The sequence below is a fragment of the Sulfitobacter sp. 1A12779 genome (genome assembly GCF_043557315.1).
Lineage (GTDB): Bacteria > Pseudomonadota > Alphaproteobacteria > Rhodobacterales > Rhodobacteraceae > Sulfitobacter > Sulfitobacter faviae.
Genome location: NZ_JBIFFU010000001.1, coordinates 1 through 55,072 on the forward strand (window position 1 = coordinate 1; position 55,072 = coordinate 55,072).

57 protein-coding genes, 1 tRNA gene and 2 riboswitches (1 of these 60 cut by a window edge) are annotated in these 55,072 nt (G+C 61.9%); of the genes, 25 read left to right on the plus strand and 33 right to left on the minus strand.

The window, feature by feature from the left end:
- From ACGYLQ_RS00005 to ACGYLQ_RS00085, 17 genes are all read right to left on the minus strand, one after another.
- Positions 1–406, minus strand: a 406-nt coding sequence (locus ACGYLQ_RS00005; RefSeq protein WP_394418902.1) for a transposase, incomplete at its 3' end; no start/stop codon positions are given.
- A 201-nt stretch (positions 407–607) separates the two neighbouring features.
- Positions 608–940, minus strand: a complete 333-nt coding sequence (locus tag ACGYLQ_RS00010; protein WP_394439498.1) for a hypothetical protein — start codon at positions 938–940, stop codon at positions 608–610.
- Between the two features lie 2 nt (positions 941–942).
- Complete coding sequence (locus ACGYLQ_RS00015) at positions 943–3,471, minus strand: hypothetical protein (RefSeq protein ID WP_394439501.1); 2,529 nt, start codon at positions 3,469–3,471, stop codon at positions 943–945.
- The gene (locus tag ACGYLQ_RS00020) at positions 3,468–5,198 is read right to left on the minus strand and encodes a hypothetical protein (protein ID WP_394439503.1); all 1,731 of its coding nucleotides are present in this window, start codon (positions 5,196–5,198) and stop codon (positions 3,468–3,470) included. The genes ACGYLQ_RS00015 and ACGYLQ_RS00020 overlap by 4 nt, the downstream gene beginning before the upstream one ends.
- Positions 5,198–5,590, minus strand: coding sequence for a hypothetical protein (locus tag ACGYLQ_RS00025; protein WP_394439506.1), 393 nt, complete (start codon positions 5,588–5,590; stop codon positions 5,198–5,200). The genes ACGYLQ_RS00020 and ACGYLQ_RS00025 overlap by 1 nt, the downstream gene beginning before the upstream one ends.
- A 353-nt stretch (positions 5,591–5,943) precedes the next feature.
- Complete coding sequence (locus tag ACGYLQ_RS00030; RefSeq protein ID WP_394439509.1) at positions 5,944–6,174, minus strand: hypothetical protein; 231 nt, start codon at positions 6,172–6,174, stop codon at positions 5,944–5,946.
- The gene (locus tag ACGYLQ_RS00035; protein ID WP_394439512.1) at positions 6,171–6,617 is read right to left on the minus strand and encodes a DUF5681 domain-containing protein; all 447 of its coding nucleotides are present in this window, start codon (positions 6,615–6,617) and stop codon (positions 6,171–6,173) included. The genes ACGYLQ_RS00030 and ACGYLQ_RS00035 overlap by 4 nt, the downstream gene beginning before the upstream one ends.
- Before the next feature lie 186 nt (positions 6,618–6,803).
- Entirely contained in the window at positions 6,804–7,982 is a 1,179-nt protein-coding gene (locus ACGYLQ_RS00040; protein WP_394439515.1) for an AAA family ATPase, read from the minus strand.
- Entirely contained in the window at positions 7,982–8,410 is a 429-nt protein-coding gene (locus ACGYLQ_RS00045) for a hypothetical protein (RefSeq protein WP_394439518.1), read from the minus strand. Before ACGYLQ_RS00045 ends, ACGYLQ_RS00040 begins: the two co-directional genes overlap by 1 nt.
- Positions 8,411–8,513: 103 nt before the next feature.
- On the minus strand, positions 8,514–8,882 hold the full coding sequence (locus ACGYLQ_RS00050) for a hypothetical protein (RefSeq protein ID WP_394439521.1): 369 nt from the start codon (positions 8,880–8,882) through the stop codon (positions 8,514–8,516).
- Between the two features lie 111 nt (positions 8,883–8,993).
- Positions 8,994–9,191, minus strand: coding sequence for a helix-turn-helix transcriptional regulator (locus tag ACGYLQ_RS00055; RefSeq protein ID WP_394439524.1), 198 nt, complete (start codon positions 9,189–9,191; stop codon positions 8,994–8,996).
- Positions 9,192–9,313: 122 nt separating this feature from the next.
- The gene (locus ACGYLQ_RS00060; RefSeq protein ID WP_394439526.1) at positions 9,314–9,961 is read right to left on the minus strand and encodes a hypothetical protein; all 648 of its coding nucleotides are present in this window, start codon (positions 9,959–9,961) and stop codon (positions 9,314–9,316) included.
- Between the two features lie 41 nt (positions 9,962–10,002).
- Positions 10,003–10,185 (minus strand): helix-turn-helix transcriptional regulator, encoded by a 183-nt coding sequence (locus ACGYLQ_RS00065; protein WP_394439529.1) that lies wholly within the window; start codon positions 10,183–10,185, stop codon positions 10,003–10,005.
- Between the two features lie 73 nt (positions 10,186–10,258).
- On the minus strand, positions 10,259–11,458 hold the full coding sequence (locus ACGYLQ_RS00070) for a tyrosine-type recombinase/integrase (protein WP_394439532.1): 1,200 nt from the start codon (positions 11,456–11,458) through the stop codon (positions 10,259–10,261).
- A 243-nt stretch (positions 11,459–11,701) separates the two neighbouring features.
- Positions 11,702–12,097, minus strand: a complete 396-nt coding sequence (locus tag ACGYLQ_RS00075; RefSeq protein ID WP_394439534.1) for a PleD family two-component system response regulator — start codon at positions 12,095–12,097, stop codon at positions 11,702–11,704.
- A gap of 75 nt (positions 12,098–12,172) precedes the next feature.
- Entirely contained in the window at positions 12,173–12,352 is a 180-nt protein-coding gene (locus tag ACGYLQ_RS00080; protein ID WP_394439536.1) for a hypothetical protein, read from the minus strand.
- Between the two features lie 118 nt (positions 12,353–12,470).
- A complete protein-coding gene (locus tag ACGYLQ_RS00085) occupies positions 12,471–13,679 on the minus strand; it encodes an NAD(P)/FAD-dependent oxidoreductase (protein WP_394439538.1) in 1,209 nt (402 codons plus the stop codon).
- A 124-nt stretch (positions 13,680–13,803) separates the two neighbouring features.
- Here ACGYLQ_RS00085 and ACGYLQ_RS00090 point away from each other — a divergent pair, with 124 nt between their 5' ends.
- The 4 genes from ACGYLQ_RS00090 to ACGYLQ_RS00105 are packed head-to-tail and all read left to right on the plus strand — an operon-like array spanning position 13,804 to position 18,141.
- Complete coding sequence (locus ACGYLQ_RS00090) at positions 13,804–14,895, plus strand: ABC transporter ATP-binding protein (protein WP_209219605.1); 1,092 nt, start codon at positions 13,804–13,806, stop codon at positions 14,893–14,895.
- 59 nt (positions 14,896–14,954) lie between these two features.
- Complete coding sequence (locus ACGYLQ_RS00095) at positions 14,955–15,998, plus strand: ABC transporter substrate-binding protein (protein WP_067265759.1); 1,044 nt, start codon at positions 14,955–14,957, stop codon at positions 15,996–15,998.
- A gap of 60 nt (positions 15,999–16,058) precedes the next feature.
- On the plus strand, positions 16,059–17,288 hold the full coding sequence (locus ACGYLQ_RS00100) for an ABC transporter permease (RefSeq protein ID WP_394439540.1): 1,230 nt from the start codon (positions 16,059–16,061) through the stop codon (positions 17,286–17,288).
- Between the two features lie 4 nt (positions 17,289–17,292).
- Positions 17,293–18,141, plus strand: a complete 849-nt coding sequence (locus ACGYLQ_RS00105) for an ABC transporter permease (RefSeq protein ID WP_394439542.1) — start codon at positions 17,293–17,295, stop codon at positions 18,139–18,141.
- 62 nt (positions 18,142–18,203) lie between these two features.
- On the opposite strand, the gene ACGYLQ_RS00110 is transcribed toward ACGYLQ_RS00105, so the two are convergent.
- Positions 18,204–18,279: transfer RNA gene (locus tag ACGYLQ_RS00110), tRNA-Lys, on the minus strand.
- A gap of 104 nt (positions 18,280–18,383) precedes the next feature.
- On the opposite strand from ACGYLQ_RS00110, the gene dapF reads away from it, so the two are divergent.
- Together dapF and mtaB are read left to right on the plus strand one after the other, a co-directional pair.
- A complete protein-coding gene (gene dapF, locus ACGYLQ_RS00115; RefSeq protein ID WP_394440225.1) occupies positions 18,384–19,217 on the plus strand; it encodes a diaminopimelate epimerase in 834 nt (277 codons plus the stop codon).
- Positions 19,214–20,467 (plus strand): tRNA (N(6)-L-threonylcarbamoyladenosine(37)-C(2))-methylthiotransferase MtaB, encoded by a 1,254-nt coding sequence (mtaB, locus tag ACGYLQ_RS00120; protein ID WP_394439544.1) that lies wholly within the window; start codon positions 19,214–19,216, stop codon positions 20,465–20,467. Before dapF ends, mtaB begins: the two co-directional genes overlap by 4 nt.
- Positions 20,468–20,721: 254 nt before the next feature.
- Here the strand turns inward: mtaB and ACGYLQ_RS00125 are convergent, their stop codons facing one another.
- The 5 genes from ACGYLQ_RS00125 to ACGYLQ_RS00145 all read right to left on the minus strand — a co-directional run bounded on the left by ACGYLQ_RS00125 (position 20,722) and on the right by ACGYLQ_RS00145 (position 25,623).
- Positions 20,722–22,218 (minus strand): cytochrome c1, encoded by a 1,497-nt coding sequence (locus ACGYLQ_RS00125; RefSeq protein WP_394439545.1) that lies wholly within the window; start codon positions 22,216–22,218, stop codon positions 20,722–20,724.
- A gap of 11 nt (positions 22,219–22,229) precedes the next feature.
- The gene (petB, locus tag ACGYLQ_RS00130; RefSeq protein ID WP_209219596.1) at positions 22,230–23,573 is read right to left on the minus strand and encodes a cytochrome b; all 1,344 of its coding nucleotides are present in this window, start codon (positions 23,571–23,573) and stop codon (positions 22,230–22,232) included.
- A 15-nt stretch (positions 23,574–23,588) separates the two neighbouring features.
- Positions 23,589–24,149, minus strand: a complete 561-nt coding sequence (gene petA, locus ACGYLQ_RS00135; RefSeq protein ID WP_209219594.1) for a ubiquinol-cytochrome c reductase iron-sulfur subunit — start codon at positions 24,147–24,149, stop codon at positions 23,589–23,591.
- Positions 24,150–24,339: 190 nt separating this feature from the next.
- Positions 24,340–24,948 (minus strand): glutathione S-transferase, encoded by a 609-nt coding sequence (locus ACGYLQ_RS00140; protein ID WP_394439549.1) that lies wholly within the window; start codon positions 24,946–24,948, stop codon positions 24,340–24,342.
- A gap of 60 nt (positions 24,949–25,008) precedes the next feature.
- Positions 25,009–25,623, minus strand: a complete 615-nt coding sequence (locus ACGYLQ_RS00145; RefSeq protein ID WP_394439551.1) for an FMN-binding negative transcriptional regulator — start codon at positions 25,621–25,623, stop codon at positions 25,009–25,011.
- A gap of 58 nt (positions 25,624–25,681) precedes the next feature.
- Positions 25,682–25,821, plus strand: a riboswitch (FMN riboswitch).
- Between the two features lie 77 nt (positions 25,822–25,898).
- Here ACGYLQ_RS00145 and ACGYLQ_RS00150 point away from each other — a divergent pair.
- Positions 25,899–26,381: a 6,7-dimethyl-8-ribityllumazine synthase gene (locus ACGYLQ_RS00150; protein ID WP_394439553.1), complete on the plus strand. Its 483-nt coding sequence runs from the start codon at positions 25,899–25,901 to the stop codon at positions 26,379–26,381.
- Here the strand turns inward: ACGYLQ_RS00150 and ACGYLQ_RS00155 are convergent.
- Genes ACGYLQ_RS00155 through thiB form a run of 3 tightly spaced genes read right to left on the minus strand, consistent with a single transcriptional unit; the run spans position 26,378 to position 29,566 of the window.
- Positions 26,378–27,070 carry an ATP-binding cassette domain-containing protein gene (locus ACGYLQ_RS00155; RefSeq protein WP_394439554.1) on the minus strand — a complete coding sequence of 231 codons (693 nt, stop codon included), beginning with the start codon at positions 27,068–27,070 and terminating at the stop codon, positions 26,378–26,380. The two genes, ACGYLQ_RS00150 and ACGYLQ_RS00155, sit on opposite strands and share 4 nt — an antisense overlap.
- Positions 27,057–28,613: a thiamine/thiamine pyrophosphate ABC transporter permease ThiP gene (locus ACGYLQ_RS00160; protein ID WP_394439557.1), complete on the minus strand. Its 1,557-nt coding sequence runs from the start codon at positions 28,611–28,613 to the stop codon at positions 27,057–27,059. The genes ACGYLQ_RS00155 and ACGYLQ_RS00160 overlap by 14 nt, the downstream gene beginning before the upstream one ends.
- Positions 28,589–29,566 carry a thiamine ABC transporter substrate binding subunit gene (thiB, locus tag ACGYLQ_RS00165; protein ID WP_394439559.1) on the minus strand — a complete coding sequence of 326 codons (978 nt, stop codon included), beginning with the start codon at positions 29,564–29,566 and terminating at the stop codon, positions 28,589–28,591. Before thiB ends, ACGYLQ_RS00160 begins: the two co-directional genes overlap by 25 nt.
- Before the next feature lie 34 nt (positions 29,567–29,600).
- A riboswitch (TPP riboswitch) is annotated at positions 29,601–29,702 on the minus strand.
- A 92-nt stretch (positions 29,703–29,794) separates the two neighbouring features.
- Between thiB and aroC the strand changes: the two genes are divergently transcribed.
- The 3 genes from aroC (at position 29,795) to cobO (ending at position 32,529) form a co-directional block, all read left to right on the plus strand.
- A complete protein-coding gene (gene aroC / locus ACGYLQ_RS00170) occupies positions 29,795–30,904 on the plus strand; it encodes a chorismate synthase (protein WP_394439562.1) in 1,110 nt (369 codons plus the stop codon).
- 10 nt (positions 30,905–30,914) lie between these two features.
- A complete protein-coding gene (locus ACGYLQ_RS00175; RefSeq protein WP_067265788.1) occupies positions 30,915–31,853 on the plus strand; it encodes a DMT family transporter in 939 nt (312 codons plus the stop codon).
- Positions 31,854–31,923: 70 nt separating this feature from the next.
- Positions 31,924–32,529, plus strand: a complete 606-nt coding sequence (gene cobO / locus ACGYLQ_RS00180; protein ID WP_394439564.1) for a cob(I)yrinic acid a,c-diamide adenosyltransferase — start codon at positions 31,924–31,926, stop codon at positions 32,527–32,529.
- Between the two features lie 57 nt (positions 32,530–32,586).
- On the opposite strand, the gene ACGYLQ_RS00185 is transcribed toward cobO, so the two are convergent.
- Complete coding sequence (locus ACGYLQ_RS00185; protein ID WP_394439567.1) at positions 32,587–34,134, minus strand: alkaline phosphatase D family protein; 1,548 nt, start codon at positions 34,132–34,134, stop codon at positions 32,587–32,589.
- A gap of 206 nt (positions 34,135–34,340) precedes the next feature.
- Here ACGYLQ_RS00185 and pcaF point away from each other — a divergent pair, with 206 nt between their 5' ends.
- From pcaF to ACGYLQ_RS00260, 15 genes are all read left to right on the plus strand, one after another.
- A complete protein-coding gene (gene pcaF, locus ACGYLQ_RS00190; RefSeq protein ID WP_394439569.1) occupies positions 34,341–35,546 on the plus strand; it encodes a 3-oxoadipyl-CoA thiolase in 1,206 nt (401 codons plus the stop codon).
- A gap of 28 nt (positions 35,547–35,574) precedes the next feature.
- Entirely contained in the window at positions 35,575–36,567 is a 993-nt protein-coding gene (gene paaA, locus ACGYLQ_RS00195; RefSeq protein WP_394439572.1) for a 1,2-phenylacetyl-CoA epoxidase subunit PaaA, read from the plus strand.
- 5 nt (positions 36,568–36,572) lie between these two features.
- Entirely contained in the window at positions 36,573–36,917 is a 345-nt protein-coding gene (gene paaB / locus ACGYLQ_RS00200) for a 1,2-phenylacetyl-CoA epoxidase subunit PaaB (protein ID WP_231886377.1), read from the plus strand.
- 35 nt (positions 36,918–36,952) lie between these two features.
- Positions 36,953–37,675 (plus strand): 1,2-phenylacetyl-CoA epoxidase subunit PaaC, encoded by a 723-nt coding sequence (gene paaC, locus ACGYLQ_RS00205; RefSeq protein WP_394440227.1) that lies wholly within the window; start codon positions 36,953–36,955, stop codon positions 37,673–37,675.
- Complete coding sequence (gene paaD / locus ACGYLQ_RS00210; protein ID WP_394439575.1) at positions 37,669–38,217, plus strand: 1,2-phenylacetyl-CoA epoxidase subunit PaaD; 549 nt, start codon at positions 37,669–37,671, stop codon at positions 38,215–38,217. Before paaC ends, paaD begins: the two co-directional genes overlap by 7 nt.
- A gap of 7 nt (positions 38,218–38,224) precedes the next feature.
- Positions 38,225–39,289 (plus strand): 2Fe-2S iron-sulfur cluster-binding protein, encoded by a 1,065-nt coding sequence (locus ACGYLQ_RS00215; protein ID WP_394439578.1) that lies wholly within the window; start codon positions 38,225–38,227, stop codon positions 39,287–39,289.
- 10 nt (positions 39,290–39,299) lie between these two features.
- Positions 39,300–41,324 (plus strand): phenylacetic acid degradation bifunctional protein PaaZ, encoded by a 2,025-nt coding sequence (gene paaZ, locus ACGYLQ_RS00220; RefSeq protein ID WP_394439581.1) that lies wholly within the window; start codon positions 39,300–39,302, stop codon positions 41,322–41,324.
- Positions 41,314–42,093, plus strand: a complete 780-nt coding sequence (locus ACGYLQ_RS00225) for a PaaX family transcriptional regulator C-terminal domain-containing protein (RefSeq protein ID WP_394439583.1) — start codon at positions 41,314–41,316, stop codon at positions 42,091–42,093. Before paaZ ends, ACGYLQ_RS00225 begins: the two co-directional genes overlap by 11 nt.
- A gap of 54 nt (positions 42,094–42,147) precedes the next feature.
- On the plus strand, positions 42,148–42,762 hold the full coding sequence (locus ACGYLQ_RS00230) for a ribonuclease D (RefSeq protein WP_067267658.1): 615 nt from the start codon (positions 42,148–42,150) through the stop codon (positions 42,760–42,762).
- A complete protein-coding gene (locus ACGYLQ_RS00235) occupies positions 42,759–43,727 on the plus strand; it encodes an SIS domain-containing protein (RefSeq protein WP_209216979.1) in 969 nt (322 codons plus the stop codon). Before ACGYLQ_RS00230 ends, ACGYLQ_RS00235 begins: the two co-directional genes overlap by 4 nt.
- Before the next feature lie 6 nt (positions 43,728–43,733).
- Positions 43,734–44,342 carry an LPS export ABC transporter periplasmic protein LptC gene (lptC, locus tag ACGYLQ_RS00240; protein WP_394439586.1) on the plus strand — a complete coding sequence of 203 codons (609 nt, stop codon included), beginning with the start codon at positions 43,734–43,736 and terminating at the stop codon, positions 44,340–44,342.
- Between the two features lie 5 nt (positions 44,343–44,347).
- Complete coding sequence (gene lptA / locus ACGYLQ_RS00245; RefSeq protein WP_394439589.1) at positions 44,348–44,842, plus strand: lipopolysaccharide transport periplasmic protein LptA; 495 nt, start codon at positions 44,348–44,350, stop codon at positions 44,840–44,842.
- The gene (gene lptB, locus ACGYLQ_RS00250) at positions 44,839–45,597 is read left to right on the plus strand and encodes an LPS export ABC transporter ATP-binding protein (protein ID WP_136720275.1); all 759 of its coding nucleotides are present in this window, start codon (positions 44,839–44,841) and stop codon (positions 45,595–45,597) included. The genes lptA and lptB overlap by 4 nt, the downstream gene beginning before the upstream one ends.
- A 308-nt stretch (positions 45,598–45,905) precedes the next feature.
- Complete coding sequence (gene hpf / locus ACGYLQ_RS00255; RefSeq protein WP_067267651.1) at positions 45,906–46,472, plus strand: ribosome hibernation-promoting factor, HPF/YfiA family; 567 nt, start codon at positions 45,906–45,908, stop codon at positions 46,470–46,472.
- Between the two features lie 40 nt (positions 46,473–46,512).
- Positions 46,513–46,977 (plus strand): PTS sugar transporter subunit IIA, encoded by a 465-nt coding sequence (locus tag ACGYLQ_RS00260; RefSeq protein WP_394439591.1) that lies wholly within the window; start codon positions 46,513–46,515, stop codon positions 46,975–46,977.
- Between the two features lie 22 nt (positions 46,978–46,999).
- On the opposite strand, the gene ACGYLQ_RS00265 is transcribed toward ACGYLQ_RS00260, so the two are convergent.
- From ACGYLQ_RS00265 to ACGYLQ_RS00290, 6 genes are all read right to left on the minus strand, one after another.
- On the minus strand, positions 47,000–50,131 hold the full coding sequence (locus ACGYLQ_RS00265; protein ID WP_394439593.1) for an efflux RND transporter permease subunit: 3,132 nt from the start codon (positions 50,129–50,131) through the stop codon (positions 47,000–47,002).
- Positions 50,128–51,369, minus strand: a complete 1,242-nt coding sequence (locus ACGYLQ_RS00270) for an efflux RND transporter periplasmic adaptor subunit (RefSeq protein WP_394439595.1) — start codon at positions 51,367–51,369, stop codon at positions 50,128–50,130. The genes ACGYLQ_RS00265 and ACGYLQ_RS00270 overlap by 4 nt, the downstream gene beginning before the upstream one ends.
- A 42-nt stretch (positions 51,370–51,411) precedes the next feature.
- Positions 51,412–51,885, minus strand: coding sequence for a GbsR/MarR family transcriptional regulator (locus tag ACGYLQ_RS00275; protein WP_394439596.1), 474 nt, complete (start codon positions 51,883–51,885; stop codon positions 51,412–51,414).
- A 122-nt stretch (positions 51,886–52,007) separates the two neighbouring features.
- Positions 52,008–52,574 (minus strand): membrane integrity-associated transporter subunit PqiC, encoded by a 567-nt coding sequence (locus ACGYLQ_RS00280; protein ID WP_394439599.1) that lies wholly within the window; start codon positions 52,572–52,574, stop codon positions 52,008–52,010.
- Positions 52,575–52,577: 3 nt separating this feature from the next.
- Positions 52,578–54,662: an MlaD family protein gene (locus ACGYLQ_RS00285; RefSeq protein WP_394439601.1), complete on the minus strand. Its 2,085-nt coding sequence runs from the start codon at positions 54,660–54,662 to the stop codon at positions 52,578–52,580.
- On the minus strand, positions 54,655–55,072 hold the 3' portion of the coding sequence (locus ACGYLQ_RS00290; RefSeq protein ID WP_271690018.1) for a paraquat-inducible protein A. It continues 242 nt past the right edge of the window; the window shows 418 of its 660 coding nt (coding positions 243–660); the start codon falls outside the window, past its right edge — the gene reads right to left on this strand; its stop codon occupies positions 54,655–54,657. The genes ACGYLQ_RS00285 and ACGYLQ_RS00290 overlap by 8 nt, the downstream gene beginning before the upstream one ends.

Below are 55,072 nucleotides of genomic sequence, written 5' to 3' on the forward strand. Positions count from 1 at the left end.
GCCGCGCCAAATACCCGTCAAATTGACGAAACAGCTCTTCCACCTTGCCCGCCTGCGCCAGCGCATCGCGATACAGCCACACCGTCTTTGCATCCGGCACCCGGTCCGCAAGGCTAAGTCCCAGAAACCTCATAAAGGACAGCCGGTCACGGACCTGATATTCGATCTGATCGTCCGACAGGTTGTAGAGTGCGCTCAGCACCAGCGTCTTGAACATCAGCACAGTGTCCATCGGCTTGCGGCCTGCGCGCGACTTGCGCTCCGCATCAGGCTTGCGCCAAACCTCATCCAAAATAGAACGAAACTCCTCCCACGGCACGACCGCATCGATCTCAACCAATGGGTCCTTCTTCGCGTCAAGGCTCGCATAGCGGTCGGAAAGATCAAAGAAACCCATCTGCGTCATTGCCGTCTCCCCTGTGCCGGTTCGTCCCATCAAAGATAACGCAGCACCGGGGTTGGGGCAATTTTTAGAGGTGCCCTTAAGATATTCTGTATCACTCCGGAAGCGACGTTTATGGCCGATGTTGTCGGAGTTGGTTACAGTGTAAGTCGCAAAGGCGGGTAGAAAATGTACTTTTTCTTGGATTGATCCCTGCCAAATGCATCAGTGCGCGCGACCCTCATGGGAAGGCCGAGCCCTATCAGTTGCTATCGGAATCAGGAGCTGACTGACAACGCCCTCAAACCGCTCAGCTAGCTCATACTCCAGCATACGAAGCGCTAGCGCATGGAACCACAGGTAGCTTGCCTCCGACCTTGTTGCCCGCTCCACCGTAGTGTCGAACTGCGCCGCGTAGTTCGTATAATTGGCATCATCCTCCAAACTGGGAATCTCGCTGTGATAGCGGGCCATCAGACGGCAGTGATAGGGGCCAGTACGTTCCGACCCGAAGAATGTCAGAACGTTCTTTGCTTTTTTTAGGCTAAGCTCCTGCATGCTCATTCCTCTGCCCCCAATGCCGCGCCGGTCCCAGCAAAGTAGGGTGCAAGGCGGCTGCGTGTTTCTGGGGTGATCTTCACTGCCTGAGGGTCGCTGAGAAGCATCTTGAACAGCTCCGCATCCTCTACCGCATCCACCAGCATCTGCTCAGCTTTGTCGTTCTGCAATCGACCCAAAAGGCGCTTCACTTGACCCGACGCCATTTGAGCAGTCTGTAACGATGCTCCATTATCGCCGAGGTTTGCTCCGAAGTTTGCGGCCCAAATACGGGCGGCATTCTCTATCAAGCGGTTCGGAGAGGCAGCCGAAAGGCTGCCAATATCCGGCGTCTGACCCTTTGCTTTACCAACCCTGCTAAGCTCATCAGCAATAGTGGCCAAACGCTGGAACTCATCAGGCTCTAAGACAGTGGAAAGCGCCTGTTTAGTCCCTGGATCAGCTAGCGCGGAAAGCATCTTGTCGCCGTCCATTTTCGTAGTGGCTCTCAGGTGATCAAGAAAAGAACCCTTAAGACCTGCCATAGCCTGCCCAGTCGGGTCTTTGCGCGCGGTTCTTGCCAGTTCCTGCGCGGCTGTCGAGGGTCGCTGCGCGCTGAATACTGCCTGCGCTGCTTTATTGCTTGGCGCTTGCTCAAACCCGGCCCTCACTGACCCGTTGCTATCAATCGACTTTAGCGCAGCATTGCCGCGTTGTGCAGTCCGTTGCGCGCCCTCAGCCATCTGGATGGACCCTGCGAGCTCGTCTCGCATACCCGGTATCGCTTCAAGGGCAGGGTCAAAGCGGCGCATGAATGAGCGGGCGGCGCTATCACGATACTGCCCCCCGCTGAAGACATTCTCATTGAACTTGCCTGCCATGAAGTCTCGCAAGGCATATTCTGTGGAATCGGTGTCAGCTGCGCGCATTACGCCTTCTACACCGACCTTAGCCTTTACACCGCCTGCACCCATGATCGATTGCAGAGCGGCTTGAGGGTCTACGCGGTCGCCACCAGTAATGGAACGCTTAAGAACGCTGCCAACTGGGCCTTGCCCGAAGACCTCATGCATCTCTCGGCTGAAAGCTCGGGCAGTGTCGATGGCCTGCCCCACTTCAGAACTACCGCCACCGGCCCCCAGATCATCTAGGATCGCCTCTGCAACGCTGTTCGCCATAGCTGCTTGCCGCTTGTTAGGCACAGGGCGCGCCATAGCCTCACGGGCCGTCTGGCGTAGCTCTGAGTACAGCGCATGCAGTTCGCTGACGCTTTCAACATCCCCAAAACCGTTTGGCCCGTCAAAGTAAGTCAGGATATCTTGCGGGATATGTTTGCGGCTTGGCCCCGGTGTTTCCTCGATGATTGCTCTCGCGGCTCTTTGAGCGCCCAGCGTATCAATCTGGGTACCATGTGGTACCCGAGCCCAGAGATCACGTTCTGTCGCCAAAGCCTCCGCTTCTGCGTCTAGGAGGTTTGCGACAACGGTTTGGCTGTTCTCGCCCTCTGTGCGCCTCACTGAAGGCCTTGCATCAAGGTCGCGCTGTGCTGCCCTCTGAATCATCCCTTTGATGCTCTCACGGGCTTGTCCGCGCCGCTGTGCAAAGAACTGTTGGGTATCTGCTGGGTCGCCGCCCATTCCGCCGATGGTCTGACCTGCAGTTTCCTGTGATTGCGTTGCGCGAGCCGCCAAACGCTCGCGCAAGTTCGGGTTCATGCGCGCGGCTTCCTGCTCGATTGCAAGCATGTTGGGGTCGCCGGTCATCTGGGCAGGAGTTAAGCCAAGCTCGCCGGGTTGAATGCGCTGAGCGAGTTCGCGGGCCCGGTCCTCACCCCCTGCTAGGCTTTGCATTCGTGCCTTGGCAACCTCGCGGCCCCCGGCTTCGGTGTAGGGCAGAGCAGCTCGCTTCACAGAGCCTACAGCCTTGCGCGTGAGCGTCGTAGTCGGAGAGGCTCTGACAATGCCAGGAATGGCCGCTGTAGCGCCGCCACCTGCGATACCCGCGAGCATTTGCGCCATCGGACCTGCCCCTGCCTCTTGGGCTAGGTCTGCGGCCCCCTGAGCTGAACCCCCAGCGATCACCTCGCCGATCAAACCGCCTGTTGTAGACATAGATTTGGCCGCATCCTTTCCGACCATCCCTAACAGGCCCGGCATTCTAGCCGCCGCCTGCATTGCACCGAGTCCAAGGGGCGCTGCCCCTGCTGCGTTACCAGAACCACGACCGAAGGAGTTGACCAGACTGTCCGGCTCGCCTTGCGCAACATTCACCCCGCCTGCTTCCATTACGGCTTCAAGCCCGGTGACTGCCGATCCTGTGCCCTCTTTGAATGGGTTGAGGCTGTGGGGGGTATCAAACGGGTTCAGCAGGTCTACCGCTCCACCCAGCGCCTCTGCGATACCCTTGTTCACGTTGCCCATGAATGTCTGACGCGGCTCGAAGCTATCGGCAATTTCCGTGACCGCCGCCTCCTGATCCTGCGGCGACATATCGAGGAATGCCCGGTCAACTTCGACCTTCCGGCCTTCGACTTCCAGTGTGACTGTGTTCATTCCACGATCCTCCACTTCACGCCGCCGCTGGTCGTCTGGCTTTCGCCTGAACCGAATGCACCGGACATTGCATCGATCCGGGCAAGCGCCGCATCCAATGCCGCTGCGCGCTTCTCGTATTCCTGACGATTGGCCGGTGTTTGGCGGCGGTTTAGGCTCTCACTGACTGATCGCGCTTCTGTCTTGATGCTCGTGCGTAGGGCGCTCAGCTTTGCTTGCGCTGAGGAGGCACCTTCAAACAACTCGCCGGGACGTGGTTGCAACTCTTGCAAGGCTTTCATGATGATAACCGGGGGCTGGCGCTGATAGCCGTTCGCCAAATCAGAGAGAATGTTCTCATTCAGGGCATTGAAGTTGCGGGTGACCTTCTCAACCTCGGGGAAAGGCTGATCCATTCCCATCGCATCAGTCACTGCATTTGCAGCGCCTTTGATTTTACCTTCAATCCCGAATGCATCTTCAGCGTTGCTGCCGACATCAATTGGGCTGAACCCATCCTGCGGCGCACTCATGCTTCCGGGTGCAGGCTGAGGGACAGGGGCGGTTGGCAGAGGCTGGGCCGGAGGCTGACCTTGACCCGCTGTGCCGCCGACAATCTGGCCTGTACCTTTATCAACCACCACCGCCGTGCCATCCATCGGGTCGCGAGAAACGACGAAGCGCCCGTCAGCAACCCCGACCGCTTGCGTTCGGTCCAATCCAGTTTCCATCAAGCGGCCAATCTGTTCCTCTTTGGCGCTCAAGTCGCCCCCACCGGTAGCGGCCTTGTAGATATCGCCTCCACCAACCACGCCAGCTTCGAATGCGTGAAGCTGGTCTGGCGCGTTTTGGGCCACCCATTGCCGCATGCGCTCCCGCCGCGTGGCTTCGGCCTGTTCTTCCTGTTGGCGGTTTGCATTCTGCGCATCGAGACGCTGCTGCTGTAGGGCCTGATCCTGCTCGAAACCGCGTTCTTGCGACCGGGCATCGCGACGCCCCTGCATGCGGCCCTGTGCGGCGTTATAGACGCCCTGATTGCCAATACCTTGCATGCTTGCCAGCCCCGCCCGGATACTGTCCGCACGGTCTGGCGTGATGTTTTTGAAGAGCATTCCCAGAAGCCCGCCAACCTGATCTTCGGTTCGCGCAAATTTGCTAAGAAGTCCGCCTGATTCTGCCATGGTGTCTGCCCCACTTCCGCCTGTAACTGTTGTGGCCCCGCCGCTGCCTGAAGACTGTCTGACTGGGGCTTTGCCGATTGCTGCCATTGCGTCATTGGCAATGGCTTGGTTTTCGTCGCCGGGGCGGTGATTGTGTCCGGATTCGCCGTGGTATGCTTCGCGCAACCAGCCTGCCGCGTTAGCGCCTTTTCCGCCTGCGCCCCATACTGCCGGGGTTCCAAAGCCAACGTGCAGGGAGCCGGGCTGCATATACCCATCGCCAGCCCCAATGCCTGTTACCCCGTTGGCTTTTGCCTGCCGCACGAAGTCTTGAAATATGGGCTGGTGATCCGGGTTTGCCCAATCCAGCCGCTTCCCGTCCTTGCGCAGGAACACGTCTGCTGCGTCGCCATGGTCATGACGGGTAGACCCCACACGCGGCTTACCTGATCCCTTGCCGGGCTGACCGCCGGAGAACACTTCCAGCTCCAACCCCATTTCCGGCAGGAAAGACAGCGCCGTCAGAAGATCCTCAGAAAGAGGCTGGTTCCTCACCGCCCCTTGGTTAGCGTAGCGCAGCCAACCCATTACTTTTTGCCTCTGAAAAGGTTGCCGATTGCCGAAATCTTGCCGCCGCCTTCAAACTTCTCACCCGACTTACCCATGCCGCCCCCGTCAAACATGTCCTTGATGCTGGTGTAGCCCCGGAAGCCGCCCGAGAAGGTCGAGCCAGACGCTCCCGGCCCTCCGCCATCAATCATGTCGAGGAAGTTGTTGAAGCCTCCAAAGTCTGGCTGCTCCTGACGTGGCTGCTGATTGGCCATCAACTGTTGCAGCGCATCAAACAAGGCCGGATTGCTTTGCTGCAAAGCGCTCATGGCTGGACTGTTAAACGCCGGAAGGTTGCCGCGAGAACCGAACCCTGTAGGCCGATTTCCGTTGGGTGCATTATGCCCAGCAATCATATTCAGTAGACCCATTCCGCTTTCCTTCCGACGCCATATTTGAGGTATTATTATACCTCATTTGAGGTAAGCAATACACCCCTGTTTTCGCTATGTACGTTCCTCGCCCAGACGCTTTCCGTGCTTTGCGACGTGATCCAACATCTCGGCCATGCAGCCAGCGAAAAGCACCTCTAGCTCTGTCACTGTGTCGCACTCTCTGACTTCCGTCGGCGTCTCCTTGTGCAGTCCCCACCCCGCGAGGAATTTGGTGATAGCTTCGGCTCTCTGCGCCTCTCCCCATTCTCTAGGCAGACGAACAATCGCGCTAAGCCCAGTGACTGATCTGCCTTCTAGCGCCTCAATGCGCCGCGTGATCCCTGTACGATTCATTCTCTGATCTCCTGTTCCATTACTCGGCGCTCAAAGGCACCTTTAGTTTCACCCGGGCGGCTCAGCAGCTCTTTGTCCGAGCCGATCCGGCGACCACGAAACTGCCCCGTCGATAAGGGGCCATCTGGAGAGGGCACAAAGAACTCAGTCACGACAGAAGTGATCGTATCGACACCTGTCCCAGCTTTGGTTTCGAGGTCTGTTACTCTACGGTTCTGCATTCTCATTTCGCTGTCTCCAGTGCTGTAATACGGCGTTCAATTTCTGTGGTTTCCAAGGTGCGGCGGAACTGCTCGACCACCGACATGACGGATGCGGCCTCAAGCGGGGTCACCTCGCCATCGGCTACTGCCTTGAGAATGGCCCTTGCAGCGTTCGCGGCGTCGTCCGCTGTCTCGATTTTCGGCAGATCAAACGAGACCGCCGAATCCTTCCGAGCAGGCGCTATGCGGTCGAGGCACAGGCGTAGAGCCGTCACATCGCCTTCAAGCGCCTTGTCGATGGCTGCTTGGGTCAGCGCCTCCCGCTGCCCCTCTAGCATCGCTTCAATGGCTTGTGTCACCCTGTGCCGCGCCCCTCGGGGCCTGCCGGGATTACCAGAAGCAAAGGTACCATCTGGATTACGTTCATCCGTTTTCGGACCGTTTTTACGGTTGCTGCTCTTACCCATGCGAAGAACCTTTTCTGATTAGTTTCTGCTGCTGAGACAGGTCGGTTTGCTCCACCACCTCGGGGGCACCACCTGCCGCTCCACCACCACCCTCCCCCCCTTTAGGGGGAGGGGTGGTGGAGCAGGGGTGCAGGGGGGTATTTGCTCCACCTTGCTCCACCTGCTTTTTGGGGGTGGTGGAGCGGTTCATTCGGATGCCCATTCGCCCACCTCCAAACAAGGGCGCGGACGTCTCGTCTCGTCATTGACCTGAAGCTTGATGAGCGCGCCGGAATGCAGCCAAGCTTCAATCATCTTCTTGATCCGACGCTTGTCCTTCGCGGCATCCAGCCCCAAGATATCGGCAACGATGACCCCGGCCCAGTCTTTGCCAGCTTGATCCGAGTAACGCGGGTGCTTGCCCTCAATGGCATGCTGTACTGCCAATAGGTCTTTGCTAGTGAAGCCGTCGAAGGTATCCGGCCACTCCCAGACCTCAGCCACGCCGACGCTTTCACCGTTCGCCAGCTCGACCGAGACCATGCGCCGCCAAGTGCGCTTGCCCACGGGCGCGAGGTTGGATTTGTCGCGGGTCACAGTGAAATAGGTGGTGAGGTCGTCGGGCTGAATGCCCGCTTGCTCTCTCTCGTCCGCTGTCATGCGGTTGAGAACCCGTCCTGACCGTGCAGCCGCCAGAAGTGCAGAGCCTCCCCTGCTGTCCTCTGTGGTGGCCTCCACGCCGTTGGTCTTGCGAGTATGGTGGACCAGCTCAATGGCGCAGTTGCACCGATCCGCCAGCCGCGCCCACTCTTTGGCAATGAGATCAATCGCGACGTTATCGTTCTCACCTGCCTGATGGGAGGAGACGAACGGGTCAACGACCATCACATCAATCTGCCGTTCATTGATTTCCCGCGCCAGCGCTTCGATTTCAGGCTTCACGATGACGACGCCCTCGCGGGACTGCACCGCCGTGCAAAGCTCGCGCTCACGCCCTGTATCAACGAACAAGCGCCCTTCGACCTCATCAGGCTGCACGTCATGGTGCTGCATAGCTGCTGTGATCCGCAGGTTCATCTCGTCGCGCGGGTCTTCGAGGTTGTAGAGCCAAACGTTCAAGCCTTTGGCTGTCCACTCCCCCAGCAACTCGCGCTCAGAAACCATAGCCAGCCCCTCAACGATGGTCAGGGATGATTTACCCACGCCACCGGGTGCGACGGTCACCGCGACTTGCTTGCGCAGAAGGTGCCGCCCATAGATCCATGGGCGGCGAGGCAGGCTATTTGGGTCCTGCCAGATGAAGGCCGTCGGCAAGCGGTCGTCTCCGGTCGGATGTTCCGCCCGGTGCTGGTCCAGTTGCACTGCCATTGCTGTGAAATCACGCATCAAGCTGCCAGCCTCCCCTGCACAAAGTCGAGGAAGGCCGCTTGGCGCTCGAATGGCATCGCCTTGAAGCTGGCGAGACAATAGGCCTCCCGCTCATCAGGCGCAGCCATATCGGCCCAGAATGCCGCCTCATCCATGTAGTTGAACAAAGGGGCGATTGGCTGGCCCGCACCTACGGCGACAGCTGCTTCGGCGGCAGACTGGGCATGATGCGTTGGCAGCGCCCTTAGCGCTACGTAGGCCAAAGCCACCCGCTCACGCACATTGAGGCGAGCGCGCAGAATGGATGCAAGGCCAAGCCATGCGTCGAGATCATCAAGCTGCAAGCAATAGCCCAAAGACCGGGATACGCTCTCGATGTGGACTGCGGAGCGGTTTACCGGGACACAATGGCCCCGGTCGTTCGCGAGGGTATGCAACGCTTCCATCACACGCCCTCCCCGTAGTGCAGGCCAGCCACAAGGCGGGCTTGAGTTGCGGTCAGGCCATAGAGGCGCTGCAGGCGGGCAATCTGGATTCTGAGGGCCATAATCAAGCTGCACCCCCGTCGATCCGACGAACTGTCCCGCTCAGGAAATAGACCCCGAATTTGGCCCGGTCGGTCGCGGTGTCGTTGGAATACATCTCCTTCGTGATCGGCACCCCATAGTCGCGGCGCAGGATGCACACCCGGTCCGAGATGCGCACCGGGCTGGCGCAGTAAACAGGCTGCTGGATCAGCGCATCAAGGATGATCCGGTTGCCCTTAGCTAAGGTGAAGGTTTTTGTCTTCCCGTCTTCGCTGACGACCTCATAGCGCGCCGGGGCGGTGCCTTTAGGCATGTCGCTCCAACGCTCCACGCGCAGGGCATTTGCCGGAGGTTTGCCGGTCGGGATGAAGTCTTTAGTGAAAATGCTCATACATTCAGTCCTTGAAATTTGGACCAAGCGCAGCTAACATTTGGAAGTCCGCCAAGACCGTCAAATGACTAGCACCCCTGCTTGATCCTTTGGATTGGGCGGGGGTTTGCATTAAGCGGCTGTTCTGATTTTCGCGTCGATGTAGCGATCCAATTCGGAGCGCCGAATGCGGGTAGACCCCCCCATCTTCACGAATTCCAGGTTGCCTGCCTTCCACTCTCTATAGAGAACGGCGCGGCTTTCGCTGGTGTACGCTACGGCCTGCGCGATACTCAGCAAACGGGGTGAAATGTCTAAGGTTGTCTTCATCTGTTTGTGCCCATCTCATTAGAATGATGGGTACAGATTGCGCAGATAGAAACTTCGCGGAAAACGTCGCGAAGCACTTAGAAACCTCGCGGGTCCGGGAAAAAGCAATATTCTCGCGAGGTTTATCGTTGGATAGGCTTGCGGCCAGGCTTACTGCCGTTTGCGGGGCCAAGCTCTTTCCACAGCTCTCGGGCAGCGTCCCTTCCCCGACTAAGGTTTCTTATGCCGAATGCATCGCGCTCTTCAGCTGTACAATTCGGATTCTCTTGTATGAAGGCTAAGAAGGCTTCTCGCGCCTCTTCACCACGTAGGTTTCTCTTTGTCCTCCGCCTACGGTTGTCAGCATAAGCTGCTCTAACACCAGCTCTAATTACTTCAGCTTGGTTCTCCCTAACAACAAGCGCATGGCCATCGAATGGCACTAGAGATGAGGCGACTTCAGGGATTGGTGTCTTTGGGCTTCCGTTAAGCACCCCAAAGAGCCCAAGATTCACATCGAATTCTTGCCCCAAGCGCATTGGTAGGGCACGAAGGTGCTCCATACTGACACACCAAGTCGTTTCGTTTAGGAATAGAAACAATTCGCCGTGGGCTGTTGAGATAACGTGCTTTGGCAAAGCGCATAAGCCGGTTTCTTGCGAGAATGCATAAAACCCTTCAGCCTTCTCTAGACCTCTTCGAACGCATACGGGGTCGTAATCTATTTCGTCTACTTTGGAGAAAGTCAGGAGAATAGAATAAAGCGAAGTATAACCCTCGGGACTTATCATATCACAACTCCTAAAACTCTTCCCATAACCACATAGCCACCTTACCGCTCAGTCGAACGCCCTTCTATCCAACCCTGAACAACGCTCTGCCGCCAACCAACAGCACGCGCCCCCAACTTGGTTGCCTGCGGAAATTCATCCTGTCCCATCATGCGGTAAATGGTAGACCTGCTGAGACCTGTGGCCTCCTGAACATCCCGGCAGCGTAGAATTTTATCAGTCATTGTTATCTCTTTCTTAAATGAATGATGCCATTCATACCGGCACTTGGTTTCCACAAGATTTAAGATACGGAGATCAGGCAATTTTAATCACCTTACTAGCATTCTTGCCTGTGACGTGATCTGACCAACGCTCCATCAGCGGACGGCGGCGCTCCAGTAGGTCCGTCCGGCGGTAGGACCGCTTGACCTTGTTGCCATCGACATGCGCCAATGACGTTTCAACCACCACCTCGGGTACGTCGGTGGTTTCTTCGCACCAGGTCTTGAAGCTTGATCGGAACCCATGCGGACGAGCCTCCAACCCCTGCCGCTCCATATGGCGGCTCATCGCTGCATCCGAAATTACTCCTTTTCGAGCACCGGGGAACAGGTATCCATCCCGCGCCAGCGGCTTCGCCAGTTCTATTACAGCAAGAGCCTCTTTCGATAGCGGCACTCGAAAATCGGTTACGGCCCCCACCAGCCCCTTCATGTTATCTTCGGGTACGGTCCATACGTCGCCTTCAATTTGATCCAAATGACAAAAGCGAACTCCATATGACCGAACCGTTGTCAGGATCAGCAAGCGCAATGCAAGATGGGTGGGCGTCTGCTCAACAAGGCTCTTGTAAAAGGCTGGCACCTCTGGCCAAGGCATATAGGGAATGTTCTTTGCTTTGTGACGCGACTTCCCCAGAAGCGCCTTCGCTTTCATGATTGCCTGAAGATCCACATTGAGACCCATCGCCGCTGCATGCTCAAGCGTGATGTTCAGCCGGTTCATGGCTTTGCGGGCCGTATCCGCCTTCTCATGCCAGATAGGTTCCAAGGCGGTTTTGATATCCTGCTGGTCGATTTCCTCGACAGGAACCTTCCCAATCTTAGGAAGCACATGCAGTTCGAGCGGGGAAAACCAGCGACCAGCCTTGCCGTCACCCTTAAGCTGCGACTTGCGAGATTCGAACGCCTCGCGAGCAACTGAAGCCAGCGTGTGATCCCCCCTCTCCGCTAGCCGTCGCTGCCGGTCACGCTCTTTAATCGGGTCTTTGCCCTCTCGGACCACCGCCCGCCACTTCTCTGCCGCCGCTCTCGCTTCTTTCAAGGAAACAGCCTGAAGGTTGCCAATGCCCATCTCACGCCGACGTCCGTGAACTGTAACGCGCAGTACCCACTGAGCGCCGCCATCTTCACGCTTTACCAGCCAAAGCCCTCCCCCGTCTGAGTACTTGCCGGGAGGGGCCGTTCTGACCTTGGCCGAAGAAAGCTTGTTCAATGCCGCCAATTTTCTATCCACCTCTCAATCCACCCCTACATATAGCATGGCATGACATAGGATGAAACAGGCTGAGACAACCAAACACATTAGAAACAGTGGCTTGGTGAATTATCGAAACAGGCTGACACTAGATGAGACGTCAGTTCAATGCCTCTCCTGGGCACCATATTCCCCGACAGATGATTGACTGTAGATCAGGTCTTAAACGGCCCCGACGCACCATCCCTTCGGGGCGCTGCGACCCGCCGGTCACGCACGGCCCTATTGGACGCGGACACCCGCATTTTGCAGGCAAAGCTGTAGCCGCGCAGCAAGCTCGGCCAGGCTGAAAGGCTTTTTCAAACAATCGCTTACCCCCGCCGCCAAAGCGCGGCGCAGCAGATCGGCGTCTTTCCGGGTGGAGATCATGACGACCGGGATGCCCCGATAGAACGGCAGGCCCCTGACATGGCTACAGAACTCAAGCCCATCCATCGCGGGCATCATGAAATCCGTGATGATCACATCCGTCGCGATCCGCTTCTGCGCCAGCGCGACCAGAGCTTGGGCGGGGCAGCCATAATCTGCCACGCATGAAAACCCGACCTCGGCGAGGGACGCTTGGATGAACTGTCGCGCGATTTCAGAATCGTCGATAACGATAGCATTCCAGTTCATCACGCCCCGCCTTACACTTTTAATCACGCCCCAAGGGTCACCCTAGTGGTGCGGGACTTAATATGACGTGAATGCTTAAATGCGTTTGCCGACGAACATCGCTGTGTCGGAGCGCACGCAGGCGATCTCACCCCTTTGCCAGATAAGCTCCCCCTGAGCGGTCGCGTATTTGCCCATGCTGACGCAGGCGGTGATCGGGGTGATTTCGCTAACGGCTTGGGCGGCGTCGAAACTGTTGCTGAACTGAATGGACATGGCTTGTGCTCCTGAGTTGACTTGTCTCAACCTTCACACATCTCGCCGCGCAATGCCTGCTGGCGTCGGGATAAGCGCCCTATTCTAAGGTATAGAGCGCCCCACCCTCGGGCTGCGGCTAATGCCTGTTCAGCAGCTTTTGGTACTTCGATACAAAGAGATGCGCGCCCTTCATCTTTTGCGTCACCCAATCGCCCACGGTGAAGAGCATCAAAAAGCTATCGCCGCGCACCGGCCCCAAAGGCAGCAGAATCGGTGCCTCCGCGCCCCAAGGGCGATAGGTTTTCATATCCGCCAGCTTGCGGCCCGTGATCAGCCCGGTGAGGGTCTTTCGCAGCCAAGGCAACTGCCGGCTGACCGCGACGATGGTCATATTGTCGCCGGGGTCCGCCACATCCCCCGCGGCAAAGACATTGGGCAGGGATGAGGGGCGCAGATAGCTATCGGTCTTGATCCGCTCGGCGGCGGTAACCTCGGCCCCCGGCAGGTTCTTCAACAATTCTGACGCGGCGCGCGCACCCAGAACGGGGAAGATCAGATCGAATGTCCGCTCCGCCCCGCCGTCGAGGGTCAGGCTGCCCGCATGTGGCTCTGTCATGGAGGCGAGCCCTTCGGCCTTCTTGCCAAGGATCAACTCCACCCCGGCGCGTTTCAGCTTCCGGCTCAGCGAGGCGCCGAGGCTGTCGGGCTTTCCGCCAAAAAGCTTGTCGTCTTTGGTGATCAGGGTGATCTCTTTGTCGGGCATGGCATGGGCGATCTCACCGGCAAGCTCGACCCCGACAGCGCCCGCGCCGATGATGCCCACGGTCTTAGCCGCCAGCAGTTTTTCACGCGTCTCTTGATTCGCGGCCCGCAGCCCGTCGATATCTGCGCCCTTGGGCTTGAACGGCGTCGCATAGTCCGAGCCGGTGGCGACGACGATGTAATCCGCTTCGACCCGCGTGCCGTCCTCCAGCGTGACACCCTCTCCATAGACAGCAGTCGCCCGCGCCGCGACAACGCGACCCCGCTTCAGCAACCGGTCATAGGGGATCAGCGATTCCTCAACCAAACTGGGCTGCACCACGGCGCGGATCATCGCGGAGGCATGTACGAAATGGCTGCGCGGCTCGATCAAGGTCACCTCGGCGATCTGGTCCATCGCCTTGGCCAGTTCGGCCCCCAGATAGCCGCCCCCTACGATTGCGATACGCTTGCCCATCGGTGCCGTCTCCTTTTGATCGGTTTCGCCTGCCGGACAGTCTGCCCACGCGGTCAGCTTTCTACATAGGTGCTCTACCACCGATTTCTCGCAGAACGTGGCGAAAGCCGCCGATCCTGCCGCCACCGGAGGCTAGATGCCCACGCGATAAGCGCCGGGAAGGGCGCGATTCTCTTAAATGGTGCAACATATTGTTTAGAATCATCGCACCTGCTTAACTCCCCCCAGCGACAGGGAGAGCCGCGACACAATGAAAGACACCAAAGCAGAGACTTTTCTGCGTTTCGATAACGTCAAGAAGAGCTACGATCAGGAAAATCTCGTCGTCAAAGGCTTCGACATGGATGTGCAGGAGGGGGAGTTCATCACCCTTCTTGGCCCCTCGGGCTCGGGCAAAACCACCGTCTTAATGATGCTGGCGGGGTTTGAGAGTGTCACCTCAGGCGATATCGCGATCAATGGCCGGTCGATCAACAAGACCGCGCCGAACAAGCGCAACATCGGCATGGTGTTCCAGAACTACGCGCTGTTCCCGCATATGACCGTGGCCGAAAACCTCGCCTATCCGCTGAGCGTGCGCAAAATGTCCAAGGCGGATATCAAAGAGCGTGTGGCCGAGTATCTGTCGCTGGTGGAGCTTTCCGCCTTTGGCGACCGTCGCCCCGGGCAGCTTTCGGGCGGGCAACGGCAGCGCGTGGCGCTGGCCCGCGCGATGATCTTCCAGCCGACGCTGATCCTGATGGACGAACCTCTGGGCGCGCTCGACAAGAACCTGCGCGAGCAGATGCAGTTCGAGATCACCCGCCTGCACAAGCAGATCGGCTTTACCGTCATCTACGTCACCCACGACCAGACCGAGGCGCTGTCGATGTCCGACCGCATCGCCGTCTTTAACGACGGTGTGGTGCAGCAATGCGCCCCGCCCGCGGAATTGTACGAGCGCCCGGTGAATGCCTTCGTGGCCGAGTTCATCGGCGAGAACAATTTCGTGCAGGGCCGCGTCACCCGGATCGAAGGCGAGATCGCCAAGGTCGAGACCGATACCGGCACGATCACCACGCAAACCTCCGAAGGGCTGACCGAAGGCGCGCAATGCCGCGTCTCGATCCGGCCCGAGAAACTGTTCATCCATCCCACGACCCACGCCCATGACAACGCGCTGACGGCGACCTTTGTCACGCGCATCTATGTGGGCGATTTTATCCGATATTATTTCCGCCTGCCGGACGGCACCGACATTATCGTCAAAGTGCTCAACGACCTGTCCGCGCCCGAGTTCGAAGAGGGGGCGACGGCGCAGCTGTTGTCCCTGACGAAAGACTGCATCGCCTTTGCCAATTAAGGGCGACCGGGGGCAAACCGGGGCCCCGCATAAAACCTGGACATGACAAGGAGAGACCGATGAAGAAGCATCTGAGTTATCTGGCCACCGCGGCGCTGATCGCCAGCCCCGCCTTGGCCGAGGATCTAACGGTGACGTCCTTTGGCGGGGCCTATGGCGCCGCACAGATGGAGCATATGATCCAGCCCTATATGGATAAATCCGGCACCAACATCCTGTTCGAAGATTACGGCGGCGGCGTGGCCGAGATGAAGGCGCAGGTCGAGGCGGGCAACATCCTGTGGGATGTTGTCGACATCGAAGTGATCGACCTCGAACGCGCCTGTGCCGAGGGCTATCTGGAAGTGATCGACCAATCGGTTCTGCCCGATGGCGACGATGGCACCCCGGCGGCAGATGACTTCATCGATGACGCGCTGGCCAATGAATGCGGCGTGGGCAATATCGTCTGGTCCGTCGTCTTTGCCGTGAACACCGAGAACGGCGAAGGCCCGAAAACCATCGAAGACTTCTTTGACACCGAGGCGTTCCCCGGCAAACGCGGTCTGCGCAAGCGGCCTCAGGTCAACATGGAATGGGCGTTGCTGGCCGATGGCGTCGCCCCGGAGGAAGTTTATGAGGTGTTGGCCACCGAAGAGGGGCAGAAACGCGCCTTTGCCAAGCTCGACACCATCAAGGACGACATCACTTGGTACGACAGCTGGTCGCAGGCCCCCGTGCTGCTGAACGACGGCGGGGCGACCATGGTGCAATCCGCCAATGGCCGCATCTTCGCTGCGATCAAGGATGATGGCGCCCCTTTCGAGATCGTCTGGGACAGCCACATCTACGACCTCGACGTTTGGGCCATCATGAAGGGCACGGAGAAGAAAGAAGAGGCGATGGAGTTCATCAAGTTCGCCACCGGTACCGTGCCGCTCTCGGGCATGCAGGACGTGGCCTACGGCCCGACCCGCGCCTCTGCCCAAGCGCTACTGCCCGAGGACGTGAAACAAGACCTGCCCACCGCGCATCTTGACGAAGGCGTCAAAGCCGATGGCATCTTCTGGGCCGACTATGGCGAGACGTTGGGCGAGAAGTTCAACGAATGGCTGCTGCAATAAGCCCCCTGCCCCGCGCCTGACCGGGCGCGGGGCACCCAACCCCTATAGAAGAGTAACCGCGTGTCCAGCCTCACTTCCCAAGACGCCGCCAACGCCCGTCGCCAAATGCGCAGACGCCGCCTGCAGGCGTTTCTTTTCGTGGTGCCGCTGCTGCTCTTCATCCTTTTCGCCTTTGTCGCGCCGATCACCACGATGCTGTTCCGCAGCGTCTACAACCCCACCGTGGCCGAACTGGTGCCCGAAACGCTGGAGATGCTCGAAGACTGGGAGGGCGAGAGCCTGCCCGACACGGCGGTCATCACCCAGATGGCCATCGACATGAAGCGCATGGCGAACAACCGCACCTCCGGCAGGTTCGCCGATGAGATCAACCGCGCCCTGCCGGGCATGTCGAGCGTCATCAAATCCACCGCCCGGGGCCTGCGCCGCGCCGAGGATGCCGAGCTTGCCGCCAATGGCGCCGAGATGCTGCTGGAAAAGAACGACCGTTGGGCCAAGCCCGCCACTTGGCGCGCGATCCGCAGCGCCGGGCAGGTCTATACGTCGAGCTACTACCTCACCGCTGTCGATATGGAATACGACTCCGAAGGGGACATCGTCCAACGCGACACACAGATTTACAAACAGCTCTACACCAAGACGCTGAAGATGGCGCTGATCATCACCGGGCTGACGATGCTGCTGGGCTATCCGCTGGCTTTCTACATGTCGCAGGCCAGCCCCGCGACAGCGAACTTCCTGATGGTCTTTGTCCTGCTGCCCTTCTGGACCTCGCTCTTGGTGCGCACCACCGCGTGGATCGCGCTGTTGCAAGCCGGGGGCGTGGTGAACTCCTCCCTGCTCTGGGCCGGGCTGATCGATGAGCCCATTGAGCTGCTTTACAACGAATTCTCCACCATCCTCGCCATGACCCACATCCTGCTGCCTTTCATGGTGCTGCCGCTCTACGCGGTGATGCGCGGGATCGATTCGAGCTTCATGCGCGCGGCGATCTCCATGGGGTCGAACCCCATTGGCGCGTGGTACAAGATCTACCTGCCGATGAGCCTGCCGGGCCTCTCTGCCGGGGCGCTCTTGGTCTTTATCATCTCGGTCGGCTACTACATCACGCCCGCGCTGGTGGGCGGCACCGATGGGCAGATGATCTCGAACATCATCGCATTCCACATGCAGGTGTCCAACAACTGGGAACTGGCGGCGGCCTTGGGCTCGCTCCTTCTGATCCTGATCCTCGTTCTCTACTGGCTGTTCGACCGTTTCGTCGGCACCGACAACCTCAAGCTGGGATGACGTCATGAGCCAACTGCCCGACTATTACACGATCTGGCACAAGGCGGGGCACTATGGCCTGCGCATCATGGCGGGGCTGGTGCTGGTCTTCTTGATGCTGCCGATCCTCGTCATCATGCCGCTGTCGTTCAATGCCGAGCCCTTCTTCACCTTCACCCAAGGCATGCTGTCGCTCGACCCCGACGCCTATTCAACGCGCTGGTATCACGAGATCGTCGACGATCAGAAATGGCGCATCGCGATCCGCAATTCCTTTGTCATCGGCATCGCGGCGGCCAGCATCGCGACTGTGCTGGGCACGCTGGCGGCGGTGGGCCTCGCCTCGCCTTGGATGCCGTTCAAACGGGTGATCACGGCGTTGCTGCTGTCGCCCATGATCGTGCCGCTGATCATCATCGCCGCGGGCATGTTCTTCTTCTACACGCAGTTCAACCTCGTCGGCACCTTCACCGGGCTGATCATCGCCCATGCCGCACTTGGCGTGCCCTTTGTCATCATCACCGTCACCGCCACGCTCAGCGGCTTCGACCGGTCGCTCTTCGTCGCGGGGCTGAGCCTCGGCGCTTCGCCGATTAAAGTGTTCTGGGACGTGGTGATTCCGCTCATACGCCCCGGCGTGATCTCGGGCGGGCTTTTTGCCTTCGTGACCTCCTTCGACGAGGTGGTGCTGGTGCTCTTCCTTGCAGGACCAGAGCAGCGGACGATTCCACGGCAGATGTTCTCGGGCCTGCGCGAGCAGATCAACCCGACGATTCTCGCGGTGGCGACGCTGCTGGTGGTGCTCTCGGCGACGATGCTTTTTGTGCTGGAAGCCCTGCGCCGACGCTCGGCCCGGCTGCGCGGGCAGGAATAGGCGAAACCGCCCGGGGGCGGCACCAAACACCTGATCCATAACCATTTAAGGAGGGGGGTGAATGGTGAGCCGTGATGGGTTCGAACCATCGACCTACTGATTAAAAGTCAGTTGCTCTACCAACTGAGCTAACGGCCCACTAGGCGGGTAACTAGAAATTACGGGCGGCAGGGTCAAGCCCTTAATTACGAAAATCTTGCGAGATGCTGGATTAGTTTTCATGCCGGGGTTATATGCGCCGAATGTACAGCGATCAGACCCCCGGATTGCCCTTCATGAAGATGCATGGGCTTGGCAATGATTTCGTCGTGTTCGATGCACGCGCGGAAGGAATCGACGTGACCCCGGCGATGGCACAAGCCATTGGGCACCGGCAATTTGGCGTGGGATTCGATCAGCTTGCGGTGATCACGCGCGGGACGGGCGACGCGCATCTGACCTTTTACAACAGCGACGGCTCCCTCTCCGCCGCCTGCGGCAACGCCACCCGCTGCATCGCGCGCTATCTGATGGACGACACAGGCCGCGATTCGCTGCATCTGACCACCGCGCGTGGCGATCTGGCAGCGAAAGACGCCGGGGGTGGCCTGACCTCGGTCAACATGGGCCATCCGCAGCTAAAGTGGGACGAGGTGCCGCTGGTGCGTGAGATGGACACGCTGCACCTGCCGATCGACGGCGACCCGGCAGCCACCGGCATGGGCAACCCGCATTGCACCTTTTTCGTGGAAGACGCTGAGGCGGTGGACCTCTCCGACCTCGGCCCCCGCGCCGAGCATGATCCGCTCTACCCTGAGCGCACCAACGTGCAGGTCGCGCAGATCGTCGGACCGGACCACATCCGCATGCGCGTCTGGGAACGTGGCGTCGGCGTGACGCTCGCCTCGGGTTCCTCCTCCTGCGCCACCGCCGTGGCCGCCGCGCGCAGGGGCCTCACGGGCCGTGCCGTGCGGATCGATCTCGACGGCGGCACGCTGCATATCGACTGGCGCGAGGATGGCGTCTGGATGACCGGGCCGACGATGCATGTCTTCTCCGGCAGCCTCACCCCCGCATTTTTGGAGAGCCTGACATGAGCGCCCCGATTTTCAGCACCATGGGCTGCCGCCTCAACGCCTATGAGACCGAGGCGATGAAGGAACTCGCCGAGCAGGCAGGGCTGGAGAACGCCGTGGTGGTCAACACCTGCGCGGTCACGGCCGAGGCGGTCCGCAAGGCCCGTCAGGATATCCGCAAGCTGCGCAAGGCACATCCCGAGGCGCGGTTGATCGTGACCGGCTGCGCGGCGCAGACCGAACCCGAAACCTTTAACGCCATGCCTGAAGTCGACGCCGTGATCGGCAACACCGAGAAGATGCAGGGCGCGACATGGCAAGGCATGGCCGCCGATTTCATCGGCGAGACTGAGACCGTGCAGGTCGACGACATCATGTCAGTGACCGAGACCGCGGGCCACCTGATCGACGGATTCGGCACCCGCAGCCGCGCCTATGTGCAGGTCCAGAACGGCTGCGACCACCGCTGCACCTTCTGCATCATCCCCTATGGCCGCGGCAATTCGCGCTCGGTGCCCGCGGGCGTGGTGGTGGACCAGATCAAGCGGCTGGTAGACAAGGGCTTCAACGAGGTCGTGCTGACCGGGGTCGATCTGACCTCTTGGGGCGCCGATCTGCCGGCGACACCAAAGCTCGGCGACTTGGTGATGCGCATCCTGAAGCTGGTACCCGACCTGCCGCGGTTGCGGATCTCCTCGATCGATTCGATCGAGGTTGATGAGAACCTGATGAAGGCCATCGCCACCGAGCCGCGCCTGATGCCGCATCTGCATCTGTCGCTGCAGCATGGCGACGACATGATTCTCAAGCGCATGAAGCGCAGGCACCTGCGCGACGACGCGATCCGCTTTGCCCAAGAGGCCCGCGCGGTGCGCCCCGATATGACCTTCGGCGCGGACATCATCGCAGGCTTCCCGACCGAGACCGAGGCGATGTTCGAGAACTCGCTGAAACTGGTCGAGGAATGCGACCTCACATGGCTGCATGTCTTCCCCTACTCCGCCCGCCCCGGCACCCCCGCGGCGCGGATGCCCGCGGTGAACGGTGCGGCGATCAAGGAACGCGCGGCCCGGCTTCGCGCGGCTGGCGAACGGCAGGTGCGACGGCATCTTGAGGCGCAGGTCGGGCGCACACATGACGTGTTGATGGAGAACCCCCACATGGGCCGCACTGCGCAGTTCACCGAGGTGAGCTTTGCCGCGCCACAGGTTGAGGGGGAGATCGTGCGGGCTGAGATCACCGGGATTTCAGGCAATCAGCTGACCGCCTAGCGCGAAGGACATCGCCCTCCCTGGGGAGGCGATGCAACAAGGCTATCTGCCAATAGCCCGCCACACCGGAAACGATCCTGCATTCTGCAACGCTGCAAAATCGCCTTCCAAGGGAGGGAGGGCGATGCCCGCTGTGCCACCGGGCAGGGCGTGCCGAGAGGTTTTAGGCCAAGTGGCCGCCATCATAACGCATGGCCACAAAAAAGGGCGCCGGTTTCCCGACGCCCTTCTCATTTCCAAAAGCCGTGGCTCGATCAGCCGTCCTTGCGGCGGTTCTTGACCGGCGCCCAGAGCTTCTTGTTGGTCAGATAGAGCAGGACCGAGAGCAGACCCAGCAGAACAACCCCGGCAAAGCCAGCTTGTTTGCGTGCGCCCAGCTTCGGTTCGGCAGTCCACATCAGGAAGGCAGAGACATCCTCGGACATGTGCTGCACGTCATTGGCATGTTCATCCGCGAACTCGACCAGCCCATCGGAGAGCGGGGGCGCCATGGCGATCCAGCCGCCGGGGAAAACGGTGTTCTCGTAAAGAACCGTGCCCGCCTGCTCTTTCTCTTTGCCGGTGTAGCTGGTCAAAAGCGCGGTGATATACTCCGGCCCGCCGATCCCTTTGAGGAACTGGTTGATGCCCAGACCATAGGGGCCTTGGAACGCAGCACGCTTCTTGGCCATCAGCGACAGGTCTGGCGCGTTGGACAGGTTGGAGCCGGGGAAGTGATCGACCGGGGTGCCGGGGCGGAAATCGTCCAGTTCGGCATCATAGACGTCATAGCCCTTGGCGTATTCGATCACCTGCTCTTCGGGCATGTTCGGACCGCTTTCGTCCGCCAATGTCCGCATCGCGACATATTCCAGACCGTGGCAGGCTGCGCAGACCTCGGTATAGATCTGCAGACCGCGCTGAAGCTGGTTTACGTCGTAACCCCCGAACGGGCCATCGAAGGAAAAGTCGATGTCGTCGATATGCGGCGTGGCGTGGGAATCATTGGCCTCGTCGCCGAGACCGTCTTCGCCCGCGTGATCGTCGGCATGGTCGTCCGCGCCGTGATCATCGGTTTCCATGACACCGACATTGGGGTCGTCGCTATGCGCTTGCCCGTCGACGTCATCCTCGGCGATGACTTCGTTTTCGGCGTTTTCCTCGGCTGTCGACTGCACTTCGTCAGTGGAGTCGACTTCTTCGGCGGGGGCTTCTGCTGCGTCCTCGGCGGAGACCTCTTCAGGTGCTTCCGCGTCAGCCGCATCCTCGGTGGCGGTCTCTTCGGCCGGAGCCTCTTCCGCGACGGGTGCTTCTTCGGCAGGTGCCTCCTCAGTTGTCACCTCGGCAGCCGGCGCTTCTTCAGTGGTGGCGTCCTCGACGGGGGCCGCCTCAACCGCAGGCTCTTCAGCCGGGGCCGCTTGGGCCTCGGGTTCGACAACCGTAACGTCAGCTTCCGCCGGCGCTTCCTCGGCAGGCGCTTCTTCAGTTGTGGCGTCCTCGACAGGGGCCGCCTCAACCGAAGGCTCTTCCGCCGGGGCCGCTTCGGGCTCGGGTTCGACAACCGTCACATCATCTTCCGCCGACGCTTCCTCGGCAGGTGCTTCTTCCGCTACCGGTGCTTCGGCAGGCGCGGTTTCCGCTTCGGCCTCCGGCGTTTCCGCCGGAGTGGTCAGCAGTTCTTCTTCCGTCGCCGTGTCCTGTGCCAGCACTGCCGTTCCCGGCAGGGCGAGGCCCAGAGTGACCACGGCAGAAAGGAGGTTGGTCTTCATCATGGTCATGATCCTTATTCCGCCGGGTTCACAAGCGTCTTGGTGCCGCCTGCCTTGGGCGCATAATGCGCGTCAAAGTCGGCTTCGATGGTTTCAGGCTGCGCCAAGGGCTTCTCGATCACACCCAAAAGGGGCAAGATGACAAGGAAATAGGCGAACCAATAGGTTGCTGCGATCAGCGAGAAGGTCGCATAGGGCTCCTCTGCGGGCATCGCACCCAGCCACATCAGGGCGAAGAAGTCGATCACCAAGAGGGCGAACCACCATTTGAACATCGGACGGTACCGGCCCGAGCGCACGGAGGAGGTGTCGAGCCACGGCACCAGCGCCATCACGGCAATCGCCCCGAACATCGCCAGCACGCCGAAGAATTTGGCGTCGATGATGCCACCGGTCACGAAGGACGCGATTTGCACGACCCAAACCTCAGAGGTGAAGGCCCGCAGGATCGCGTAGAAGGGCAGGAAGTACCATTCCGGCACGATGTGTGCAGGTGTCGCCAGCGCGTTGGCTTCGATGTAGTTGTCCGGGTGGCCCAGATAGTTCGGCATGAAGCCCACGACAGCGAAGAACAGCGTCAGGATCACAGCCAGCGCGAAGAGGTCCTTGATCACGAAGTAGGGCCAGAAGGGCAGCGTGTCTTTCTTGGCGTCTTCTTTCGAGGTGCGGCGCACTTCGACCCCGGTGGGGTTGTTGTTGCCGGTGGTGTGGAAGGCCCAGATGTGCAGCACCACGAGGCCCGCAATCACGAAGGGCAGCAGATAGTGCAGCGAGAAGAAGCGGTTCAGCGTCGCGTTGTCCACGGCGGGCCCGCCCAGGAGGAAGGTCTGAAGACCCTCGCCCACGAAGGGGATCGCGCCAAAGAGGCCGGTGATCACGGTCGCGCCCCAGAAGGACATCTGACCCCAAGGCAGCACGTAGCCCATGAAGCCGGTGGCCATCATCAGCAGGTAGATCAACATGCCGATGATCCATGTGATCTCACGCGGGGCTTTATAGGAGCCATAGTAGAGACCACGGAAAATATGCGCATAGACCGCGATAAAGAACAGCGACGCGCCGTTCATATGCAGGTAGCGGATCATATAGCCGCCGTTCACGTCACGCATGATATGCTCGACCGAGGCGAAGGCCAGGTCGACATGCGGCGTGTAGTGCATCACCAGAACGATGCCGGTGATGATTTGCAGTGCCAGACAGAAGGTCAGCACGATGCCCCAAATCCACATCCAGTTCAGGTTCTTGGGCGTGGGGATCATCAATGTGTCGTACAACAGGCCAACGATGGGAAGGCGGCGATGCAGCCACTTTTCGCCGTTCGAATTCGGCTCGTAATGGTCGTGAGGAATTCCAGACATCTCTCTTCCGCTCCCTTAACCCAGTTTGATCGTGGACTCGTCCACGAATTCGGCGACAGGCACCGGCAAGTTGCGCGGCGCCGGCCCTTTACGGATGCGGCCCGCCGTATCGTAGTGCGACCCGTGGCAGGGGCAAAACCAGCCGCCAAAGTCGCCAGCATCACCCAAAGGCACGCAGCCAAGGTGCGTGCAGACGCCCATCTGAACCAGCCATTCGCCGTTTTCGTCCAAGGCGCGGTTGGCGTCTGTGGCGGGTACGTCGCCGCCCAGGTTGGCGTTCTGCGCGATGGGGTCAGGCAGGCTGGACACGTCAACACCGCTTGCCTCTTCGATCTCGGCCTCGGTGCGGCGGCGAATGAACACCGGCTTGCCCAGCCATTTCACGGTCAGCTGCGTCCCGACTTCGACGCCGGAAACATCCACACGAATGGACGACAGCGCCTTTACGTCGGCAGAGGGGTTCATCTGGTTGACCAGCGGCCAGACGGCGGCACCAACGGCGACGGCACCTGTACCGGCTGTCGCGTAATACAGGAAATCCCTCCGGGTGCCTGCGTGTTCTTCTGCTTGGGACACGGGTTTACTCCAATTCTTGGCCAACTTTGGCCGACAGACATAGGGGTGGCGTCACCTTGCCACCTGACTTCTCGCCGCTATCTACCGGGATGGACCGCGCCCGTCCAGATGTCAAAGCCGCGCATCTTGGATCAACCGCGCCACAACGCGGCAAAAATACCGCGATTGTGGCAATATCATTACGGCGCGCTTACTGCGGCGGCGCGGTATGGGTCATCGCAGGGCGCGAATCAAAGGCATCGAACCATGCCGCCAGATCGGGGTTTCCGGCCCGCCAGTCCCGCGCAGCATGGCGAAAATCGATATACCCCAAGGCGCAGCCAAGCGCGATTTGCCCCATGTCCAAAGGCCCAGCCAAATGCGCAGCCCATTGATTGTTAAGCGTCTTACAGGCCCGGTCGACCTTGCCCCACTGGCCTTCGACCCATTCCGACATGCGTTTGTCTTCGGGGCGCAGCTTGCCCTCATAGACCATGGCGAGCGCGGCATCGAGCATCCCGTCCGCCGTGGCCTCCAGCGTCAAAGTGTCCCACCTGCTTGTGCCTTGGGGGTACAGCCCCGCCCCGGCGCGGTCATCCAAATAGGCGCAGATCACCCGGCTGTCGTACAGCGTGCAGCCGTCTGGCCGCTCCAGCGCGGGCACTTTGGTCAGCGGGTTGCCCGCGGCAAAGCCCTCAGCCGGAGCCAGCGGCGTGCCCGATGTCGGCTCCAGCGCGACATCGTCAAGCTGGCCGGTCTCATGCAGCAGCACCATGACCTTGCGGACATAGGGCGAGGTTGGAGAATAAAATAGTTTCACGTGAAGTCCCCCCTTGGTTGCCCGCACTATTCAACGGCGCCGCGCCAGACGCAACGGCGATCACACCCCGCGCATCAAGGCCGCCATCACCGCCGGATCCGTGCCGAACCCATGCGCCGCCATCTGCTCCGCCGCCGCCAGACGCACGGCCGCATCCTTGTTCTGGCCCAGCTTCCATGTGCCGTCGACCCCGGTGACGCGGAGCTGGCAAGGCACGATCATCCGCAGCATCTTGTCCCGCGCCTCGGGGGTCATCTTGTCCATCTTCCACGGGGTCTTTGGGGCCAGCCGCGCCTCGTAAATCGCCGATTGCCGTGCCAGCAGATCGGGCAATTCCTCTGCCGGGCGCAGCGCGAGCCTGCCGGTCAGATGCACGGCCACATAGTTCCATGTCGGCACCTGATCCTCGATCCCGTACCAGTCGGGCGAGACATAGCTGTCGGCCCCCGTCACCGCCAAACGCACCGGCTGCGGGGTTTTCAGCGCCCGCGCGATGGGGTTTGAGCGCACCAAATGCAGCTCCGCCAAATCCCCGGCTTCGTTCAGAATGAAGGGCACATGCGCCATCAACGGCCCCTCGTCGGCGTTTATCGCCAACACGCCAAAACCGACGTCACGGGCAAAGGCGAGGTTCCGGTCGCGGCCCTCTTTGCGGAAAATCGGATTGGGGTGCATGGTGCCTCCTATGCGTTTCTTTTGGTATTGCAGAGCCTTGCGCAACTTGGCAACCTGACATCATTCTCAGGGCGGGGCGGAATTCCCCACCGGCGGTAAGCGGTCCCCGCAAGCCCGCGAGCGGCCTTTTCGAAGGTGTCAGCAGATCTGGTGCGACTCCAGAGCCGACGGTCACAGTCCGGATGAAAGAGAATGCGAACAAAGACGAGGGCGAAGCCCCGGTCTTTGCGCGTGATCGCCTTGGGTGGACGTGTCTGAACCTAAAGGAGATCACCATGACACAAGAACGTTCCGCCCGTTTCGCCTTTGTGCGCGCAAGCTGGCATGCGGATATCGTCGACCGCGCCTATGACGGGTTTACCGAAGTTATCGACGCCGCGCAGGTGGAAAGCTTTGCCGTTCCCGGGGCCTTTGAACTCCCGCTCATGGCCCAGCGTCTGGCCAAGACCGGGCGCTACGACGCCGTGATCTGCGCGGCCTTCGTGGTGGATGGCGGCATTTACCGGCATGACTTCGTAGCGCAGACGGTGGTCGATGGGCTGATGCGCGTGGGGCTCGACAGCGACCTGCCGGTGCTGTCAGTCTCGCTCACACCGCACCACTATCAGGAAACGGATCATCACAACGCGATCTACCGCGACCATTTCGTCACCAAGGGCCGCGAAGCCGCGCAAGCTGCCCTTGGCATGACCCAAGCGCTGGAGACGTTTTCTTCAAAAGAAAACGGCGCGGAAATTTCAAAAATTTCCGCCGCCTAGCCGAGATAGGCGCGCAGGGCCGGGGGCGGGTTGTCAAGCAATTCCGCCGCCGGTCCCGGCGCATGAGCGCGCCCGCCTTCGACAAAGATGACCTCATCCGCGATGCGGCGCACGTCATCGGGGGCATGGGTCACCATGATCAGCCCCGCGCCGGTCTCGCGGGCGAGGTCTTGGACCAAATCCAACATCTCGACTCGCAGCGCCGGACCAAGGGCGGCGAAGGGCTCATCCAACAGCACCCATGGCCGGGCCTGCACTAACACCCGCGCCAGCGCCACGCGGCTTTGCTGCCCGCCCGACAGCGCGCCGGGGCGTTTGGCGGCGTGATCGCTGAGCCCCACCCGCGCGAGGGCGGCATCGACCGCCTCCCGATCCGCCGCTTTCAGCCGCAGGTCGGGGCGCAGGCCAAGGCCGACGTTCTGCCGCACGGTGAGATGCGGGAATAGGTTGTTGTCCTGAAACAGCATCGTCATGCCGCGCTGGCCGGGATGTTGTTCCGTGATCTCCTCCCCCTCCTGCAGCAGCCGCCCCGCCGCCACGGGCACAAACCCACAGATTGCCGCCAGCAGGGTCGACTTGCCCGACCCCGAGGGGCCGATCACCGCGTAGTTGCGCCCCTGCGCCAGCCTCATATCGGCCACGAGGGAGAACTCGCCCCGCTCAATGCGCATGTCTTCAAGCGTCAGCATGCCAGCGCCCCCATTTGTCGCAGATGAAAAACACCGCCAGCGCCAAGACCAGCAAAAGCAGCGCTGCTCCCGCCGCGGCCTCCATCCGGTAGGCGCCCATCAGACGGTACATCTGCAAAGGCAGCGTCGCACGTTCCTGATCGGCGAAAAGCGCGATCACGCCGAGATCCCCCACCGAGAACGCCCCCGTCAGCCCGGCAGCAAAGCCCAATTGCGGGCGCAGACGCGGCAGGACCAGCAGCCGCCACAGCGCCCAACCCGTCATGCCGAGGGTTTGGGTCAGGGGGCCATAATCCTGCAAGGTCTCGCGCAGGCGCGGCACCAAAATGCGCAGCACGAATGGCAGCGCCATCAGCGCGTTGACCAAGGCGGTGACCGGCAGGCTCAGCCGCGCCGGGTCCAGCACAGGGTTGATCAGGATGAACCACCCCGTGCCGATCATCAGCGGAGAGGCCGCAAGCCCCATCAGGCCAATCGCCTCAACCCCGCCGCGCCGCCGGGTGGCGATCCAGCCTGCCATCGGCAGCGCCAGCAGGGCCAGCACCGCCACACTCAACCCCGCCACCAGAATGCTATTCCCGGTGGCCTGCCAGACCGAGGCAGGCAGTTCCGCGACCCCCGTCAGACCGCGCAGCACCACGGCGCCCAGCGGCAGCAGCAAAAACAGCGCGGCGAGCGCGATCACCACCCCGTCCAACGCTCGCTGCACGCCGCCCCGCGCATCCCAGCGGCGCAGGGGGCGGTCCAACCCGCCGCCCAAGCTGATCGGCGGGATCAGCCAAAGCGCCGCCACCGCCGCAGCGCCAGCCAGAACAAGCTGCACCACGGACAGAAGCGCGGCGCGCCCCAGATCGAAGTCGAACCGAAAGGCCTGATAGATCGCCAATTCAATCGTCGTCGCCCGCGGCCCACCGCCCAGCGTCAGGGCCACGGCGAAACTGGTCAGGCAAATCACGAAAATCAGCGCCGCCACACCGGGCAGCACCTGCCGCAGCATCGGCCATTCCAGCGCCAGAAACAGCGCCCGCGGCGTCATCTGAAGCTGCCCCGCGAGCCGAAACCGCTCGGACGGGATGCTCTGCCAGCCTTGCAGCAAAAGCCGCGTCGCCAGCGGCAGGTTAAAGAAGACATGCGCCAGAACCACACCATGCAGCCCGTAGATCGACACCGGCGGCAGGCCCAGAGCCGCGCCAAATTGGTTCAGCACGCCCGACCGGCCAAAGACCGTCAGCAGCCCCAGCACCGCCACGATCACCGGCAGAATGAAGGGCGCGCCCAGCAGCGTGATCAGCGCCCCGCGCCCCCAGAACCGCCGCCGCGCCAGCGCCCGCGCCACCGGCACGGCCAGCAGCACCGAAAGCACCGCCGACCAAACCGCCTGTGTCGCGGTAAACCGCACCGCCGCCCAATCCGCCGGGCCAAGCCCTGCGCCCACATCGGCCGCCGCAAAGACGGCGGCCAAAGCGGCAAGGATCAGCTCCGCCACCAGCGCGGCGGCGAAAAGCCCCGTTTTGCCGCTTAACGCGACAGCGCGGTCAGCCATTCGTCCAAAGCCTCCTCACGAAGCGCGGGGACTTCGTCGTTCGGTACCAACAGCGCGTTGTCGGGCTGGATCATGCCCTCGAACCCTGCGGGCAGACCGCCTTCGGGCGTCACGGCGGGATACATCCAGTTGGTCGTCGGCAGCACCGATTGCGCCGCGTCGGAAACGAGATATTGCAAGAACTGATCCGCCAGTTCCGGCTGGTCCGACCCGGCGAGTTTCCCCGCCACTTCGATCTGCATGTAATGGCCCTCGTCGAACAGCGCTGCGGTCTTGCTGTCGTCCTCCTCCGCGATCAGGTGATAAGCGGGGGAAGTGGTGTAGCTCAGCACCATATCAGCCTCGCCTTCGAGGAAGAGGCCGTAGGCTTCGGACCACCCTTTGGTCACGGTCACGACGTTATCGGCCAGCCCCGCCCAGATCTCGGGCGCGGCGTCGCCATAGGCCGCTTTGACCCACATCAACAGCCCCAGACCGGGCGTCGAAGAGCGCGGGTCTTGGATCACGATTTTCAGATCGCTCTCGGCTAAGGCTTTGAAATCGGCGGGCGCGGCAAGGTCTTTGCCGTGGACAAAAGCGAAGTAGCCCCAGTCATAGGGCACAAAGACTTCGTCTTCCCAAGTGATCGGCAGGTCATAGTCGGCCTGCAACCCGCTCGGCGCAAACAGATCGGTCTCTTTCGCGGCGGCGACGAGGCTGGTGTCCAGCCCCAGCACGATATCCGCGTCCGACCGTGCGCCTTCAAGTTTGAGCCGCGCCAGCAAGGCCGCACCGTCGCCCATGCCGACGAATTTCAGATCGCAGCCGCATTCGGCCTCGAACCCCTCTTCGATGGCCGGGCCCGGCCCCCATTCGGTGACGAAACTGTCGTAGGTATAGACCGTCAGTTCAGGCGTCTCGGCCCATGCGGCCGATGCGCCCATGACGCCCGCAGCAAGTGTAAGATACTTCATCGCATCCTCCTTTTGCGGCGAAAGGTAAAAGGTGGATGTCTGTCCTGACCTTCCCTCCGCCGGTGTTAACCGGTTCAGGTTCAACGGGTCCGCACAACATGCACATCTCAGCCCAAAGGCCCCCCGAGGTAGCGTCAGGGGTAGATCGGACCTGCACAATTGGCAAGGCAAATCCCCTTGAGGCAGGGCGCTGCCCCGGCTAAGGGTTTGACAACAGGAGGTCCGCCCATGTCGATCAACAGCTTTGGCCATCTTTACCGGGTCACCACATGGGGCGAGAGCCACGGGCCCGCCCTTGGGGCGACCATCGACGGCTGCCCCCCCGGCGTGCCGATTGACGAGGGCATGATCCAACAGTGGCTCGACAAGCGCAAACCGGGCCAGAACAAATACACCACGCAGCGGCGTGAGGCGGATGAGGTGCGGATCCTGTCGGGCACCTTCGAAGGGGTTACCACCGGCACGCCGATCCAGTTGATGATCGAGAACACCGATCAACGCTCAAAAGACTACGGGGATATCAAGGACAAGTTCCGCCCCGGCCATGCCGACATCACCTATTTCCAGAAATACGGCATCCGCGACTATCGCGGGGGTGGCCGCTCCTCGGCCCGGGAGACCGCCGCGCGGGTGGCGGCGGGCGGTCTGGCGCGTGAGGCGATCAAGGCGCTGGCGCCGGAGCTTCAGATCACCGGCTACATGGTGCAGATGGGGCCGCATAAGATCGACCGCGATGCGTTCGATTGGGACCAAATCGACCAAAACCCTTTTTGGGTGCCGGATGCCAAGGCGGCGGCGGACTGGGCCGACTACCTCGACGGGCTGCGCAAGTCCGGCAGCAGCGTCGGCGCGATCATCGAAGTCACGGCGCGCGGCGTGCCTGCGGGTCTCGGCGCGCCGGTCTATGGCAAGCTCGACACCGATCTGGCCGCCGCGATGATGAGCATCAATGCCGTCAAAGGCGTGGAGATCGGAGAGGGCATGTCGGCGGCGATGCTGACCGGCGAATTGAATGCCGATGAGATCACCATGGGACCCGATGGGCCGGAATATTCCTCGAACCACGCGGGCGGCATCTTGGGCGGGATCAGCACCGGGCAGGATGTGGTGCTGCGCTTCGCGGTGAAGCCGACCTCCAGCATTCTGACCACGCGGCGCACCATCACCAAACAGGGCGAAGAGACCGAGATCATCACCAAGGGCCGCCACGATCCCTGCGTCGGTATTCGCGCAGTGCCGGTGGGCGAGGCGATGATGGCCTGCGTGCTGCTGGATCACCTGCTGCTGCATCGCGGACAGATTGGCCAGAACCGCGGCATAATCGGCCCCGAGGCGTGAGGATCAAAGCATGAAAGTCGATGATTTCTCCGCCCGCCCCGCCCTTGGTGTCGGTCTGAAAATCACGGCGATCCTGCTTTTCACCTGCATGTCCGCGATCATCAAATCGCTGGCCGACGAGGTCCCCGCCGGGGAGTCGGTCTTCTTCCGCTCCTTCTTTGCCATTCCAGTGATCCTGATCTGGCTGGCGCAGCGCGGCAAATTGAAAAGCGGGCTAAAGACGCAAAACCCGATGGGCCATGTCTGGCGCGGGCTCTTCGGCACCACGGCGATGGGGCTGACCTTTACCGGCCTCGGCCTGCTGCCCCTGCCCGAGGTCACGGCCATCGGTTTTGCCACACCGATTTTCACCGTCATCCTCGCCGCCGTGTTGCTGGGCGAGAAAATCCGCCTGATCCGCGTGAGTGCCGTGGCGATTGGGTTGGTGGGGGTGATGATCATCCTCTGGCCGCGTTTCACCAGCATCGGCACGATGGAGCAGACAGCCACCATCGGCGCGTTGCTGATCCTGATGGCGACGATGGTGCGCAGCCTCGTGCAGATCCACATTCGTCAATTGGTGCAGAACGAAGACACCGCCGCGATCGTCTTCTACTTCTCTTGCACCGCCTCCCTGCTGGCGCTTTGCACCCTGCCCTTCGGCTGGGTCATCCCCGATCTGCAAACCTTTGGCCTGCTGGTCCTCGCCGGGTTGATCGGCGGGGTGGCGCAAATCCTGATTACCTCGGCCTATCGCTTTGGCTCGGCCTCGATGCTGGCGCCCTATGACTATACCTCGATGCTTTTCGCCATTTTGCTGGGCTATGTCTTCTTTGCCGAGCTGCCCACAATGATGATGCTGGCCGGCGCGGCGCTGGTGATCAGCGCGGGCGCGCTGGTGATCTGGCGCGAGCGGCAATTGGGGATGGAACGGGGCAAGGCGCGGTCTGTCACCGATCCCAAAGCGTGATCGAATGCGGGCTTTCGCCCGGCCCGGCCTCTCCCTATGGTGCCCCGAAACCGGATAGAGGAGATGACCGATGAGCGACGCGGATCCGAAAGATCACAAGGAAAAGATGCAGCAGCGTCAGGCCGAACAGCGCGCCAAGGTGGCCGAGTTGCAAGACCCGGACAAGGGTCTGGTGCTGGTCCATACCGGGCCGGGCAAGGGCAAATCCTCTTCCGCCTTCGGCGTGGTGGTGCGCGCGCTTGGCTGGAAACAGCGCGTCGGCGTGGTCCAGTTCATCAAAGGCAAATGGAAAACCGGCGAACGGTTGTTCTTTGAACGGCTGGACGAGGTGACATGGCACACGATGGGCGAAGGCTTCACTTGGGACACCCAAGACCGCAACCGCGACATCGCCGCCGCCGAGGCCGCATTTGGCAAGGCGCGCGAGATGATGGAGAGCGGCGACTATGACCTTGTGGTGATGGATGAGATCAACATCGCCATCCGCTATGAATACCTCAAGATCGAAGACGTGATCGCCGGGCTGGACGCCCGCGACAGGCGCACCGCCGTCGTGCTGACAGGCCGTGACGCCCGGCCCGAGCTTTGCGACTATGCCGATCTGGTGACCGAAATGTCCGAGGTCAAACACCCGTTCAAAGCGGGCATCAAAGCACAGCGCGGCGTCGACTACTGAAACAAAAAGGATCGCCCGCTTCCGGGCGATCCTCTCACTCAGCCATGCAGAGGGCGCTTAGATCGCCGCCCCCTTTGGGTCGAGCGTCACCGAGTAGAGCTCGGTATCGGCGCGGTCCATCAGGCGCACTTTCATCTGCCGGGTCTTGGCGTCGATATCGACCAAGCCAAAGAATTGCAGACCGGCGGAGGGCGGCAGGTTCACCTGACCTTCTTCGGGGGCTTTGACGTATTTCAACTCGGGGCCAAAGGTGCTGTCCAATTCGTTCGGGCCAAAGGTGCCCGCGTGCAGCGGGCCCGAGACGAACTCCCAAAACGGGTCAAAGTCCTGAAACTGCGCCTTGTCGGGGTTGTAGTAATGCGCGGCGGTGTAATGCACATCCGCCGTGAACCAGACCACGTTGTCGACCTGCGCGGTCTTGATGAAACGCAGCAGCCCCGCGATCTCTTGCTCGCGCCCTTTTGCGGCACCATCGTCGCCATTGGCAACCGCCTCGGCCCCGCCGCCGACGACCAGACCGATGGGCATGTCGCAGGCGATGACCTTCCATGTGGCCGTCGAATTGGTCAGCTCCCGCTTGAGCCATGCCATCTGCTCGGCCCCGAGGATATCCGTGGCCTGCGACATCTCGGTCTGCATGTTCTCGCTGTTCGGCCCCCGGTAGCTGCGCAGGTCGAGGAAGAAGACATCCAGCATCGGACCGTAGTTGATCTTGCGGTAGATCCGACCCGGCTCGGCGGGGGTGATGCGCAGCGGGGTCATCTCATGGAAGGCCTGCGAAGCACGAGCGGCGAGGACATGGATCGACTTCTCGCTATAGCGGTCGTCTTCCATCAGGCTGCGCGAGGAGGACCAGTTGTTCACGACCTCATGGTCGTCCCATTGCATGAAGGTCGGCACATGGGCGTTCATCTCACGCACATGGTCGTCCATCAGGTTGTATTTCCACTGACCGCGGTATTCGTCCAGCGTCTCAGCCACCTTGCGCTTCTCGTCGATGATGGTGGTGTTCTTCCACATCGTGCCGTCGTCAAGCTGGACCTCATCCTCAAGCGGGCCATCGGCATAGATGGTGTCACCGGAATGCAGGAAGAAGTCGGGGCGGTGTTTGGCCATGGTCGCATAGGTGCGCATGCCCTCATCGTCGATGCCCCAGCCCTGACCGGCGGTGTCACCGGACCAAGCAAAGCGCACGTCGCGGCGCGCGGTGGGCGCGGTGCGAAACTGGCCGATGATCGGCTCGGAAGTGGCGTTGATGTCGCTCAGGTCCGCAGCGGTGAAGCGGTAAAAGATATCCTGATCCGAGGGCAGCCCTTCGACCAGACGTTTCACCGCCAGATCGTGGTTCGGCAACGCGTTCATCGGCGCAAGCTGGCGCGCGTTGGCAAAGCTTTCGGTGGTGGAGATTTCGACCTGCACCCGTGCCGGGCGGTCGGTGCGGGTCCAGATCATGCCGGACTGCGTGTCGACATCGCCCGATTGCACCCCATGGGTAAACACCGGGCGCGAGGCCGCACGGCTGACGCTGGGCATGGCAAGGCTTGCGGCAAAGGCGGTCGAGCCCGCCAGCACAGCGCGACGGGTCGGGCGGATCAGTTTAGTCATCGTGAGCTTCCTCTGAGGGTGGCGATGGCGGCACAGAACCCCCGGCGCATGACAGAGCGCCGACAGCGGCGTGACTCTTTGGCAAAGCTTTGGTGACAGGGCGATGACGTGTTACCAAAATCTGCACCCCATTTTCATTCCGTAACATTTTGATTGAACCGAATCGCCCCGATGTGTAGATTACGGTGCAACAACAGGAGACCCCCATGCAGGCATTCATCTGCGACGCGCAGCGCACCCCCATTGGCCGTTACGGCGGCGCCCTCTCTTCGGTTCGCGCCGATGATCTGGCCGCCGTGCCGCTGAAAGCGCTGATGGAGCGCAATCCTTCGGTGGACTGGGCGCGCGTCGATGACGTGATCATGGGCTGTGCCAATCAGGCGGGCGAGGACAACCGCAACGTGGCGCGTATGGCGTCGCTATTGGCTGGCCTGCCGGTGGACGTGCCGGGCGCCACGATCAACCGTCTCTGCGCCAGCGGGATGGACGCCGTCGGCGCTGCCGCCCGGGCGATCCGCGCGGGCGACATGGACCTCGCCATCGCGGGCGGAATTGAAAGCATGTCGCGCGCGCCCTTCGTGATGCCCAAGGCCGAAACTGCCTTTTCGCGCAACAACGCCGTCTATGACACCACCATCGGCTGGCGCTTCGTGAACCCCAAGATGAAGGCGCAGTTCGGCGTGGATTCCATGCCCGAGACCGCCGACAACGTCGCCGCCAATTATGACGTGTCGCGCGAGGATCAAGACGCCTTCGCCGCACGCAGCCAGGAACGTTATGCCGCCGCGGCCGAGAAGGGCGTCTTCGCCGAGGAAATTGCCCCGGTCACCATTCCGCAGCGCAAGGGCGAGGACATCGTCGTCGACAGCGACGAACACCCCCGCCCCGGCACCACGCTGGAGAAACTGGGCAAGCTGCGCGGCATCAACGGCGCTGACCTGACTGTGACCGCAGGCAATGCCTCGGGCGTGAACGACGGTGCCGCGGCGATGCTGCTGGCCTCCGAGGCGGGCGTGAAGGACCACGGCCTTGCCCCCATTGCCCGCGTCGTGGCCATGTCCGCGGCGGGCGTCGAGCCGCGGGTCATGGGCATCGGCCCGATCCCGGCGGTGCGCAAGGTGCTGGACCGCGCGGGTCTCACGATCGAGCAGATGGACGTGATCGAGCTTAACGAAGCCTTCGCGAGCCAAGGTCTCGCCACCCTCCGCGCGCTTGGCGTGCCGGACGATGCGCCCCATGTGAACGCCAACGGCGGCGCGATTGCCATCGGCCACCCTCTGGGCATGTCCGGCGCGCGTCTGGTGATGACGGCGGCGCTGCAGCTCAAGCGGACGGGCGGCAAATACGCGCTATGTACCATGTGTGTGGGCGTGGGTCAGGGCGTTGCCCTGATCCTCGAAAACGCAGGCTGACACTTCTTTCCTCGAAAGGAACGGACCGATGTATGCACAGATGATCAAATCCACCGGCAAGGGCGTCAAATCCCTCGATGAGATGGACCCCGACGAGCGCGCCTTTCAGGAACGCATCGACGCGGGCGGCAAGATCGAGCCCAAGGACTGGATGCCCGACGGCTATCGCAAGAACCTGATCCGCCAGATCGGACAGCATGCGCATTCCGAAATCGTGGGCCAGTTGCCGGAAGGCAACTGGATCACCCGCGCGCCGACGTTGGAGCGCAAGGCGATCCTTCTGGCCAAGGTACAGGACGAGGCCGGCCACGGTCTCTACCTCTACTGCGCGGCGGAAACGCTGGGCGTGACCCGCGACCAGATGACCCGCGACCTCCTTTCCGGGAAGATGAAATATTCCTCGATCTTCAACTACCCAACCCTGACATGGGCCGACATGGGCGCCGTCGGCTGGCTCGTCGATGGTGCCGCGATCATGAATCAGGTACCGCTCCAGCGCACCTCCTATGGGCCCTACGCCCGCGCCATGGTCCGCATCTGCAAGGAAGAGAGCTTCCACCAGCGTCAGGGCTTCGACATCATGATAAAGATGGCCAATGGCACGGAAGCACAGCGCAAGATGGCCCAAGACGCGCTCAACCGCTTCTGGTTCCCGGCGCTGATGATGTTCGGCCCCTCGGACAAGGACTCGGTCCATTCCGCCCAGTCGATGGCATGGAAGATCAAGATGAACACCAATGACGAGCTGCGCCAGAAGTTCGTCGACGAGACCGTGCCGCAGGCCGAATACCTCGGCCTCACCATCCCCGACGAGACGCTGAAGTTCAACGAAGAGACCGGCCACTACGACTTTGCCGAGCCGGATTGGGAAGAGTTCTTTCAGGTGCTCAAGGGCAATGGCCCCTGCAACACCGAACGGCTGGCGGCGCGCAACAAGGCTTGGGACGAAGGCCGCTGGGTGCGCGAGGGGCTTCTGGCCCACGCCGAGAAAAAGCGCAGCAGACAAATGGCAGCGGAGTAAGCGACATGAGCAGCCCTGAATCCAGCGAATACAAAGGCACCGAGGCCGCCCCCCACGGCGACGCACGGCCCACCGAATGGCCCCTGTGGGAAATCTTCATCCGGGGCCAGCACGGGTTGAGCCACCGCCATGTCGGCAGCCTGCACGCGGCGGATGCGGAAATGGCAATCAAGAACGCCCGCGATGTCTATACGCGCCGCAACGAAGGCGTGAGCATCTGGGCGGTCGAGGCCAGCGCCATCGCCGCCTCCTCCCCCGAGGAGAAAGGCGCGCTTTACGAGCCTGCCAACGACAAGGTCTACCGCCACCCGACCTTTTACGACATTCCCGACGAAGTGGGGGCGATGTGAGCGGCACCGATCCCAAGTTCGAATTCCTCTGCCGTATGGGCGACAACGCGCTGGTGCTTGGCCACCGCGTCTCGGAATGGTGCGGCGTGGCGCCGGTGCTGGAAGAGGACATCGCGCTGGCCAATGTGGCGCTCGACCTGATCGGGCAGACGCAGCTTTGGCTGGGACTGGCGGGCGAGGTCGAGGGCGCAGGCCGTGATGCCGATGCGCTCGCCTTTCACCGCGATGTTTGGGATTTCCGCAATGTCCTGCTGGTGGAGCAGCCCAACGGCGATTTCGGCCAGACCATGATGCGGCAGTTCCTCTTTGACGCCTGGCATTTGGCCCAGCTGACCGCGCTGATCGACTCGAGCGATAAAGAAATCGCCGCCATCGCCGAAAAATCGGCGAAAGAGGTGGCTTATCACCTCGAGCGCTCCTCGGACACGGTGATCGGCCTTGGTGACGGGACCGAGGAAAGCCACCGCCGGATGCAGGCGGCGCTCGACCTGCTTTGGCCCTATGTGGGCGAGATGTTCATCGGCGACGCGGTCGATGAGGCGATGGCCGAAGCCGGTATCGCCCCCGATCCGGCGAGCATGCGCAAAAGCTACGACCAACTGGTCGGCGACACGCTGGCGGCGGCGACCCTGACCAAGCCCGAGGATGACTTTGCCCATAGGGGCGGGAAGACCGGCGCGCGGCACAGCGAACATCTGGGCCATATGCTGACCCAGATGCAGTGGCTGCAGCGCGCCTACCCGGGCGCCACATGGTGAAACCCGCCCCCCACAGCCGGCCCGCCCCCGCGCCGGTGCCGGGGGTGGTGCGCCGGGCCCCCTCGCGTGGCCCCGCCCGCGGCGAGAAGCCGTCGGTCGAGACGGTCTGGGCGTGGCTCTCCGCGATCCCGGACCCCGAGATCCCGGCGATTTCGCTCACCGATCTCGGCATCATCCGCGATGTGGCATGGCAGGGCGACACGCTGGTCGTCACCATCACACCGACCTATTCGGGCTGCCCCGCCACCAGCATCATCAACCTCGACATCGAGACGGCGCTGCACGGCCACGGGATCGAGAAGCTGGAGCTGAAGCGCCAGCTCTCCCCGCCCTGGACCACCGAATGGATGAGTGACACCGGCCGCGCCAAGCTCGAAGCCTACGGCATCGCGCCGCCGCGCCCCGCCGGCGGGCCGCAGCACTGCCCGCACTGCCAATCGAAAGCGGTGGAGCGGATCAGCCAGTTCGGCTCGACCCCCTGCAAGGCGCAATGGCGGTGCTTGGACTGCCATGAACCCTTTGACTATTTCAAATGTATCTGAGGCCCCGATGAGCCAGTTCCACCCCCTCACCGTCACCGACATTCATCACACCATCCGCGACGCGGTGGTGCTGACGCTGAAGCCGGAAGACCCCGACGCCTTCGCCTTCACACAAGGCCAGTACCTGACCTTCAAGCAGGATTTCGACGGCACCGAGCTGCGCCGCAACTACTCAATCTGCGCAGGGTTAGACGATGGCGCGCTGAAGGTCGGCATCAAGCGCGTCGATGGCGGGGCCTTTTCGACCTATGCCAATACCGAGCTTAAGGTCGGCGACGTGCTGCACGCCATGCCGCCGCAGGGCAAGTTCTTCACCCCGATCGAACCGGAGGTCGCCAAGAACTACCTCGGCTTCGCGGGCGGCTCGGGCATCACCCCGGTGCTGTCGATCCTGAAAACGGTGCTGAAACGCGAGCCGAAGTCCACCTTCACACTGGTCTATGCCAATCGCGCGGTGAACACGATCATGTTCCGCGAGGAACTCGAAGACCTCAAGAACCGCTTCATGGGCCGCCTGACGGTGATCCACATCCTCGAATCCGGTCAGGACATGGAGCTTTTCGAGGGCCGGGTCGATCAGGACAAATGCAACGCGCTGTTCAAGCACTGGATTCAGATCGACACCATCGACACCGCCTTCATCTGCGGGCCGGAGCCAATGATGCTGGCCATCGCCGAGGCGCTGAAGACCAATGGGCTGACCGACGAGCAGATCAAGTTCGAACTCTTCAGCGAAAGCCAGCAGGGCCGTCTGGCGAAACAGGAAATGGCCAAGCGCAGCGAGGGCCAAAAGGGCACCGAGATCACCGTCATCATCGACGGCGCGCGGCGCAGCTTCACCATGCAGAAGGGGCAATCGGTCCTCGAAGCGGCGCTGGAGAACGGTCAGGAGGCGCCGTTTTCCTGCAAAGCCGGTGTCTGTTCGACCTGCATGGGGAAAGTGCTGGAAGGCGAGGTCGAGATGATCTCGAACCACGCGCTGGAGGATTACGAAGTCGAACGCGGCTACGTGCTGACCTGCCAGTCCTACCCGCTGAGCGACAAACTCACCATCGACTACGACACCCACTGAAGGAGCCGACATGCGCGATATTCACAGTTACGCCGCCGGCGAATGGCTGGCCCCCGGGGCCGGCGCACGCAACATCGCCAGCGCCATTACCGGCGAGGTGATCGCGCAGGCGGGCAACGACGCGCTGGACGCGGGCGCCATGCTGGGATTTGCCCGCGAACACGGCGGCCCCGCCCTGCGCGCCATGACCTTCCACGACCGCGCGCGCATGCTGAAGGCGCTGGCGCTGCACCTGATGGAGCACAAACAGGCGCTCTATGATCTGAGCTACGACACCGGCGCCACGCTCTCGGACCACAAAATCGACGTCGATGGCGGCATCGGCACCATGCTGGTCTTCGCCTCCAAGGGCCGGCGCGAGATGCCGGACGCCCATGTCTACCTCGACGGCGCGCCCGAGCAACTGGGCCGCGAGGGGCAGTTCATGGGGCGCCACATCTGCACCCCGCTGCAGGGCGTCGCGGTGCATATCAACGCCTTCAACTTCCCGGTCTGGGGCATGTTGGAGAAACTAGCGCCGACGCTGCTTGCGGGCGTACCAGCGATCGTGAAACCGGCCACCGCCACCTGCTATGTCACCGAGCATTGCGTGCGGCTGATGCTGGACAGCGGGCTGCTGCCGAAAGGTGCTTTGCAATTCGTGAGCGGCGGCTTGGGCGATATGCTCGACCTGCTCGGCTGTCAGGATGCCGTGGCCTTCACCGGCTCCGCCGACACCGCGCTGAAGCTCCGTGGCAATCCGAAGCTCATGGAAAACTCCGTGCGCTTCACCTCCGAGCAGGACAGCCTCAACGCCTCCGTCCTCGGCCCCGATGCCGTGCCGGGGACGCCCGAATTCGACCTCTTCGTCAAGGAAGTGCAGCGCGAGATGACCGCCAAGGCGGGGCAGAAATGCACCGCCATCCGCCGCATCATGGTGCCGCAGGCGCAGATCGACGCGGTGATCTCAGCCTTGTCCGAGCGCCTTGCAAAGACCACCATCGGCGACCCCCGGGCCGAGGACACGCGCATGGGCGCGCTGGTCTCGGGCAGCCAGAAACGCGATGTGTTGGAGAAGGTCGTGCTGCTGAGCGCCGAGGCCGAGCGCGTTTTCGGTGACCCCGACAACTTCACCGTGAAGGGCGCGGACCGCGACAAGGGCGCCTTCCTGCCGCCGATGCTGTTCCACTGCGCCGATCCCGACAGTGCCGAGCGCGTGCATGACACCGAGGCTTTCGGCCCCGTCTCAACCCTCATGCCCTACCGCGATCTGGCCCATGCGAGCACGCTTCTGAACCGCGGCCAAGGCTCTTTGGTGGCGTCGATCATCACCAACGACAGCGAAGTCGCGCGCGAGTTGACCATGGGCTCCGCCGCCTTCCACGGACGGCTCTACTTTAACAACCGCAAATCTATGGCTGAGGCCACCGGCCACGGCTCTCCGCTGCCGCATATGGTGCATGGCGGACCGGGCCGCGCGGGCGGCGGCGAGGAGTTGGGCGGCGTGCGCGGCGTGATGCATTACATGCAGCGCACCGCCGTGCAGGGCAGCCCCGACATCCTCACCGCCATCGGCAAGCAATGGGTGCCCGGCGCGGAAGAGATCACCGACCGCGCGCATCCCTTCACCCGCCGCTTCACCGAGCTTGATCTGGGCGAGAGTTTCCATTCGCCCAGCCGCGAGGTCACGCTCGAGGATATCGAGACCTTCGCCCATTTCACCGGCGATACCTTCTATGCTCACATGGATGACGAGGCCGCCAAGGCAAACCCCTTCTTCCCGGGGCGCGTGGCCCATGGCTACCTCCTGCTCAGCTTTGCCGCAGGGCTTTTCGTGCAGCCCGACCCCGGTCCGGTGCTGGCCAACACCGGCCTCGACAACCTGCGCTTCCTTGAACCGATCTCGGCGGGCGACAGCATCAAGGTGCGGCTCTCGGTCAAGCACAAGACGCCGCGCAACGAGGAATACGGCGAGGTGCGCTGGCATGTGACCCTCACCAACCAGCGTGAGGAAGCGGTCGCCGAATACGACCTGCTGACGATGAATGCCGTCTGACCACGCCCCCTCGGTCGTCGCGGCACTCGCTGGCCTTGGCGGTCAGCGGGTCTGGTCGCTGATGGTCAGCCTCTTCGGCGATCTGGCACAGGGACAGGGCGACGCAATCGACGGGCCGGTGCTGTCGCAGATCATGGCCGCGCTCGACGTGCGGCCCGAGGCAAGCCGCGTGGCACTGCACCGGCTGCGCAATGACGGCTGGCTACAGTCGCACAAGGTGGGGCGGATCAGCCAGCACAGCCTGACCGCCCAAGGCCGCGCGGAAAGCGCTGCCGCCAGTCCGCGCATCTACGCCGCGCCGCCGGACCTGTCCGAACCTTGGCAGATGGTCGTGACCGAGGAGAACGGGCGCGAGACCGACAGCGCCTTGCGAGAGGCGGGGTTTATCGCCGCCCTGCCCCGCGCCTATGTCGGACGCGCCGAGAGCGCAGCCCCCACGGGATGTCTTGCCCTGCCCGGCACGCCACCGCCCGAGTGGCTGCGCCGCGCAGTCGAACCCGCCGAGCTTGAGGGCGACTATGACGCACTCTTGGCCGCGCTCACGGCCTTGGATGCCGAGCTTCCCGCGCCAGAGCAACTCACCCCCTTGGACGTCGCGGTCTTGCGCTGCCTGATCGTGCACAATTGGCGGCGATTGGTGCTAAAGCATCCCACCCTGCCCGGCGGGCTGATCCGCCCCGAATGGCCCGGTTACCAGTGTCATCAACTCGTCGACCGCTTACTAAATCGCTACCCGCGCCCCGCACTGCAGAATCTGGCCACCGCCTGAAGCGGCGCAAAGCCCCGCTTTCCCATGCCGGACAAGCAGGATATAGACGTGCTCATGACAAATTTCCTCTATCAGAACGACCTGCCGGATGACCTCGACCTTGGGCCGATGGTCGCGATTGATTGCGAAACGATGGGGCTGCATCCGCATCGCGACCGGCTTTGTGTCGTGCAGCTTTCGGGCGGCGATGGTCACGCGCATCTGGTGCAGGTCGCCAAGGGCCAGACCGAGGCGCCGAACCTCTGCGCGCTGCTGGAGAACCCTCATGTGCTGAAGCTGTTCCACTATGGCCGCTTCGACATTGCCGCGATGCTCAACACCTTTGGCGCCACCGCGACGCCGGTCTATTGCACCAAGATCGCCAGCCGACTGGTGCGCACCTATACCGACCGGCACGGGCTGGCGAAGCTTTGCCAAGAACTTCTGAGCGTCGATATCTCGAAACAGCAGCAATCCAGCGATTGGGGGGCCGAAGAGCTGACCCAAGCGCAGATCGACTATGCCGCCTCTGACGTGCTTTACCTGCACCGGCTGCGCGATGAACTTAACAAACGCCTGATACGCGAAGGCCGGATGGACATGGCGCAGGCCTGTTTCGATTTCCTGCCCATGCGCGCGCGGCTGGATCTGGAGGGATGGCCGGATACGGACATCTTCGCACACGCATGAACACACCTTTCCTCGACACCGCCCGCCGGGTGATCCGCTGCGAAGCCGACGCGCTGACACTGTTGGCCGACAGCCTCGATGACCGCTTTCGCGCCGCGGTTGACCTGATGCGCACCTGCAAGGGCCGCGTGATCGTCACCGGCATCGGCAAGTCGGGCCATATCGGCAATAAAATCGCGGCGACGCTGGCCTCCACCGGCACGCCCGCGCAATTCGTCCACCCGGCCGAGGCGAGCCACGGCGATCTGGGCATGATCACCGCCGCCGATGTGGTGCTGGCGATTTCCAACTCCGGCGAAGCGCCGGAGCTGGCCAACCTCATCGCCTATTCGCGTCGCTATGCCATTCCGCTCATCGGCATCACCAGCCGCCCCGAAAGCAGCCTTGGCCGCCATAGCGACGTGGTGCTCGAACTGCCCCGCACGGCAGAGGCTTGCGGCACCGGCGTGGTGCCCACCACCTCGACCACGCTGACGCTGGCGATGGGCGATGCCGTGGCCGTGGCGCTGATGGAGAACCGCGCCTTCACCGCCGAGCATTTCCGCGACTTCCACCCCGGCGGCAAGCTGGGCGCAAGGCTGAGCCGCGTGGCCGATCTGATGCATGTGGGCGATAAGCTGCCGCTGGTCACCGCCGACGCCCCGATGCCCGAGGCGCTGAGCGAGATCAGCCGCAAGGGCTTTGGCGTGGTTTGCGTCACCGATGCGGAAGGCGCGCTGGCCGGGATCATCACCATGGGTGACCTCGCCCGGCATCTGGATGGCTTGATGACCATGACCGCCCGCGACGTCATGACCCCCGCGCCCGTGACCATCACCCCCGACGAATTGGCCGAAAAGGCCGTGGGCGTGATGAACAGCCGCAAGATCACCTGCCTTATCGTGACCGACCCCGCGCAGAACGACGGCAAATCGCCCATCGGCCTGCTGCATATCCACGACTGCCTACGCGTCGGGCTGGGGTGACGCAGGATGAAGGGGGATCGCCACTCTCGTGTCGTGTCGTGGCTGAAAGTGCTCTTTCCGCTGATCGCGCTGGCGCTGCTATCGACCCTGTTCCTGCTGTCGCGGGCGATTGAACCGCAGGCCGTGATCCCTTTCGCGGACAAAGAGGTTCAAGAACGGCTGCGCGACCAGCAGATCACCGGCCCTTTCTATTCCGGCACCACGGCGGATGGCGATCTGATCTCTTTCTCTGCCGAAAAGCTGACCACCCCGGGCGGGGAGACGGGCACAAATGAGGCCGAAGAGATCGAGGCGACGCTGGACCTAGAAGGCGGCTCCAAAATCACGCTGCACTCCAACAGCGGGCGGTTTAACACTGGGGCAGAGGAGGCGGAACTGGCGGGGGATGTGCGGGTTAGCACCTCAACCGGCTACGAAATCCTGTCCGAGCGGATGATCTCGAACCTCACCACGCTGGACCTGCAATCGCCCGGCCCGGTGCGCGCCACCAGCCCCGCGGGCGAGATCACCGCCGGCAGCATGGCCATCACCAACCGGCAGAACAGCGCCGGATCGCAATTGCTTTTCACAAAGGGTGTGAAACTGATATACACGCCGCAAGCAACGAAAGAGTAACTGCCTTGAGACACTTGTTTATTTTGATGCTGCCGCTGTTTTTCGCGCTGCAGGCCGCCCTTGTCTCTGCACAATCTGCCAATGTCGCCTTCGGCGCGCTTGAGCAAGACACCAGCCAACCCGTCGAAGTGACCGCCGATAACCTGTCGGTCGATAATGCCACGGGCACCGCCGTTTTCACGGGCAATGTATTGATTTCTCAGGGCGAAATGACCCTTTATGCCGGGAAGGTCGAGGTCGTCTATCGCGCCTCGGATCAGGGCATTGCCAAGCTGGAGGCGACCGGCGGCGTGGTCTTGGTCGCGGGGGAGGACGCCGCTGAATCGCAGCGCGCCGACTACGACATCGGCGCAGGCACCTTGGTGATGCGCGGCGATGTGCTGATGACCCAAGGCCCCAGTGCGCTGAGCGCGCAAGAGATGACAGTGAACCTGAACGACGGCACGGCGCAGATGTCGGGCGGCGTGAAGACCATTTTGCAGCCCGGCAGCGACAACTGATGCCGCCCGAGCTGAAAGTCGCCGGGGGCGATTCCGGCCTGCGCATTCAGCATTTGCGCAAGTCTTACCGCAAGAAAGCGGTGATCCGCGACTTTTCGATGGCGCTCGACCGGGGCGAGGTCGTGGCCCTTTTGGGACCGAACGGCTCAGGCAAGACGACCACTTTCTACGCGGTGGCCGGTCTGGTCACGCCCGAAGGCGGGCGCGTCACCGTGGACGGCAAAGATGTGACCACCCTGCCGATGTACCGCCGCGCGCAGCTTGGCATCGGCTATCTGCCGCAGGAGATGAGCATTTTTCGCGGGCTGTCGGTGCAAGACAACATCAGCGCGATCCTCGATATCCGGGTCAAACACCGCCACCAGCGCCGCGAACGGCTGGAAGAGTTGCTGACCGAATTTTCCATCGAACACCTGCGCCGCGCGCCTGCCCTGGCCCTATCGGGTGGGGAACGGCGCCGGGTGGAAATCGCCCGCTGTCTGGCTGCCAACCCGAACTATCTGCTGCTTGATGAACCCTTTGCCGGGGTCGATCCGATCTCGGTCGGGGACATTCGGCAACTGGTTGCCGACCTCAAGAAACGCGGCATCGGGGTGCTGATCACCGACCACAATGTGCGCGAAACCCTAGAGATCGTGGACCGCGCCTATATCCTGCATGAGGGCAAAGTTCTGATGTCCGGAACGCCCGAAGAAGTTGTGCAAAACGAGAATGTGCGCCGCGTGTACCTTGGCGATAACTTCCGTATTTCCTAAGACTTAGCGCGTTTTTCCGGGTCTTCCAGCCCTCGGCGAAGCCTTGCTCGCATGATGCGGAAAACCGCTCTGATTGTAGCGATAAAAGGATGACGCGCGCATCGGCGCCATTGACTTTCAAACCGAAACGCGGCCTCATTGAGCTATGGTGACATCGCGTTCCTGTTTGATCCTGCATCGCCCTTCCCGCGAAGGAACGGTCAAAATCATCCTGGTCGCAGCGCCATTCCTCCATATCTGAAAGTTGTCGCGCTCCACGCATGTGGACCGTTTGGCAATGTTCGGAACAAGAAAGACAAGGAGACGATATGCGGTATCAGATCAGTGGCAAACAGATCGACATTGGCGATGCGCTTCGGACACATGTCCGGACCGAACTGGACGAGGCGGTCAGCAAATATGCCGAACGCCCGACAGATGCGATGGTGGTGTTTTCCAAAACGGGCCACGAATTTGCCTGCGAGGCCACCGTGCATCTTTCCACCGGTCTCAATGCGTCGGCCAAGGCCAAGGCGACAGAGATCTACGCCGCCTTCGACAGCTGCTGCGAAAAGATGGAGAAGCAGCTGCGCCGCTACAAGCGCCGCCTGAAGGACCATCACAAAGAACGCGCCGAACCGGTTGAACTTCTGGGGGCGTCCTCCTATATCCTCGCGTCAGACAGCGATTCAGATGCGCAGGAACCTGATACCCTCCAACCCATGATCATTGCAGAGATGCAGACGAAGGTGCCAACTTTGTCTGTCGGCGAAGCGGTGATGCAAATGGAATTGTCGGGCGATCCGGTGCTATTGTTTCGCAAGGAAGGCCAGGAAGGGATGAATGTCGTGTACCGCCGCGAAGACGGCAACATCGGCTGGATCGACCCTTCGTAACCCACGGCGGTAACTTCCGCCACAGAGCAGGGCGAGCGGAATGGATTTCGGCAAACTCCTCAAGCCAGAGGCCGTGAAGGTTTTGACTTCGGCTTCGAGCAAGAAGCGACTGATGCAGGATATCGGCGAACTCGCCCAGCAAGCCTATGGGCTGCCGGCCGGCCAAGTGGTAGATGCGCTGATGACGCGCGAAACCCTCGGGCCGACCGGTGTCGGCCATGGCGTGGCCTTGCCCCATGCGCGGATGAACGGGATCGACAAGGTTGTCGGTGCCTTCGTCTTGCTGGACAAGCCGATTGATTTCTCTTCGGTCGACCGGCAACCGGTCGACGTGGCCTTTGCCCTCTTCGCCCCCGAAGATGCGGGGGTGGAGCATCTCAAAGCGCTGGCACTGGTGGCCCGCACGCTGCGCGACACCAGCATCTGCACCAAGTTGCGGTCGAACCCCGACCCGGCCACGCTTTACACCATCCTGACCGAAGACAAGGCCGAAAAGGCCGCCTGATCTTTAGCGGCTTGACCTTGCGCTAGACGGCGACCGGTTCCGGCTCCGGCGGGGTCGGCTCAGCGCGTTTCGCCTTCTTCTCTCCCAGCATCAACATCGCCGGTGTCACCACCAGCGTCAGCACGGTGGCGACCACCAGACCGCCCGCGATGGCCGAGCTCAGCTCGGTCCACCATTGGGTGGAAGGCGCGCCATAGACGATCTCGCGCGTGAAGAAGTTGATGTTGAGGCCAATCACCATGGGCATCAGGCCAAGCGCCGTGGTGACCGAGGTCAGCACCACGGGCCGCAAACGCTGCGCCCCGGTGCGCAGCGCAGCCTCTAGCGGCGACAGCCCCAGTTTCTTAAGGTCGTTATAGGTGTCGATCAGAACGATATTGTTGTTCACCACGATCCCCGCCAGCGCGATCACCCCGATGCCGCCCATGACCACCCCGAAGGGCCGTCCGGTAATCAGCAGGCCAAAGAGCACCCCGGCGATCGAAAAGACGATGGCCGACATGACGACGAAGGCTTGGTAAAAGCTGTTGAATTGGATCACGAGGATCACGAACATCAGGAAAATCGCGGTGATGAAGGCGCCGACGAGGAAGATCATCGATTCCTGCTGGTCCTCCGCCTCCCCGGCGAAGGAGGCTTCGACACCCGGTGGCAGGTCCATCGCGTCAATCGCGCTGCGCAGCGCGACGGTCTGGTCGTTCACCAAGACACCCGGCGCGACATTGGCCTCGATCGTGACCACCCGCTCTTGATCCACCCGCGTGATCGTGCCGGTCCGCGGACTCGGCTCGAAAGTCACGAAGTTCGAGATCGGCACCAGCCCTACGGAGGTCGGCACGCGCAGCGATTGCAACTCTTCCAGCGTGCGCTCATCGGAGGGGAAGCGCACGTTGATGTCGATGGAGCCTTCGGCATCGTCGGGCCGGTAATCCGCAACCGTGATGCCCCGCGTGAGCAGTTGCACCGCCTGCCCCAGCGTCGAGATATCGGCCCCGAACCGGGCGGCCTCGGACCTGTTCACCGCGATGCGCCATTCCACCCCCGGCAGGGGGCGCGAGTCGGTCACATCGGTGAAACCGCCGATATCGGCCATCTTCTCGCGAATCTGATCCACCACCTGCTGCTGCACCTGCGGGTCATGCGCCTCGATCCGCAGATTGACGGGCTTGCCCGCCGAGGGGCCGTTCGAGGCGGTCTGCACCTGCACGTCGATCCCCGGAATGGCCGCCATCTCGGTCCGGATTTCCTCGCCGATGATGGCGGCGGGGCGGCGTTCGTCCCACTCGGTGAACTCAACCTGAATGGTGCCGATCAGATCGGCACTGTCGCGGTTGCTGCTGCCGGTGCGGGCATAGACGCTGGCGATCTCGTCATAGGCAAAGAGGCGCTGCTCGACCTGCCGCACCAGCGCGTCTTGTTCGTAGATCGAGAAATTGTCCCGCGCACGCACCTGCACCTGCGCAAAATCAGGCTCTACATCGGGGAAAAAGGTGATCCCATTGCCGAACTGCGCATAGGCCGTAAAGCCGCCCATCAGCATGGAAATGGAAAGGACCAGAGTCATCCACGGGCGCAGGATGGCGAATTGCAGCAGTTTGACATAGCCACCGGTAAAGCCCTTCAGATCACGCGGGTCGCCCTGTTCGGCGGCATGGAGCGTCGCCTTATCCTTGGCCGATTGCGGGGGCCGCTTGCCGATGATCCCGCCGACGACGGGGATAAAGACCAGCGCCATGAAAAGCGATGCGGTCAGGGTCAGGATCACGGTGATGGGCAGGAACTTCATGAACTCCCCCACCGTGCCGGTCCAGAACAGCAGCGGGAAGAACACGCTGAGCGTCGTCGCCGTGGAGGCGATGATCGGCCATGCCATGCGCTTGGCGGCATGGGCATAGGCGGCGCGGGGCGAATGCCCCTCTTGCAGACGGCGGTCGGCCAGCTCGGTAGTCACGATGGCCCCGTCCACCAGCATCCCCACCACAAGGATCAGCGAAAACAGCACCACGAGGTTCATCGTATAGCCCATGACCCAAAGCGCCGTGACCCCGGCCAAGAAGGCCCCCGGAATCGCCAAGCCCACCAGCAGGGCCGAGCGGACGCCCAAGGCCCAGACAATCACGATCATCACAAGGATCACCGCCGCGATGACATTGGCCTCAAGATCGCTGAGCATGTCTTGGACCTGCTCGGATTCGTCTTGGGTGTATTTGACGGTGATGCTGTCGGGCCATTCCGCGCGCATCTCGTCAATCAATTCGCGCACCGCCGCGACCGTCTCGATAATATTCGCGCCCGAGCGTTTCTTGATCTCAAGCGCCAGCGCGGGCTGGCCGTCAATGCGGGCGAAGCCAGTCGGGTCTTTGAAGGTTCGACGGATCGTGGCGACATCGGCAAAGGTCACCACCGTATCGCCGCGCACCTTGATCGGCAGCGACATAACGTCTTCGACATTCTCGATCAGCCCCGGCACCTTGAGCACCAGCCGCCCCGCGCCGCTTTCAATCGCCCCCGCCGCGATCAGGCGGTTGTTGCGGTTGATCTGGCTGATCAGCTCTTCGAAAGAGATGTTGTAGGTCTCAAAGACCGTAGGGTCGATCAACACCTCCAAAAGCTCGGTCCGCTCCCCCCCGACATCGACTTCAAGCACGCCGGACAGCCCTTCGATCGCGTCCTTCAGCTCTTCGGAAATGGAGTTGAGCGTCCGTTCCGGCACCGGGCCGGAGAGGATCGCGGTCAGGATCGGGAAAAGCGCCGTGTTGATCTCGGTCACGACCGGATCGGTGGCGTCTTCGGGCAGGTCCGACTTGGCCCGGTCCACGCCCTCGCGCACCTTGTCGAGCGCCTCGTCGGAATCGAACCCCGGCTCGAACTCCAATTGCACCGAGGCATGGCCCTCGGCCCCGTTCGAAGTGATCTGTTTCAACCCGGTGATCGCGCTGAGTTCGGTCTCAAGCGGCTCAACGAGCAGCCGCTCGCTGTCCTCGGGCGAGATGCCTTCGAGAGAGGTGGAGACATAGAGTGTGGGGATCGGAATCTCGGGCGAGCTTTCCTTGGGGATGCCGACATAGGCATAGGCCCCGACCGCCAAGATCATCACCAAGCTCAGGATCACCACGCGGGCGCGGCTGAAAGCGGCGTCGATCAGCGTGTTCATTCCACTTGCTCCGGCTGGGCGGCTTCGGCGCTGCCGGTGATCTGGCCGTCGCCGGTTGGCTGGTCTTCCAACTCTTCAATCTCGGGCACACCCGCCATAGGCTGCGCTTCCCCTTCATTGTCGCCACCGGTTTCGGGCTGCGGGTTGACCGTTTCCCCGTCGTTGACGAAGCCCTGCCCGATGGTGATGATCTGGGCCTCATCCGGCAGGCCCGCGATCCAGATGCCATCGGTCTGGGCGCGCACGATGGCGATCTTGTTAAAGACAACCTTATCCTCATCGTTCACCGTTTTGACGCCCAAGGTGCCATTGGTGTCCAAGGATAGGATCGCCGGAGAGACGAAATGCGCGCGGGTCTCGCCCGTGGGGATGCGCACGCGGGCCGAAATGCCCGCGGGGATCGCTCCATCGGCGTTTTCGACCCTGACTTCGGCGGTAAAGGTCCGGGTTTCGGCGCTCGCACTGCTTGAGACGAATTGCACCTCGCCCTGCGCCTCTGCCCCGGTGATGAAGACGACCTCGGCCGTTTGACCCTCTTTAATGTCTTTAAGCGACTGCTGGGGCACCTGCACTTGGATCGTCAGCGGCGTGTTGTCGACCAGCCGCGCGATTTCCTCACCGGTCGACACGAACTCTCCGGCTGAGATATCGAGCATCTCCAGCCGGCCCGGAAAGGGGGCGCGGATTTCGGTGTTGTTCAGCGCCTCTTCGGCAGCGGTGACCGAAGCTTGAGCGGCGGCCAAAGTGGCGCGGGCTTGGCTTACGCGGTCCACGGTCGAGACACCCCGGTCTAGCAGGGCTTGGGCGTTGTCGTATTCGCGCTGTGCGCGGCTCAACTCCTCACGCGCGCGGGCCAGATCGGAATCGCGCGCCGTGGTGCTGAGCCGCGCGATCAACGCGCCCGCTTCGACCGCATCGCCCTTGGCGACCAGCACCTCGGCAATCTCCCCACCCGCTTCGGCGCGGACCATCGTATCCCGGTCCGGCAAGGCCTGCCCTTCGGCGACGAAGACCTGCGTCACGCTGTCCGCCTGAGAGCCGCGCACGGCCACTGTCACCGCTTCGGGAGCAATGGGCGCAGGCGCGGCTTCTTCGGTCTCTTCGGAGGGGATGATATAGCCGCTGCCCATCCAAAGAGCGATCAACAGCGCGATCCCACCGGCGATGAACTTCGACCGTTTCGAGCCGGCATCGCTGTCAAATGAAAGCGTCTGGCGCTCTTGAGATGTGTCACTCATTGATCGAACTCCATCACCGCGACCCCGTGATCGGGCCGCGCGTCAATTCTTGGGCTTGCTCACCCGGGTTGCTACGTCATCAAGCGCGGCGCTGATCGTGTCATAGAAGGCGGCGAAAGTATCGAGCCTTTGGCGCACCCCTTCGGCCTCTTCGGGCAGCTTGCGGATCGTATCGTTAATCTCGGATTTGGCGTGGCGGGTCCCTGCCAGCGCATATTTCGTCATCGCGGCATAGGCGTCATCGGCGAGTTGGAAGTAATCCTGCCGGTCGCCCGTCTTGTTCACACGCCGGATCAACCCCCGCTCTTCGAGCAGGCGAATGGAGGTGCTGATCGTGGCGCGGCTAACGGAAAGGCGGCGCGACAGCGCGCCAAAGGCAATCGGCTCGCCCTCGAAAACCAGCATGGCAAAGACCTGCCCCGCCATGCGCGGCAATCCCTCGCCCATGGCGATGACGCCCATGCGGGTGATGAAGTCATCGCGGACTTGGTCGATTTGGTCAGTGCTATCCATCATTCCCCGTCCACAGCAGGCGCGTTGACGGTAGATAGACAAGGCGGGGCACAAATCAAGACTATTCAGAATTTTCCGAACAGACGGAACAACGCGCGTCGCCGGTAGACTTCCGGGGCTCGACCCTACTTCAACCCGTTCTGGGCGATATAGCGGGCCAGATCAAGGACGAGTTGCCCCCGCGCCGCGGCGATGGCGTTTGCGCCACCTTCGGGATTGAACGGCACGCTGAGGTCAAACAGGCCCGACCGCTCCCGCCGGTCATCGCGGACGGCCACGAAATACTGACCGGAGGCGCGGAACTTCCCCGCTTCGGTGGCCACCAATTCGGCAAAGCGCACTTCGAGGCTGGCATCGGGGAAGGCTTCGAACGGCCAAGGCTCAGACGCGATGCGACGCCCCGTCATCCGCGCAAGGTTCTGACTAAGCTCCAGCGCCACGGCCCGTTCGGGCGCGTCGGCCCAAAGCACATCGGTCGAACTGACCAGACGGCCATCGGCCAATTGCACCGAAATCTCTTCGGCGGCGGCATAGGTCGGCAAAGACACGTCGCGCACTTCGACAGAGCTGAAGGCGATGGAGGTCTTCTCTGTCACCGCCGGGGCGCGGACGGGGAAACGTTCAGCCGTGCCGCCACAGGCGGCCAAGGCTGCCAGCAGGCCGAGGGTGATCAAGGGTCTTGCAAATGTCATGCGTTACCGTCCCAGCAATAGAGAATTGGGGTTACGTTCGATGGTCCGCGCCAAAGATGCAAGGGCATCGGCAGCTTTCTGAATGTCGCGCAGGGTGCGTTCGGCGCTGCGGCTCAGCTGTTCACCTTGGTTATAACCTTCGATGGTGCGGCTGGCTTGGGCAAAGAGCGCGGTCAAACGCTCGACCACCTGCGGCAGGTCTTGGGCCGAGAGGGCGATATTGTCCGCGGCGTTGCGGGCCGAGGCCAAGGTGCGGTTCACATTCTCGACCGCGCCGCCTTCGCGCAGTTCTTCCAACGTGGCGTTCAATTCGTCCAAGGCGCGTTTCAATGCGCCCGGCAGGGCCACCGCATCTTCGGTGCCGATCACCGCATCGGCGGATTCGGTCAGGTCGGTGAGTGCGACGACCAGTTCTTCGACCTCAAGCGTTTCGGCCTTGGCCGCCACCGCCTGAATGCGCTCCACCAACTCCGGCACACCTTCGACCGAGGAGGACACCGCATTGGCCGCATCCGACGCGCCCTCAAGCGCGGCGGACAGGCGCTCGGCAATCCGCTCTTCCTCAAGCTGGGCCACCAATTCTTCGATCCGCACCAGCGTGCCGTTCAGGGCGACCGGCACGTTCTTGACCTCTTCGGAAGAGACCAGCCCGGTCAACTCGCCCAAAAGGGTGCGCACGTCTTGCGGGGTTTCGCGCAGGTCTTCATCCGACACGAAAGCCTCTGCCGAATTGAGGAAGGTGATCGCGCTGTTGAGCAATTCTTCGATCGGCAAGCTGTTGATCCGGGTAAAGACCCCTTCGACCGTAGCCGCCGCATCAGAGACATCGCTTTCCGTGGTCGGCATCAGCGCAAGGCCATTCTCCGTCTCGTTCAACGAAGCTTCAGGCGCGTCTTCGACGGCGACGAATTCAACCTTCAAACCACCGGTCAGCAGGCTGGCCGAGGCCAGCCGCGCGCGCAGCCCGTCTTCCACACGCTCTTTCAGGAAGGCCAAAGCGGCTTCGGCGGTCACATCGTCCTGCATCCCCAGATGCGCGGGTTGGATCGACAGGATTGCGTTCAGCCGCACACGGCTGTCGCCGAACCGTTCGAAATCCACCAGCCCAGACATGGTTTCGACCTCGCCGATCTCCAGCCCGCTCATCTCAACCGGGGCGCCGACGATCAGACCCGAGATATTGTCGTCGAACACGACACTCAGCTTCAGCGGATCGACCTCGGAGGCGTTAAAGACAGAGTTCCGCGCGGTTTCCTTGTCGGGGTAAATTTCAAACACCGTGCCGTCAGACACCTGCGCCCCGCCCGAGACGAAGGTGTCAAAGGTAATGCCGCCGCCAACAAGGGTCGCCAACGAGGAAAAGTCGATCTCGGCCCCCGCGGGGCCGATGTTGACGCTAAAGCCCGATGCATCCCAAAAGCGGGTGGATTCATTGATCAACTGGCGGTGCTCTTCGAAAATCAGCGCCTCGACAATGGCGTAGTTGCCGCGCGGGGCGATCTTGGCATAGCCGACGCGGCCCACTTCGATGCCCTTGTAAAGGATCGGCGCATTGTCGGTCAGATGCCCGTTCGCGGTGGAGCGGAAGGCGATCTCAAGCCCGCCTTGGCCGCCGCGGATCAACGGCTCGGTCGATGACCCCTGAAAGCGCTCCGCCGCCGGGCCGACCTGTTGGTCCCATGACCCTTCAATATAGACACCGCTCAGCACCGTGCTGAGACCGGTGATGCCCTGTGCGGTGACCTCGGGCTGCACGACCCAGAAGACCGCGCCATTGTCGATATAAGGCGCCACGTCCTTGTCGACGCGGATATGCGCCGTCACTCGGTCCAAACCCGAGGTAAAGCCGACCTTCTCGACCACCCCGACCGTCACATCGCGAAAGCGCAATTCGGTCTCTCCGGCAGAGATACCCGCGCCCTCTTCAAATTCCACGACGATCACCGGGCCGCGCTCGCTGTAAGACCGATAGGCCACGAAAAGCGCCACGATCAGGGCGAGGATCGGGATGATCCAGATCACCGAGGCCCCGCTGAGAAACATCTTGCGGGTCGGCGAAATCGGTACGTCGGGAGGCGTCTTAGTCATTGGTTTTCAGGCCCTCGTCCTTGGTCTGAGCGTCCCAGATCATACGGGTGTCGAACGCTTGTGCCGCCAGCATGGTAAAGATCACGGAGAGGGCAAAAAAGATGCTCGCGGTACCGGGATTGATGGCGGCCAGTGTCTTGAGTTGCACCAGAGACGACAAAATCGCAACCACAAAGATATCGATCATCGACCAGCGTCCGATGTACTCAACCACTTCGTAAAGGTAATGCCGCTGGCGCTGCGAGGTGACCGAGCGCCGCTTCACGCTGATCGCAAGAAAGGCCACGGCCATGAATTTGGCCAACGGAATGGCGACAGAGGCGAAGAGGATGATCAGGGCGATCCCCCAGTTGCCATATTGCGCCAGTTCCACCGCGCCGCCGATGATCGTGCTTTCCTCGACCTGAAAC

Excerpts from the sequence above, each read along its gene's own strand:
- pcaF (WP_394439569.1), top strand. The coding sequence starts at position 34,341 with ATGCAGGCATTCATCTGCGACGCGCAGCGCACCCCCATTGGCCGTTAC.
- ACGYLQ_RS00160 (WP_394439557.1), bottom strand. The coding sequence starts at position 28,613 with ATGGCTGACCGCGCTGTCGCGTTAAGCGGCAAAACGGGGCTTTTCGCC.
- ACGYLQ_RS00020 (WP_394439503.1), bottom strand. The coding sequence starts at position 5,198 with ATGGGTTGGCTGCGCTACGCTAACCAAGGGGCGGTGAGGAACCAGCCT.
- dapF (WP_394440225.1), top strand. The coding sequence starts at position 18,384 with ATGTACAGCGATCAGACCCCCGGATTGCCCTTCATGAAGATGCATGGG.
- mtaB (WP_394439544.1), top strand. The coding sequence starts at position 19,214 with ATGAGCGCCCCGATTTTCAGCACCATGGGCTGCCGCCTCAACGCCTAT.
- paaC (WP_394440227.1), top strand. The coding sequence starts at position 36,953 with ATGGGCGACAACGCGCTGGTGCTTGGCCACCGCGTCTCGGAATGGTGC.
- ACGYLQ_RS00105 (WP_394439542.1), top strand. The coding sequence starts at position 17,293 with ATGAGCCAACTGCCCGACTATTACACGATCTGGCACAAGGCGGGGCAC.
- ACGYLQ_RS00010 (WP_394439498.1), bottom strand. The coding sequence starts at position 940 with ATGCAGGAGCTTAGCCTAAAAAAAGCAAAGAACGTTCTGACATTCTTC.
- ACGYLQ_RS00040 (WP_394439515.1), bottom strand. The coding sequence starts at position 7,982 with ATGCGTGATTTCACAGCAATGGCAGTGCAACTGGACCAGCACCGGGCG.
- ACGYLQ_RS00090 (WP_209219605.1), top strand. The coding sequence starts at position 13,804 with ATGAAAGACACCAAAGCAGAGACTTTTCTGCGTTTCGATAACGTCAAG.
- thiB (WP_394439559.1), bottom strand. The coding sequence starts at position 29,566 with ATGAAGTATCTTACACTTGCTGCGGGCGTCATGGGCGCATCGGCCGCA.
- ACGYLQ_RS00055 (WP_394439524.1), bottom strand. The coding sequence starts at position 9,191 with ATGAAGACAACCTTAGACATTTCACCCCGTTTGCTGAGTATCGCGCAG.
- hpf (WP_067267651.1), top strand. The coding sequence starts at position 45,906 with ATGCGGTATCAGATCAGTGGCAAACAGATCGACATTGGCGATGCGCTT.
- ACGYLQ_RS00275 (WP_394439596.1), bottom strand. The coding sequence starts at position 51,885 with ATGATGGATAGCACTGACCAAATCGACCAAGTCCGCGATGACTTCATC.
- ACGYLQ_RS00280 (WP_394439599.1), bottom strand. The coding sequence starts at position 52,574 with ATGACATTTGCAAGACCCTTGATCACCCTCGGCCTGCTGGCAGCCTTG.
- ACGYLQ_RS00225 (WP_394439583.1), top strand. The coding sequence starts at position 41,314 with ATGCCGTCTGACCACGCCCCCTCGGTCGTCGCGGCACTCGCTGGCCTT.
- paaB (WP_231886377.1), top strand. The coding sequence starts at position 36,573 with ATGAGCAGCCCTGAATCCAGCGAATACAAAGGCACCGAGGCCGCCCCC.
- ACGYLQ_RS00045 (WP_394439518.1), bottom strand. The coding sequence starts at position 8,410 with ATGGAAGCGTTGCATACCCTCGCGAACGACCGGGGCCATTGTGTCCCG.
- ACGYLQ_RS00260 (WP_394439591.1), top strand. The coding sequence starts at position 46,513 with ATGGATTTCGGCAAACTCCTCAAGCCAGAGGCCGTGAAGGTTTTGACT.
- ACGYLQ_RS00230 (WP_067267658.1), top strand. The coding sequence starts at position 42,148 with ATGACAAATTTCCTCTATCAGAACGACCTGCCGGATGACCTCGACCTT.
- ACGYLQ_RS00030 (WP_394439509.1), bottom strand. The coding sequence starts at position 6,174 with ATGAGAATGCAGAACCGTAGAGTAACAGACCTCGAAACCAAAGCTGGG.
- ACGYLQ_RS00075 (WP_394439534.1), bottom strand. The coding sequence starts at position 12,097 with ATGAACTGGAATGCTATCGTTATCGACGATTCTGAAATCGCGCGACAG.
- ACGYLQ_RS00270 (WP_394439595.1), bottom strand. The coding sequence starts at position 51,369 with ATGAGTGACACATCTCAAGAGCGCCAGACGCTTTCATTTGACAGCGAT.
- paaD (WP_394439575.1), top strand. The coding sequence starts at position 37,669 with ATGGTGAAACCCGCCCCCCACAGCCGGCCCGCCCCCGCGCCGGTGCCG.
- ACGYLQ_RS00125 (WP_394439545.1), bottom strand. The coding sequence starts at position 22,218 with ATGATGAAGACCAACCTCCTTTCTGCCGTGGTCACTCTGGGCCTCGCC.
- ACGYLQ_RS00235 (WP_209216979.1), top strand. The coding sequence starts at position 42,759 with ATGAACACACCTTTCCTCGACACCGCCCGCCGGGTGATCCGCTGCGAA.
- ACGYLQ_RS00015 (WP_394439501.1), bottom strand. The coding sequence starts at position 3,471 with ATGAACACAGTCACACTGGAAGTCGAAGGCCGGAAGGTCGAAGTTGAC.
- cobO (WP_394439564.1), top strand. The coding sequence starts at position 31,924 with ATGAGCGACGCGGATCCGAAAGATCACAAGGAAAAGATGCAGCAGCGT.
- ACGYLQ_RS00080 (WP_394439536.1), bottom strand. The coding sequence starts at position 12,352 with ATGTCCATTCAGTTCAGCAACAGTTTCGACGCCGCCCAAGCCGTTAGC.
- ACGYLQ_RS00215 (WP_394439578.1), top strand. The coding sequence starts at position 38,225 with ATGAGCCAGTTCCACCCCCTCACCGTCACCGACATTCATCACACCATC.
- ACGYLQ_RS00265 (WP_394439593.1), bottom strand. The coding sequence starts at position 50,131 with ATGAACACGCTGATCGACGCCGCTTTCAGCCGCGCCCGCGTGGTGATC.
- ACGYLQ_RS00150 (WP_394439553.1), top strand. The coding sequence starts at position 25,899 with ATGACACAAGAACGTTCCGCCCGTTTCGCCTTTGTGCGCGCAAGCTGG.
- ACGYLQ_RS00155 (WP_394439554.1), bottom strand. The coding sequence starts at position 27,070 with ATGCTGACGCTTGAAGACATGCGCATTGAGCGGGGCGAGTTCTCCCTC.
- ACGYLQ_RS00035 (WP_394439512.1), bottom strand. The coding sequence starts at position 6,617 with ATGGGTAAGAGCAGCAACCGTAAAAACGGTCCGAAAACGGATGAACGT.
- ACGYLQ_RS00285 (WP_394439601.1), bottom strand. The coding sequence starts at position 54,662 with ATGACTAAGACGCCTCCCGACGTACCGATTTCGCCGACCCGCAAGATG.
- lptC (WP_394439586.1), top strand. The coding sequence starts at position 43,734 with ATGAAGGGGGATCGCCACTCTCGTGTCGTGTCGTGGCTGAAAGTGCTC.
- ACGYLQ_RS00065 (WP_394439529.1), bottom strand. The coding sequence starts at position 10,185 with ATGACTGATAAAATTCTACGCTGCCGGGATGTTCAGGAGGCCACAGGT.
- ACGYLQ_RS00185 (WP_394439567.1), bottom strand. The coding sequence starts at position 34,134 with ATGACTAAACTGATCCGCCCGACCCGTCGCGCTGTGCTGGCGGGCTCG.
- ACGYLQ_RS00050 (WP_394439521.1), bottom strand. The coding sequence starts at position 8,882 with ATGAGCATTTTCACTAAAGACTTCATCCCGACCGGCAAACCTCCGGCA.
- ACGYLQ_RS00175 (WP_067265788.1), top strand. The coding sequence starts at position 30,915 with ATGAAAGTCGATGATTTCTCCGCCCGCCCCGCCCTTGGTGTCGGTCTG.
- ACGYLQ_RS00095 (WP_067265759.1), top strand. The coding sequence starts at position 14,955 with ATGAAGAAGCATCTGAGTTATCTGGCCACCGCGGCGCTGATCGCCAGC.
- ACGYLQ_RS00145 (WP_394439551.1), bottom strand. The coding sequence starts at position 25,623 with ATGCACCCCAATCCGATTTTCCGCAAAGAGGGCCGCGACCGGAACCTC.
- aroC (WP_394439562.1), top strand. The coding sequence starts at position 29,795 with ATGTCGATCAACAGCTTTGGCCATCTTTACCGGGTCACCACATGGGGC.
- paaA (WP_394439572.1), top strand. The coding sequence starts at position 35,575 with ATGTATGCACAGATGATCAAATCCACCGGCAAGGGCGTCAAATCCCTC.
- petB (WP_209219596.1), bottom strand. The coding sequence starts at position 23,573 with ATGTCTGGAATTCCTCACGACCATTACGAGCCGAATTCGAACGGCGAA.
- ACGYLQ_RS00025 (WP_394439506.1), bottom strand. The coding sequence starts at position 5,590 with ATGGGTCTACTGAATATGATTGCTGGGCATAATGCACCCAACGGAAAT.
- paaZ (WP_394439581.1), top strand. The coding sequence starts at position 39,300 with ATGCGCGATATTCACAGTTACGCCGCCGGCGAATGGCTGGCCCCCGGG.
- ACGYLQ_RS00060 (WP_394439526.1), bottom strand. The coding sequence starts at position 9,961 with ATGATAAGTCCCGAGGGTTATACTTCGCTTTATTCTATTCTCCTGACT.